The sequence below is a fragment of the Xenorhabdus lircayensis genome, assembly GCF_016306625.1.
Taxonomy (GTDB): Bacteria; Pseudomonadota; Gammaproteobacteria; order Enterobacterales; family Enterobacteriaceae; genus Xenorhabdus; species Xenorhabdus lircayensis.
The window spans coordinates 1,119-58,789 of sequence record NZ_JACOII010000016.1 but is presented as its reverse complement, the minus strand read 5'-3'; the positions used below and the strand labels follow the sequence as shown (position 1 = coordinate 58,789).

The following is a 57,671-nucleotide window of genomic DNA, read 5'->3' as shown; positions in this document are numbered from 1 at the left end:
CTTGCTTCATCTGCTCTTGTTCAAGTTGTTTAATAATGTTGCTCATAATAACTCTCTTACCCTAGGTAAACTGATATATCAAAGACATTCCTTCACAGGACCTGTCTGGATTAATTCGTTGCCTAATCTTGATATTCACGTTGGAATTCAGACAGCAACATCCTTTGCTCGTCAGTCAGAGCTAGGCTTTCTAGAAGTTCGGGCCTTCTTAACCAAGTTCGGCCAAGCGATTGTTTCATTCGCCAGCGATTAATTTCAGCATGATTTCCTGACAGCAAAACTGGGGGAACTTCCATGCCATCTAACACTTCAGGACGAGTATAGTGCGGACAATCCAACAATCCATCAGCGAATGAGTCTTCTTCTGCCGACGCTTGATGCCCCAAAACCCCCGGAATAAACCGAGAGATCGAGTCAATCATTGTCATTGCAGGAAGCTCTCCCCCGCTAAGAACGTAATCACCGATAGACCATTCTTCGTCAATTTCGGTTTGGATGACTCGCTCATCAATACCTTCATAACGACCGCAAACCAGAATTAATTTCTCATTCGCTGCCAGTTCACAAACTCCCTGTTGATCGAGTTTGCGCCCCTGAGGTGAAAGATAAATCACCTTTGCACCAACACCCGCCGAAGCTTTAGCTGCATGGATGGCTTCCCGTAATGGTTGCACCATCATCAGCATGCCTGGACCACCGCCATAAGGGCGATCATCAACAGTACGATGCCGGTCGTAGGTAAAATCCCGCGGACTCCAGCATTCGATACTCAACAGGCCATTCTTTACTGCCCGACCAGTTACCCCGTAATCGGTTATTGCGCGGAACATTTCAGGAAACAGGCTAATAACCCCAATCCACATACTGCGTCCCACTCATTTAAACCGTATTTACCGGAGATTAAAAACCAGGATCCCAATCTACCTCAATCGTTTTGGTAGCGAGATCGACTTTCTTGATAACCTGCCCATCAAGAAACGGAACCAACCGCTCCTTGACACCGAATGCATCTTTCAGATTTGCTTTTATTACCATCACATCGTTAGAACCCGTTTCCATCATGTCATGTATGGCTCCAAGGTTGTAACCTGCGGTGTTAATTACTCGGCAGCCAATAAGATCTTTCCAGTAATAATCACCTGCTCCCAGCTCCGGCAATTGGCTAGAATCCACCACTATTTCATAGTTAGTAAATAAATTCGCAGCATCCCGATCATCAATATCTTTGATTTTGACGATAATATCTTGGTTGTGGTATTTCCACGCATCCAGCTCAACGTGTTGCCACTGGCCTGAACGTTGAATAAACCACGGTTGATATTCAAAAATGTCTTCGGTGTGTTCGGTGGAAGAAAAAACTCTGAGCCAACCACGAATGCCATACGCTGAACCCAATTTTCCCAATACGATCTGCTCAACAGGGTGCGCCAGGCCAGATTGTTTGCTCATTGTTACCACCGTGACAGATTAAGCTACTTTTTTAGCGTCTTTGATCAGTGCAGCAACACGATCAGACACAGATGCACCCAGACCAACCCAATGTTCGATACGGTCCAGATCTAAACGCAGAGCTTCTGCATTTCCTGAAGCGATTGGGTTGAAGAAACCAACACGCTCAATAAAGCGACCATCACGCGCATTGCGGCTATCGGTCACGACTACTTGGTAGAACGGACGCTTTTTTGCGCCGCCACGAGCTAAACGAATTGTTACCATAACATCCTCATTAGTTAGCAAAACAACCAGACTCCATCGAGGAACGGAGTCCGGCTGTCCATTTAAAAGCCCGAAAATTTTACTCACTTTGGCGCAAAAAGCAATCCAAAGAACATTTTCTTTCGCGACTTTGTTGATTATCGCCCCATAAATCCCGGTGGCAGCATGCCTTTCATGCCTTTCATCATTTTCGCCAAACCACCTTTCTTCATTTTTTTCATCATACGCTGCATTTCATCAAACTGTTTCAGTAATCGGTTGACATCTTGCACCTGTGTACCCGATCCCATCGCAATACGACGCTTACGGGAGCCTTTGATGATTTCTGGTTTTTCACGCTCTTTACGGGTCATGGAATTAATGATGGATTCCATTTTAACCAGAATCTTGTCATCCATTTGAGATTTGACAGCATCAGGAATCTGCGACATTCCCGGCATTTTACTCAACATGCTGGTCATGCCACCCATGTTACGCATTTGTTTGAGCTGATCGAGGAAATCGCTTAGATCAAAACCATCACCTTTTTTCAGTTTCGACGCCAGTTTTTCCGCCTGGGTACGATCAACCTTGCTTTCAATCTCTTCGATCAGTGAAAGCATGTCTCCCATGCCCAGAATACGAGATGCAATGCGATCTGGATGAAAAGGTTCCAATGCATCTGTTTTTTCGCCAACACCAAGGAATTTGATTGGCTTACCCGTAATATGCCGGATGGAAAGCGCCGCACCACCACGAGCATCACCATCCACTTTAGTCAGGACAACACCTGTCAATGGCAATGCTTCATTAAATGCTTTTGCTGTATTTGCCGCATCTTGACCTGTCATCGCATCAACAACAAACAGAGTTTCGACAGGCTTGATAGCTGCATGAACCGCTTTAATTTCATCCATCATGGCTTCATCGACATGCAAACGACCTGCGGTATCGACTAATAGCACATCATAGAATTTCAACTTAGCATGCTGGATAGCCTTGTTGACAATATCAACCGGCTTTTCCTGTGGATCTGAAGGGAAAAAATCAACTCCGACAGTTTCAGACAGGGTTTCAAGCTGTTTGATCGCCGCTGGTCGATAAACGTCAGCAGAAACGACCAATACTTTTTTCTTGTTTTTTTCTTTCAGCAGTTTACCTAATTTGGCAACACTGGTTGTTTTACCTGCACCTTGCAAACCGGCCATCAGAACAACAGCAGGAGGCTGTGCGGAAAGGTTCAGTTCACTGTTAACCTCTCCCATCGCTTTAACCAATTCATTCTGAACGATTTTGACGAATTCCTGCCCAGGAGTCAGACTTTTGTTAACCTCATACCCCACTGCGCTCTCTTTGACTCGTGAAATAAAATCACGCACGACAGGTAATGCAACATCCGCTTCGAGCAAAGCCATACGAACTTCGCGTAGCGTATCTTTAATATTATCTTCAGTCAGCCGCCCGCGGCCGCTGATATTGCGCAGTGTGCGCGATAGTCTGTCAGTTAAATTATCAAACATTGTCTCAGCTCAGATATCTACAAGTGGGTCTACCTGTAAGGCAAATTTTGCGAATTATAACACGATGATCATGTGATCTCTGCAAAGAGATTCCCAAGTATGATTAACAACGGTTGGAGGCTACCCCCTGCTAGCGGTATACTTAAATTTTAAATTCAATCCATGCCCTTCATCTTTCAAGCTATAGCTTGAAAGATGAAGGGCATAACACTATTGCGAAAACGATAAACGTTATGCTGGTATTTTCAACTATTGCTTTACTTGCTTATCTCATTAGCCTGACGCTCGTCGTTCCAGGTTTACTACGCCAACAAAACAGCTATCAAAAATTGGCCCTTTTTTTCGCAATTGTGGCGTTAGTCAATCATGCGATTGCATTAAAATATCAAGTATTTCATGTCAGCAGTGGTCAAAACCTTACTTTATTGAATTTAGGTTCAATCGTCAGTTTGCTCATGTGCATCATCATGACGGTCGTGGCTTTCCGCGGGCGTGCATGGTTTCTACTACCGATTGTTTATAGCTTTGCCATGATAAATTTGATACTGGTCAGCATGATGCCAGGAGAATTCATTACGCATCTTGAAGATAGTATCGAATTATTCATTCATATTGGGCTAGCATTACTTGGCTATTCCACCTTACTCATTGCAGCGCTTTATGCATTGCAACTTGGCTGGTTGGATTACCAGCTTAAAAAGAAAAAACTCTCCTTTACCTCTGGCATGCCTCCATTGATGACAATTGAGCGTAAAATGTTTCACATTACCCAAGTCGGTGTAATTTTACTAACATTGACGCTATGCTCAGGCATCATGTATATGGAGGATGTTTTCAGTAAAGAAAATATTCATAAGTCCGTTTTATCTATCATTGCATGGTTTGTCTACGTTATTTTGCTTTGGGGGCACTATCATGAAGGGTGGCGTGGCAAGCGCGTTATTTGGTTCAATCTGATTGGCGCGTTTATTCTGACACTCGCTTTTTTCGGTAGCAGGCTGTTACAGGAAATTATGATTTATTAAGGGTTCAAAGGACACCGTAGCCAGTTTGTATAAACATTAGGAAGGAATTCTGTTTTGGAGCAAGTCTCAACAGGCACATTGATTATAATTCTTGTTGTCATGGTTATCGTTTCTGCCTATTTCTCGGCCTCAGAAACTAGCATGATGACAATCAACCGTTATCGCTTACGCCATTTGGCTAAACAAGGGAGTAATCCCGCACGGAGAGTAGAGTCTCTGCTGCGTCACCCAGACAGACTCATCAGCCTTATCCTTATTGGCAATAATCTCGTCAATATTCTGGCGTCTTCTCTTGCTACTATCGTAGGCATGCGCCTTTATGGTGATGTCGGTGTTGCTATTGCAACGGGCATACTCACTTTCGTGATTCTTATTTTCTCTGAAGTGATGCCAAAAACCATTGCAGCGCTTCACCCAGAAAGGGTGGCTTTTCCAAGTAGTTTCCTGCTACGCCCACTAGAAAAAATCATGCTGCCACTTGTTTGGGCATTTAATAGAATCAGTTTACTGTTTATGCGCTGTCTGGGCATCAAAACCTCTAACATCCGCAATGATGCAGTAAGTAAAGACGAACTGCGTACAATCGTAAATGAGTCAAACACCAATCTATCGCGTCGCAATCAAGACATGCTGATCTCAATATTGGATCTTGAGAAAGTTACCGTTGGCGACATCATGGTGCCTCGTAATGAGATTGTCGGCATTGACATCAACAATGATTGGAAATCTGTTATCAGGCAATTGACACATTCTCCACATGGACGAATTGTGCTTTATCGAGACTCCCTTGATGATGCAATTGGTATGCTACGAGTACGTGAAGCCTATCGGTTGATGATGGAAAAAAAAGAGTTCACAAAAAGAAATTTGATCAAAGCAGCAGATAAAATCTACTTTATTCCTGTCAGTACTCCACTAAATATCCAACTTATTAACTTCCAGCGCAACAAGCAGAAAGTGGGTTTGATCGTTGACGAATATGGGGATATTCAAGGTCTCGTGACTGTCGAAGATATTTTGGAAGAAATTGTCGGCGATTTTACCACATCCATGTCCCCTACTCTGGCAGAAGAAGCTCTTCCTCAAAGCGATGGCACCGTTCTGGTTGATGGTACCGCCAATATCCGTGAGTTAAATAAAGCTTTCGATTGGGCACTGCCTGAAGATGGTCCAAGAACAATGAATGGAATGATTCTGGAAGAATTAGGTGAAATTCCTGAATTGAACGTTCAAGTCCAGATTAATGAATATAATTTTGAGGTTCTTTCGGTACACGATAATGTTATCAAGCAGGTCCGTGTAACGCCAATAGCCCAAAAAACAAAGCAAAAAATAAAATCCAGTGATTAATTTTATTTTTTGGGAATTTATTTTTCGGAAATAAATAGTAGGGTTAGCAAAAAACAAGCTAACCCTAATCCTGTCAATATAAGGTAGGCCTGATCGCCGTTTGACAAGAAATTTACGGCCAGAACAAAATGACTGCCAAGACATCATATCGTTTATACGATCTCCGCCTAACAAACAGGCTACACTTGAAGTTCAACAAGTTTTTCTTCAGGCAGTGCCAATTCATCATTCTGATTAACACGAACATCTGCATCAATAATATGACGAGCAATATCTTGAGCTTCTTTTAGTGAGTGCATTTCATAAGTACCACACTGATAAATGTTCAGTTCTGGGATCTGAGTCTGATCTTGAACTTTCAGTACATCTGACATTGCAGCTTTCCAAGCTTCAGCCACTATCAGCTCTGCTGGTGCACCAATCAAGCTCATATAAAAACCAGTACGGCATCCCATCGGAGAGATATCGATAATTTCAATACCATCACCGTTCAAATGATTACGCATAAAACCTGCAAACAGATGCTCAAGTGTGTGAATACCCTTTTCTGGCATCACTTCTTGATTGGGAACGCAAAAACGTAAATCAAATACTGTGATGGTATCACCATGAGGCGTTTTCATCGTCTTAGCAACTCTAACAGCAGGCGCAGCCATGCGAGTATGGTCAACTGTAAAGCTATCCAATAAAGGCATAATCCTACCTCCTAAGGCATCAGATTTTTTACGAAAATTTTTTCAGATAGATGAAACCTTTTCATTTGCGGTGGGTCATAAGGTATGAAGACGCGCAAATTGTTATCATCCTTATTCTCTAAGATATTTTATTCGGCCACCACTGGTGGCCATTTTCTTTTTTTAATACCCAGCATGAATTTTTAGATAATCTTCAAAATTCATGCTATCTTGCTGCTCAAGACTGCATTGCAGTGATACAGAAGCATCACGTTCAACAGAAAGACTTTCATCATTCAAGATTGAGTAAGGTTCTTCAATCAATTCCTGATAGTACTTATTTGCCAGTTCCAATCCAAAACCAACTATCCCCTGAGCTTTCATCTTACCCAGTACACGCGCTGAAAACGTTAATGATGGATCTTCGAACATAGTAACCAATTCTTTGCACACTGACTGATACTGAGTTCCTGAACAGGAATCCAAGACTTCAGCAACCCGCTCTAAGTCCATGAATAGTTCCTGACCCACGATTTTAAGGGGTTGTTGCTCAATGCCATAGCCAATGCCAATATTCAGCTCTGGTTTGCGCCCTTCCAAAATGACTTTATTCCAGTTTTGACGACAGCATTCAAGCTCCTCACTTCCCATTTCAGGGGCGTCAGCCAAAGCACACCATATCAAGAATAGGTCAAGAAAACGAATCTGAGTCTCATCAACGCCAATAGGAGAGAAAGGATTAATATCCAAAGAACGGACTTCAATGTACTCTACACCACCTCTCAACAACGCATCCGAAGGCGATTCACCCTCTTTAGTTACGCGTTTGGGACGTATCGGTGCATACAACTCGTTTTCAATTTGCAAAACATTAGTATTGAGTTGTAGGTACTTATCCTCTTTTTTGATGCCAATCGCCGCAAAATCTACAGACGGTTTATGAATCGCTTTCTTAAGCCCTTCTACATACGTATGGAGATTATTAAAAGTGATATTCAGATCACTTTGAGACTTGTTGGTGTACCCTAAGTCACTCATCCTCAACGAAGTCGCATAAGGCAAGTAACAAGTTCCTTTTTCAGTTTCTTCGAAGGATAATGCTGTATTTCGCCCACCTAAGAATGAGGAACAAATCGCTGGTGATGCACCAAATAAATAAGGGATCACCCAACCAAAACGGTAATAATTGCGGATCAGGCGAAGATAGCCATCTGAAATCTGTTCTTTTCCAGTTTCTGCATCTTTAACACCTAACCGCGCCTGCCAAAAACTGATTGGCAAAGAAAAATTATAATGTACACCTGAAATCGTCTGCATCAGTGCGCCGTAACGGTTCTTTAATCCCTCACGATACAAGGTCTTAAAGCGTCCCACATTAGACGTACCATATTGCGCCAGAGTGATGTTTTCCTCCCCGTCAATAAAACATGGCATGCTCAAAGGCCACATTTTTTCATTGTCCAGATTCCGGGCGGTATAACGATGTAAATCTTTAAGGAAATCCATGGTTCTGTCTATGTTGCTATCAACAGGGGTAATAAACTCCAATAGAGATTCAGCAAAATCAGTTGTAATCCATTTATGCGTTAAAGAAGCACCAAGTGATTCTGGATGCTTAGTCTTAGCTAAATGACCTTCTGGAGTAACACGCAATGTTTCACGTTCAATGCCGCGACAAATACCATCTAACACAGTAGGATTTGCCTCTAACCATGACAATGCTTTTGATACGTCCGGGATCAATTTGACCTCCCGTGGAGTTTTAAAAGATTATTACTAAGAGTTTACTTTATATGAAACAAGGCAAGTTGTCGCTGATTAGATAGGAGGGATGACATACCAATGGTCAATTTACGACCAGTCAATGGTAAAGTAAATATTATGGTTAAAAGGGAATAAAACGAAAAACCCCTACCTTGTTAGGGTAGGGGTTTAAAATGGTGCATCCAGGAGGATTCGAACCTCCGACCGCTCGGTTCGTAGCCGAGTACTCTATCCAGCTGAGCTATGGATGCATTATTAGTTTTCTATTTCTGGTCAGACGCCATCTAATTGTCTTATCCCCAGAATTTAAACATCATGATGAAATCACAATGTTGAATATGGTGCATCCAGGAGGATTCGAACCTCCGACCGCTCGGTTCGTAGCCGAGTACTCTATCCAGCTGAGCTATGGATGCGTTGTCAGTTTACTACTTCTGTTCAGGCGCTGCTAATTGCCTAAATTTACAGAATTAATACACCTAAAATTCCCGGTGCTTAAAATGGTGCATCCAGGAGGATTCGAACCTCCGACCGCTCGGTTCGTAGCCGAGTACTCTATCCAGCTGAGCTATGGATGCATTATTTAAATGGCGGTGAGGGAGGGATTCGAACCCTCGATGCAGCTCTTAACCACATACTCCCTTAGCAGGGGAGCGCCTTCAGCCTCTCGGCCACCTCACCTTACGCTTTAAAACTTACGACTTAGAATTTTTCACTTCATATCCTTCTAAGCTTCACTTCTGATTCTTACCCAGAAGCTTTTCTTTAGGCTCTTCGTCGCTGCGATGGCGCACATATTACTTTCCCTGCCTGATAAGTCAAACAATTTTTCGCAACTTTTTTTCACTTGAACACTTAGCACTCAAAATGATTGGTTTAACAACTAAAGGGCTGTTTTATCAACAGTGAAATCATCTAAGCACAGATAAAATTTATAAAAATGATTATTCATCGCTATGGCCTTATGAACGATGCTTTTTCAACAGATAGAAAATAAAAAGACGTGAGAGAATAGAATTAGAGTAAAAAGAAAGGGTAAAACCAACTAAGCTTACAAAACAGGACAAAACGTGAAGTAGAGTAGCGCCCAAGTCTTAAAAAAAGCATGGACGCCATTCTGGAATTAAAAAGTTGTAGGTTGAGACTTCTCTGCCTGAATCCGTTGATAAATTTCTTCACGGTGAACAGAAACTTCCTTGGGCGCATTTACACCAATGCGAACTTGGTTGCCTTTAACTCCCAGTACTGTGACTGTTACCTCATCGCCTATCATGAGTGTTTCACCAACTCGACGAGTCAGAATAAGCATTCTTTGCTCCTTGAAAATTTAAAAGAGTCGGGTCTCTAGGTTTCCCCGCTATTATCCATCAAACACCGTGAAAACGTAAAGCAATGATATCTACTTAAAGTATAAGCAGTTTTGAACACATTTCCTATATCTATAGGATAGCTAAAATATAAGTATGTGCCCAACATTTCAACAATTTCACAACAAAAAACATTCGGCACCATAAAAAAATGTTTTCATGATGCCATTGCTGTCACGGCAATACCAACTATAACCGCAATATTACCCACTCTTCTACACTAGCCAATGCGGAAGGAAGAGCTACTACATCCGTCCCACCAGCCTGAGCCAGATCAGGACGTCCTCCTCCTTTACCTCCAACTTGCTGGGCAACAAAAGAGATTAAATCGCCTGCTTTTATTCTAGCAGTCAAATCCTTCGTTATACCAACAATTAGGCTGACTTTATCACCAGTCACTGTAGAAAGCACAATAATTGCTGATCCCAATTGATTTTTCAGATCATCAACCATCGTTCTGAGCATTTTCGGTTCAATATCACCTAATTGAGTAACCAGTAAACGAACACCTTGGATTTCTTTAGCCTGATTCGCCAAAGAGGAGCTTTCCTGAGCTGCCTGCTGAGATTTTAACTGTTGCAACTCTTTTTCCAACTGTTTCGTTCTATCCAGTGTCGTTTTCACTTTCTCATTCAGACTACTGATATCACTTTTCACCAGATGAGCAATATCTTGCAATAGATCGGTCTGCTGATAGATAGAATTCAGCGCAGTTTGCCCCGTAATAGCTTCGATACGGCGAATGCCTGCTGCTGTGCCTGACTCACTGGATATACGGAACAACCCAATATCACCAGTACGACTCGCATGCGTACCACCACATAGTTCGGTAGAAAAGCCACCCATGCTCAATACACGCACTTTTTTATCATACTTCTCGCCAAACAGTGCCATGGCACCTTTAGCTTTTGCTTCTTCCAGCTCCATCAATTCTGTAACAACTGGTGAGTTTTTGCGAATTTCTGCATTCACAAAACTTTCTACCTGACGGATCTGTTCTGGCTTCATCGCCTCAAAGTGAGAAAAATCAAAACGCAGATACTTGTCACTTACCAAAGAACCTTTCTGGGCAACGTGATCTCCCAGAGTTTGACGTAATGCCGCATGTAACAAATGAGTCGCAGAGTGATTCAAACGGATAGCATCTCTGCGTACCACATCAATTTCAGCATTGACTGTATGATTAATACTCAAACTACCACTTGTCAATTTACCAATATGACCAATTGCCTGAGCATATTTTTGTGTATCAATGACTTCAAACACACCATCGCCACTCGACAATTTACCTGTATCACCAACTTGTCCACCGGATTCAGCATAGAAAGCGGTTTTATCAAGTATAACGATTGCTTCTTCACCAGCGTGAATTTGCTCAACAGCTTCGGCATTCCGGAAGATAGCGGTAACAGTAGCCTGCTGTGAATGATGTTCATAGCCACAAAAATCACTACGTCCGTCAACTTTGATCAATTCATTGTAATCTGTACCAAAACCACTGGATTCACGGGCACGGCGACGCTGGTTTTCCATCGCCACATCAAAACTGACTTCATCGACTTTGATATTGCGTTCACGGCAAACATCCGCAGTCAGGTCAACCGGGAAGCCATAGGTGTCATACAAACGGAAGGCTGTTTCACCGTCGAGGGTATCACCAGATAATTTAGTCAGTTCCTCATCCAGCAACAGCAAACCACGTTCCAGAGTACGGGCAAACTGCTCTTCTTCAGTTTTCAATACCTGCTCAACCAAAGACTGCTGCTGTTTCAACTCTTCACCGGCAGAGCCCATGACTTCAATCAATGGAGCAACCAGTTTATAGAAGAAAGCCTCTTTCGCGCCCAGCATGTTGCCATGACGAACGGCACGGCGAATGATACGGCGAAGTACGTATCCACGGTTTTCATTAGATGGAATGACGCCATCACAAATCAAGAATGCACATGCACGGATGTGGTCTGCAACAACACGCAGAGATTTATTGGTGAGATCAGCTGCCCCTGTCACTTCAGCAACCGAAGCAATCAAATTTTGGAATAAGTCAATCTCGTAGTTGGAGTTGACGTGCTGCAATACTGCGGTAATACGTTCCAGCCCCATGCCAGTATCAACAGAAGGTTTTGGCAGTGGCTCCATAGTGCCATCAGCATGGCGGTTGAATTGCATAAAAACGATGTTCCAAATTTCAATATATCTGTCACCGTCTTCTTCTGGGCTGCCTGGAGTCCCTCCCCAAATGTGCTCACCGTGGTCGTAGAAAATCTCCGTACAAGGGCCACAAGGACCGGTATCACCCATTTGCCAGAAGTTATCTGACGCATAAGGAGCACCTTTGTTATCACCAATACGAATAATTCTTTCTGTTGGAACGCCGACTTCTTTATGCCAGATATCATAGGCTTCATCATCTGTCTCATAGACAGTAACCCACAGTTTTTCTTTTGGCAGATTAAACCACTCTTCGCCGGTCAATAGCTCCCATGCGTATTTGATTGCATCTTGTTTAAAATAATCGCCAAAACTGAAGTTACCCAACATTTCAAAAAAAGTGTGATGACGGGCTGTATAACCCACATTTTCTAAATCGTTATGCTTACCACCAGCCCGAACGCAGCGCTGAGCCGTTGTTGCTCTAGAATAAGGCTTTTTATCCAATCCTAGAAAGACATCTTTGAACTGGTTCATCCCTGCGTTAGTGAACAACAATGTTGGATCATTGGTTGGTACCAACGAACTGCTTGGTACTATCTGGTGCCCTTTAGTATGAAAAAAGTCAAGAAACGCTTGACGGATCTCAGCGGTGCTTTTGCTCATAATTGTCCCGAAATCAAGCTGAAAAAACAGATTTATGAATGGTTGAATGGCATATCGCATCACCATTTCAACTCACGAATAAATTAAAATAGGGCTAAGATAGAATGTCTTCCATAAGAAGTAAAATCCCATATAAATCCATTCGCTTTTCAGCATTGTAATTCGTCTAGGCATTTTCTGAAAGTCTGTTCGTTAAGCCAGTTTCGATACACATGTTTCAAGCATGTTTATTCCCCCATAAAAGCAAAAACCACACCCAATATGGATGTGGTTTTTATGTTTCTGTGTATTACAGCAGAGTGAGGAGTGAGAATGAAAAGTAATTAGAACTCTTCGTTATTCACTTCTTCACCGTTGTCTTCATAATCAGCTACATAGTCGGAAGCTGCGCTCTTGAAGTCTCCGGTATTATGCAACAGCAAATCGCGAAGTTTCTTATCTAACTCGGCTGCAGTTTCTGGATGTTCTTTCAGATAAATAGTGGCATTAGCTTTACCTTGCCCAATTTTATCACCGTTGTAGCTATACCATGCACCGGCTTTTTCCACCATTTTGTGTTTAACACCCAAATCGACCAATTCACCAAAAGTGTTAATACCTTCACCATAAAGAATTTGGAATTCAGCCTGTTTAAACGGTGCTGCGACTTTGTTCTTGACTACTTTCACTCGAGTTTCGCTACCAACAACTTCATCGCCATTTTTCACCGAGCCAGTACGGCGAATATCCAAACGTACAGATGCGTAGAATTTCAGTGCATTACCGCCTGTCGTGGTTTCAGGGTTACCAAACATCACACCAATTTTCATACGGATCTGGTTGATGAAGATCAGCAGGGTATTCGAGTTTTTCAAGTTACCCGCCAGCTTACGCATGGCCTGACTCATCATACGCGCTGCCAGCCCCATATGAGAATCGCCGATTTCACCTTCAATTTCTGCTTTTGGTGTTAGTGCAGCAACGGAGTCAACGATAATAACGTCAACAGCACCAGAACGTGATAAGGCATCACATATTTCCAGCGCTTGCTCGCCTGTATCAGGCTGAGAACACAACAGATTATCAATATCTACACCCAGTTTTTTGGCATAAACCGGATCAAGGGCATGTTCGGCATCAATAAAAGCACAAGTTCTGCCTTCGCGCTGGGCAGCAGCAATCACTTGCAATGTCAGCGTTGTTTTACCAGAAGATTCAGGCCCGTATATTTCAACGATACGCCCCATTGGCAAGCCACCTGCACCCAATGCAATATCCAGTGACAGGGAACCGGTAGAGATGGTTTCAACATCCATTGAGCGGTTTTCACCCAAACGCATAATGGAACCTTTACCAAATTGTTTCTCAATTTGGCCCAGCGCTGCTGCTAGTGCTTTTTGTTTATTTTCATCGTTAGCCATGTTTACTCCTTCGCAAGCAATGAAGGGGCTGCCCCACTGCTGATAAACTGTTTCTGATACCAAAATGCTGGAATTAATTATACTGTATAATCATACAGCATCAAGCTAATTTTTTATGATTTCTTCCAATAGTGTTTTTAAAGAAAAAATGACGGCCTGTAGACGCACGGCATTGCGATCACCCGCAAAATATTGGCGGTATGTCACAGTCTGTATGCTTCCATCAACATGAAAGGCAAACCCGAACCAAACAGTGCCAATTGGTTTTTCCTCACTACCACCATCTGGCCCAGCAATGCCACTAACAGCAACAGCAAAATTCGCTTTGGCGACTTTTAATGCTCCTGCTGCCATCTCTTTTACAACCTGTTCGCTTACCGCACCAAACTGCGCCAACGACGCCAGCGAGACACCCAGCATTTCATGTTTAGCATCATTACTGTATGTCACGAAACCGCGATTAAAATAGGCCGAACTTCCCACAATATCTGTGATCATTTTGGCAATCCAGCCCCCTGTGCAGGATTCTGCACAGGTCACGGATAATTTTTTCTGTTTTAATCTCTTTCCCAGTTCAATACTAAGCTGATTCAGGATTTTTTCATCCATAACAAGCCTTCAATTCTATAAGAAATTAATTTTTCCGAAGCAGATCCCAAATCCATAGCCCCCCAATTGCCAGAGAGAGCAAAATACCAAAACCAATGCCGACAGCAACTGCCGATGCGCCCAGCATTATGGAAATAAGGTACAGCCCCAACATCACCAACATGGCACTGTTCTCGCCAAGGTTTTGCACCGCAACAGCTTTACCGGCACCCATCGTATGTTTTCCATGCTCTTGTAATAGCGCATTTAATGGAACAACAAAAAGTCCACCAAATACCCCGAGGACAACCAAAATTAAATAGGAAAGCCATATCGATTGCTGAGTGGCAAAAAGAATAACCATGATGCCAATTAAGATGCCCGCAGGCATACAACGGCGAACCGTCTTCAAGGTAATAAACCGTGCAGCCAGACCTGCTCCAACAATGATACCAATCGCGACGACTGCATTCATTAATGTAGGTGTCGTATTTCCCTCAATCCCCAGCACGATAGGAACCCAAGCGACCAGCAGGAAGCGCAATGTGATACCTGCACCCCAAAATAGGCTGGTGCCTACCAGTGAAAATCGTGTTTCCTGATTACGCCAAAGTGAGGCACAAACCGCCATGAAATCCACCATCATCTTTTTGGGATTCCAACCTTTTTCCTGACGTGCAGCAGCCAAACGAGGAATATAGAAATTGACCATAATTGCCACACCATACAACGAGGCACAAAGCCCTAATGCCAGTATCAGGCTGACGTCAGAAAGGAAGCCGCCAACAACTGAACCAATCAGGATAGCAGCAATGGTCGATGCTTCCATTATACCATTAGCTTTTACCAAACTCCCACCATCAGTCAATTCTCCCAGAATGCCATATTTAGCAGGAGAATAGGCAGCTGCACCAATTCCCACCAAGGTGTACCCCAAAAACGGGTTCATATCGATGCAGATACTGATGGCTCCAAGCAATTTGACGCCATTAGAAAAGAGCATGACGCGCCCTTTTGAAAACCGATCAGCAATTTGCCCCACAAAGGGGGCAAGTACAATATAGGTCAGTACGAAAACAATTTGCAGGGCTGGCAGACTCCATCCAGGGTAAACCTCAGCCTTCAATTGAGCTAAAATGGCAAAAAACAGCGCATTGTCAGCAAAAGCAGTGAGAAATTGCGATAGCAATACTGCCTTCATTCCCCGATTTAACAGAGGTTGTGTCTCCACAGTGCTATTCATTTTCTTACTCCTGTTCGGCCATTTTTCTTAGTGTGACAAAATCCGGTTTGCCACTGCCAAGCAAAGGTAATTGCTTCACATAACGAATATCACGAGGAACCGCCAGCTCAGGCATTCCCATTTCACGGGCTACTCCCAGCATTGTATTTCTACTCAGATTAGCATCGGTCGTGAACAGTACCAGCGCTTCGCCTTTACTGTGATCGCTCTTGGCTGTTGCTGCATGCAGTGCGTCAGTAGAAACACGTGATGCTATTTGCTCTACGGCTTCGAGAGAAACCATTTCCCCCGCCAATTTGGCAAAACGCTTTACACGCCCTTTGATCGCACAGAAACCCTCTTCATCAATAGAGACGATATCTCCGGTATCATACCAGCCGATTTGGTTATTCCCTTCTGCATCTTCTGCTGATGGGGGCTCCAGACGATCAGGTGCTTCGACACGCAGATAGCCTTTCATGATATTCGGCCCACGTAACTGTAAACGGCCTCCTTCTTCAATGCCCTGCACAGGCAGCAAACGAGCTTCCATACCCGGTAAAATCCGCCCAACCGTTCCTATTTTTGCTGCCATTGGTACGTTGATAGCCACAACAGGTGCACACTCTGTCACTCCATAGCCTTCCAGAATGCGGATACCAAATTTATCCTGCCAAACGCGTTTAGTGTTTTCTGACAGCTTTTCTGCACCAGCCACAACATAACGCAGGCGGGCAAAATCATAAGGATGTGCAAAACTGGCATAATTGCCCAAGAAAGTCGAAGTTCCGAACAAAACGGTACAGTTGCGATCATATACTAGCTCAGGCACAACACGATAGTGCAGTGGGCTTGGATAGAGGAATACACGACTGCCTGTCATTAACGGAGTGAATAAACCAACTGTCAGGCCAAAGGCATGAAACAGTGGCAAGGAGGACATAAAGCGATCCTGCGGGGTAAAATCAGCAATCGTTTTTATCTGCTCAACATTCGCCAATAAGCTGGTATGGCTGTGAACAACTCCCTTCGGCGCACCTTCTGAACCTGACGTAAACAGGATCAGAGCATCATCATCCGGCTTTTGCGAAGTCATGATAGCTTTGGAAGGGAAAACCAAATGCCACAGTATCCAAAACTTATCTTCCCGAGTAATCGTGTCTTTCAAATCCTCAAGATATACCCAATTGGCCTCTGTCACCTGTTCTGGCAAGTGGGTTAATTGCCCTTTCTCCAGAAATTGGCGAGATGTCACAATAGTTTTGATTGTCGCAGCCCGCATGGCATTCTTAATTCCACTGCTTCCTGCCGTATAGTTCAGCAGAGCAGGCACACGACCTTTCAACGAAGCGCCATATACGGCAGCAACCATCACGGTCGCATTCGGCAACAGCAAACCAATCCGTTCACCTTCTTTCGTAAAACGTTCTAAAATCCGGCTCACGCCTAATATTTTTTTCAGCAATGAATGATAGCTGTCTTCCTTGAAGTTCACATCCTCAATGCAAGGTTTGAAACGGCCAAAGCGCTTTTTCGCAGTAAGGTAGGCGCTAAACAATGTTTCTTTTGGACGTGTCTGCATTCTCACATCCATCATGATGGCATGGAGATGCTCCCCTGCTAAACGACGACGTGTCGTTGAGTTAGGGGCATCCGGCATTGGCAGATCGACGGCGGGTAAAATTTTGATGGTGATTTTCGGGAACCAATGCAGTTTCATAATTCCTTTCAATCGTCCAAAAATAGTCTGTTCCGCACCATCAATACGGATTGGAACCACCTTTGCACCTGATTTTGCTGCGATAAATGCAGCACCATCATAGATTTTCATGAGAGAGCCAGTCATGGTGATCCGCCCTTCTGGGAAAATCACGATCGGACGCCCTTTGTCCACTTCTTTAACCAGCGTCCTGACTGCCATCGGGTTGGTTGGGTCTAGAGGTACAACATCCGCATAAGACTTAATGAATTTGAGAAAACCGCGAGTCGCAATACTAGAATAGATAGCGAATACAGGCTTTACCGGCAAGAATAATCCAATTAGGAGACCATCCAGAAACGAAATATGATTGGGTGTAATAATGCATTTAGGGTGTTTGAGCTGCTTATCATCACCTTCTACTGTGACCCTAAAGAGTACACGAACAAGTAACCGAATAAATTTTAAGAGCATATCCATATCTCAAATATAATTAAATAAAATTAAAGTGAGTAAGTAGAATGATACTATAAGTTGTATAAGCACTCTGATATATAAGATTTCCCCCGTTAGATAAGAAATAAACTCAAAATACCTTAATATATCAAATTATTTTATTTTACTGGTTTAAAATGTAAGATTTAACACTAGAAACGATATCTTCTGTTGCAAAGCTAGCATCAACAATGAAATCAGCACACCCACGGTATAATGGTTCCCTTTCAACCAATATCCCTTCAATTTCTTCTATGATGGACTTTCCTGTCAGGCTGGGGCGCTGTGAGTTTTCTGGATTGAGAGATAGCCGCTTGATTAGAACTTCTGCGGATGCCTGTAAATAAATCACAATACCATTCTGTTGCATATAATGACGATTTTCCGGAGACAGAACCATTCCCCCGCCAGTGGAAATAACGCGTTCATGCTGGCTAACCGTTCTCAGCATTTTGCTTTCCAATTTCCTGAAATATTCCCAACCATGTTGTTCAACAAGATCAGCAATAGTCATTTCACTGGAGATTTGAATACTTTCATCAGTGTCAACAAATTTGTACGATAATGTTTCAGCCAACAACTTACCTATTGTCGTCTTCCCTGCACCTCGTGCGCCTACGATAAATAGAGTTTGTTTCATTTCGCTGTCTTCCTGAAGGATATATAAAATAAGATTAAACATAAAGTATAGTAACTAAATATTTACACCTGTGTAAAAAAATATTTTTCATTGAACAAAAAGTCACACTTAATTTTAAGTGTGACTCGACATAATTCAACGAATTCTAATTAAAACGGAATATTATTAGCGGCGGGGCAAATAATTGCCATAACCAACCCATTTATACGTTGTCAATGCATCAAGTCCCATTGGGCCTCTGGAGTGTAATTTCTGAGTACTGACAGCCACTTCAGCCCCTAAACCAAACTGACCACCATCAGTAAAACGAGTGCTTGCATTCACATATACGGCGGCAGAATCCACATGACGCACAAAATAATCAGCCTGCTGCAAAGACTCCGTTAGGATCGCATCAGAATGGGCAGTGCCATAAGTGCGGATATGATCAATAGCTTGATCGATATCTCTGACAATATCTACACTCATATCCAGTGATAGCCATTCATCACAGTAATCTTCTTCTGCTACTTCGACGACTGTTGCTGGGCCATCTTTCAGTAATACCATCGCTGATGAGCTTGCATGCAGTGTTACCCCCTGTTCTTTCATTCTGGTACTCAAGACTGGCAGGAAATCAGCTGCAATTTTCTCATGTACTAACAAGGTTTCCAGTGAATTACAGGCACTTGGACGCTGAACTTTCGCATTAGTGATGACTTCCAATGCTTTTTCAACATTGATATGTTCATCTACAAACGTGTGACAAACACCAATACCCCCGGTAATCACCGGAATAGTAGATTGTTCACGGCACAACTTATGTAACCCTGCGCCACCTCGAGGGATCAACATATCAACATAGCGATCCATTTTCAGCAGTTCAGCCACCAATTCGCGATCGGGCTTATTGATAGCCTGAACCGCAGAGGCAGATAAACCGCTTTGCTCCAGTGCCTGCTGAATGACTTTAACCATAGCCTGATTGGTATGGTGAGTCTCTTTACCACCGCGCAGTATTACCGCATTCCCGGTTTTCAGGCACAGCGACGCCACATCAATAGTGACATTGGGGCGGGCTTCATAAATCACGCCAATAACTCCCAGAGGGACCCGGCGGCGACTCAATTGCAAACCATTATCCAATAGTTGCCCATCCATGACTTGCCCAACAGGATCAGCCAAACGGCAGACCTGACGCACATCATTAGCTATGGCATTCAACCGCTCAGGAGTCAGCAATAACCGATCAAGCAGTGCTTCACTCATCCCCTGTTCACAAGCCTGATCCATATCTTGCTGATTAGCAGCAAGGATCACTTCAATTTCTGTTTCCAACAAATCAGCAATGTGATTCAACGCCTGATTTTTCTGGCTGGTACTCAATTGCGCCAACTGCCATGATGCTGCTTTGGCCGCTTTTCCCATCTGCTCTAGCATGGTGGAATCCTTAACTCACGATTAATTTACGATCAATTAATTTACGATCAAATCGTCACGGTGAACCGCAACGGCGCCATATTCATAACCCAGTATCTGGCTGATTTGCTGTGAATGATGGCCTGCAATCAGACGTAAGGCATCGCTATTGTAACGACAAACACCATGAGCCAAATCCTTGCCAGATAAGCTACGGATGCGGATGACTTCACCACGGGAAAAATCACCTTTAACGTTTTTGATCCCTTTTGGCAACAACGAGCTGCCTTTTTCAAGAATGGCCGCTTCTGCACCATGATCGACAATGATTTCCCCAGCTGGAGGAGCACCAAAGATCCAGCGCTTGCGATTTTCCATTGGACTAGCCAAGCCATGAAAACGCGTGCCAACCGATTTTCCTTCAATGACATCGGCAATAACGTCCGGCTTATTACCAGCAGCGATAATAACATCAATTCCTGCACGCCCCGCGATACCCGCAGCCTGAAGTTTTGTCGCCATACCTCCTGTACCCAAACCTGAAACACTGTCCCCTGCCATCATTTTTATTTCATCGCTGATGTCATGCACTTCAGAGATCAATTTAGCATCAGGATTATTACGGGGATCAGCAGTATAAAGTCCTTCGATATCTGTCAGGAGCAATAATTTATCTGCACTGCCCAAAATAGCAGCTAACGCAGAAAGGTTATCATTGTCACCCACTTTTATCTCTGCTGTCGCAACAGCATCATTTTCATTAATAATGGGAACAATGTGGTTATCGAGCAACGCCTGAAGTGTATCCCTTGCATTCAAGAAACGTTCACGATCTTCCAAATCTGCACGGGTCAGCAACATTTGCCCGACATGGATACCATAAATCGAGAAAAGCTGCTCCCATAATTGAATCAGGCGGCTTTGTCCGACGGCTGCCAGCAACTGTTTTGAAGCAATCGTAGCAGGAAGGTCGGGATACCCTAAATGCTCACGCCCAGCCGCAATCGCACCAGAAGTCACAATAATGATGCGGTGTCCCTTTTTATGCTGTTGAGCACACTGGCGAACCAATTCCACAATGTGGGCACGATTCAAACGACGAGAGCCACCGGTCAATACACTCGTCCCCAGTTTCACAACCAATGTTTGGCTGCCATTCATCATATTTCTGCCATTACAATTAATTTAAAAAAACAATACGTTTAAGAAAACCATCAGTTAAAAAAATAGTATTTAGTTTTAACAGGAGAGAAGCGTTATGCCAACTGACATAACGCAAGATTTAAAAAAAGCAGGTTTAAAGCAAACTCATGCCATAACTTGAGTCTGAAGGGCGATAGTATTTTCAGATGGAGTCAACGTCAATTTGAGAGTATCAAAAGAATCGGCCAAACGTTTGTGAAATGTCTGCAAGGTTGATTCAAGATGCTCACGGTCAGCCTTTTTCTTGATACTCATAGCGCGCCATTCACCATTTTTATCAAATAAACCTATCTGATAGTTATAAACAAAGCCCTGTTCCTGTACTTCTAATTCTAGCCACCATCCCCAGAATTCGCGTTTTTCTGGCGCCACTTTTGCACTGACGCAAACCGCTAAACAATCAAAGAAAAAATAACCATTTTGGCATTTTAATTCACGTACATACGGTCCTAATGCAGAAAAACTCTTTAACAACTTATTTATAGAATAACTTGCGGGTAAAGTCATACAAAGGCCTCCTTATATACAGAACACCTTTGTATCAAATGATTAAAAAATATCAAGTAATAAATTTAATTTTATAATACTTTATCTTTCAACCATACACTTATTTGATGTAATGCTTTATTGAAACCACTATAAACTGATGTAGCAGGAATAGCCTTTAATGAACCATCCATTGACGACATGGCAATCAATTTAGAGTCTTTCCTTGGGCTGAAAATATCGTCTTCCCAATACACCGAAAGCATGGGTACAGTACAGCGGCGCCCCAGCAAGCCTTGGTTTTTCAGCGAGTAACAACTCAGTTCTGAACGTAATCTCTCTTCATCAACGTGATAAAGACCCAAACGGCTAGCCAGTACATCGATATACATTGACGGGATTTTCTGCTGTAGTTTTTCATCATGCAGCAATTCATGAACGATCGGCCCGATCACCGATATACCTTTAATAAGCTTTGGTTCCAGATAGGCAAGGCGAACAGCGATATTTGCACCAAAACGAAAACCAAATACACCTATACGGGTATGATCAATCCACGGTATGCCGTCCAGTTGTTGCAGAACTTGTTGATGAAGAGCGCAAGTATCCTGCGTCAATGTAAATTTGGAAGAATAACCAACAGAAGGCATATCCACCGTTAGCATTGCAAAACCGAGGGGAGAGAAATGTTCGCGGAATAACCGCCAACAATCACTCTGAACATTATCCAGGCTGGCACAGACTAATATCGTTGGACAAGGCCCCTGAACATGAGAAGGAAGATGCAGTAACCCAGTAACACTTTTCCCCCCTTCCAACTGAAATTCCAATTTTTTCAATTTATAGTCAGAAAAATTCGCGGCATTTTCATAAGCTTTATTGGCCAGTGCAATGGCCTGATCTGCCAGCTCGTCACCGCGTAAATGAGGATAAGCCGCAATACTGTATCGCGTTGCAGCCTTTAACCAATATGCTCCGGCTTTCTCGGTCTCTTCAGCAAGCAATGCTTCCTGTTGCCAGTGCATTGCCTGCTGAGACCACTCAAATGCCCAGTTCCCTTTACGATAGCCGACCACAGTGTCTAACAAATTGTCAGCACTGCGCTCGGCATCTGTCACGGCAATCCGGCTGAGAACATCTTGAATTTCCAGCGGATTTATCCCCCTCCAGATCCAAGCGAGCCAATTAATCATTCGGTACCAACGCTCGCGGCGCTCCCCACCAAGCATACTATCACTGGCAGTTATAGACTGTGGGCGAATGTATCTTACCAATGTAGAGGTTTCCCGCTGTTTAAACCGAGGCTTAAACAGCGATTCTGAAAGGTTTTGTTTAGTCATGACAAAAGAAAAAGCTTATTGCTTATCACAAATAGGTGGAACAAATATGACTCCCATATCCCATGGCTGTTCAATCCATGTGTTTTGGGGAATATCAACAACATAACCATCCACAAGAGGACGACCAGCTGGTTTTGCGAAAATCGTTACAAAATGGGCTTTCGGATACATCTCACGGATTGCCTGCGCAGTGCCTCCGGTATCAACCAGATCATCAACGACGATAAAACCTTCACCGTCACTGTCACCTTCCGCTTTTTTCAATACATTCAATTCGCGCTGATTATTATGATCATAGCTGGAAATACAGACTGTGTCGACATGGCGAATTCCCAACTCACGTGCCAGCAATGCCCCCGGGACAAGACCACCACGGCTAACGGCAATAATGCCTTTCCATTGATCTACGGGAAGCAAACGTTGCGCTAATTGACGGGCATGGATTTGCAACATATCCCACGTTACAACATATTTTTCACTCATAAAATTTGGTCCTGGAAACTAAAGAATATTTCAGAAAAGTGTTTTTGCGGAAAAAAGGTTGCGCAAGATTATAGTGATTTGGGCAGACAAAAACCAGCAAAAACAAGGTAAGCCCTCATTCTGGCTGCGCATTGCAGGTAATAAAATGGTATTCTCAAGCATGGCATGGACATTGGAATAACGCTAGATAACAAAAGCGCCCCAATGCGTCAAATATTACTACTTTCATCTCACCAAGATGTCGTTACAGGAGATTCGCCGTGTCCGAATTATCAACATTATCCCCTCAGCCCCTTTGGGATATTTTTGCCAAAATTTGTTCCATTCCTCATCCGTCTTATCACGAAGAAGCGCTAGTATCCCATATCATTGAGTGGGCCAAAAACAAAGATTTCCATGTAGAGAAGGATGAAGCCGGCAATATTCTGATCAGAAAACCTGCTTCAAAAGGAATGGAAAACCGTAAGGCCGTCGTACTTCAGGCGCACCTTGATATGGTTCCACAGAAAAACAACGATACCCAACACGATTTCACAAAAGATCCTATCCGTCCTTATATCGACGGTGATTGGGTTACTGCTGATGGTACAACTCTGGGTTCTGATAATGGTATCGGCATGGCTTCCGCTCTGGCGGTATTGGCGGACGAATCCGTCAAACACGGCCCATTGGAAGTTTTATTGACCATGACCGAAGAGGCTGGCATGGATGGCGCATTTGGCCTGAAATCTGGCTGGTTGCAGGCTGATATTCTGATCAATACCGATTCGGAAGAAGAAGGTGAAATCTACATGGGTTGTGCAGGTGGCATTGATTTTATCACAACCTTGCAACTGTCCCGTGAAGCTCTAACGGCTGGCTACAAAACCCTGCAACTAACTATCAAAGGGTTAAAAGGTGGTCACTCTGGTGGTGATATTCATCTGGGACTGGGTAATGCCAACAAATTACTGGCTCGTTTCCTAACTGCGCATGCAGATGAGCTAAACCTGAAATTGATTCATCTCCAAGGTGGAACCCTGCGTAATGCCATCCCTCGTGAAGGTTCTACCGTGATTGCGGTTCCTGCCGATAAAATTGAAAAACTGCATCAACTAAAAGATAGCTATCTGGAAACACTGAAAAACGAATACGCGGTCGTTGAAGCCAATCTTACTCTCTTACTGGATGAAATCGAAACCTCATCACAGGCGTTAACGGCTGGTTGCCAAACCCGTTTCCTGTCCATGCTCAATACCATGCCTAATGGCGTAATCCGTATGAGTGACGTAGCTAAAGGCGTTGTAGAAACCTCGCTGAACGTTGGCGTTGTAACGATGGATGAAGAGAAAGCCGAGGTTATCTGCCTGATTCGTTCATTGATCGAAAGTGGCAAAACTTATGTTGTTGAGATGCTGCATTCTCTGGCAAAACTGTCTGGTGCAGAAACAGTAGCCAATGGCAGCTACCCGGGCTGGCAGCCTGATGCCAACTCCCCGGTCATGCATTTAGTTCGTGAAACTTATCACCAACTTTTCGACAAAACCCCAAATATCATGGTGATCCACGCTGGCCTAGAGTGTGGTCTGTTCAAAAAACCGTATCCTGATATGGACATGGTTTCCATCGGCCCAACCATTCGCGGTGCTCACTCTCCTGATGAGAAAGTGCATATTAAGAGTGTTGGTCAGTATTGGCAATTACTCACCGCAATATTGAAAGCTATTCCGGTTAAAGAGTGATGCCGAGTAATAATAAAAACAATAAAGAGTCATATTGCGCCTCCCCTGCCATCTGCTGTGGGGGAGATTCCCATCTTGTATGCCACCTCCTCTTTACCATTTCAAAATTACCACTCCAATAAGAGTTGACGTTCCAGTTGTGGATTTTGTAATGTCACATGCAGGCCGACCAACCGAACTCCCCGCCCTTCCCTGCGCATTTCCCAAGCCTGTTTTGCAACCTTAATCAGATCGGATTTATCCAACAAAGGATGGGTATGTTCCTGTGTTGTTAATTGAAAATCGTCAAATTTTAATTTGATACCCTGACGAGCAATACGAAAGTCGGGTTTTACCTTTTCTAGCCGTTTTTCCAGCTCAGGATAAAGCTGTTCAATCAACTCTACACACTCACACCACTCATGAATATCCTGTGCCAAAGTTTTTTCCACCCCAACAGATTTACGCAAGCGATCTGGCGTGATTTGCCGTTCATCAATGCCATGGCTGCGCTCCCAAAGCGCCAGACCAAATTTGCCCAAACTTTTAATTAACGCTAGCTTATCGTAGTGTTGAACATCAGAGCAGGTTTCCAATCCCATATCTGATAGACGTTTAGCCGTGACTTTCCCAACACCGGGAATCTTGCGTAATGGCAGTGATTTCACAAAGGTTTCTACGTGCTCAGGAGAGATAATATATTGACCATTGGGTTTATTGATATCAGACGCGATTTTGGCCAAAAACCTGACGGGAGCAACACCAGCGGATGCAGTCAATTGCAACTCATCAAAGATCACCTGACGAATTTCTTGGGCAATTAATGTGGCAGAACCGTGGCAATAATGGCAATCCGTCACATCCAGATAGGCCTCATCTAGCGAGAGAGGTTCAATCAGCTCAGTGTAACGGGAAAAAATCTGACGAATATGTTGAGACACCTCTTTATAAAGTGCCATTCGACCGGGGATCACTTTCAATTGAGGACAAAGTTTTACCGCCATGGCTGTGGGCATCGCACTATGTACTCCAAAACGACGGGCGTGATAATTGGCCGTACTAATCACACCTCGCCGGTCCGCACTTCCCCCCACTGCAATAGGAATATCGCGGAATGTTGGGTTATCCCGCATTTCAATGGCGGCAAAAAAGCAGTCCATATCAATATGAATAATTTTGCGCATTTGATCTCCCCATGCCAGAACACTGTATAAATATACATAAAGAGATCATGAAACTCTAGCTAATTTTTTAAGCAAATTTCAACGAGTTAATTTACCTGAATGCAAACTCGTATCCACCAAAACTGGCACCAATGCCATCATGCCAAGCAGCGCCCCAACCCAACCAATGGAAGGCAAACCATATAAAAATTTATTATGCTCTAACGCCATTCATCATTCAGTTTCAACATATACCCAATAGATTTCAAACTGCAACGCAGCCAGCAAAGCAGCAACTTGAAAGATGAAGGGTATAAAAGTGACATTAATACATTTCATATGTACCATTAGCTAAATTTATCAACAAATAAAGTTATTAATAAGTATAAGGGTAATAATGAAAAATAATATTTCATTTTTTTTATATCAAATATCTGATATTTTATTTACATCCTCTACAAGGGCTTTTGGCATGTTATTTTCATGGTGGATGATTGAGGTGCTAAATCTAGATTTTCAGCTTGGATGGTTTATTTTTACATCGTGGTTCTTACAAGTCGTATTCCTAGTTTTCATGAGTAACCTTGGAGATACATTCAATAAAAAAAATATAATATTATTTTGTATAACCCCAACCTCATTACTTTTTATTTTCTCTAATTTTATAGATAACAATCTATATCTCCCCTTAGGAATAATATATATTTTCGCTTCGATTTCAGCCATACTCATTCAACCAATTGGTACAAGCATCCTTCCGGAAATAAGTAATAAAAATAAATTAGAATCTGCATTTAAGTATAGAGGGATCGTTAATTCCGTTAATATCATCCTTGGCCCGGCTATATCTGGAATTATAATCCATTACTTAAAAATTGATGGTGCTTTAATTTTCATTTCCTTAATGTCTCTTTCATCAATCATCGGGTTTTATTTTATAAAAAATCAACAAAAAGAAAAGCCATTGCAACACCATAAAAGTAATATAAAAAGTATTAAAATCATTACTAAAAACCCTACAGAAACAAGTTTAGTTATCGTTTCTTCTTTTTTTAATTTCACCATAGTTCCATTAGTAACCTATATAACACCACTTATTATTTTAAATGAATTTAAACTTAGTGCTTTACATGTGGGAATTGCCGAAGCAACATTTGGGTTAGGTATGATGATTGGTAGTGTCATTGTGATTAAAATAATAAATAAAATATTTTGCAAAGCTCATAGTGCATTTATTGCAGCATTCACTATATCTGTATGCATAACGGGAATATCCACTGCAACCTCCTTAATTGGATTATGTAGTTATATGTTAATTAGTGGAATAGGGGTGGTTATTTACAATATAAACACCACTTCAATTCGATGTCTTGCAACCCCAGAGACTCATCGTAATACAATGGAATCTAAATTTCTCGCTATCTGCATCATGTCAATACCGTTAGGTATGGTATCTGCAACATATATCATAGAAAGTTATGATATAAGAATTTTATTATTAATATTTTCTGCCTTAATGGGATTGATGTCGTTTCTTGTTTTGTTTTCACCAAGATATGTTGAAATATCAAAAATGTCAGAATCTCAATTGGATGGTCATTATGGTAAAATTTATCCCGATGCTTATCATTCATAAAATGGATAAAAATATCCTAATTAATTTTAAACGATAAAATTAATTCTCTATTTTGATAAAAGAATCGCCTGCAAGTTCATATAACACAGGCGATTCTTTATCACTTGATCTTATCCTCCACTTGGAAAAATCAATGTCTGTCCCGGTGCTTCGCGGTTCAAGTGAATAAAATTCAGATGTTTTTCATAGTGGTCAAGAATATCGCTAATGATTTGCTCTTTCGTATAATTCATCAAATCATTGCCCTGTGTTCCTTCCATCAGAAAAGTTTCCAGCCGGTAATAATAAGATTTGCCCGATCTTGCTCGATAGGTAAATCCAGGCACAGAATAACGTTGCGGCCAGATCTGATAGACAAAATTTTGTTCATCACCCAAATCAACAACCAGCTCAAATGGGTTCAGCCGCTTGTCTTCTTTCGGGGGTAGGGCATTAAATTGGGCTTTCGCACCACTCAAAACTAACTCTTTCGCGACTTCCAGCATGGCTGGACGACATACCCTATCCAGCATACGTTGGGTATTTTTCGTGCCAGGGAAATGCATCATACGGCTGAGGCGCTGCTTCCAGTTCAATGAACCATTATCATGCACAAGAGTAGGAGAAGTATTTTGTAACGAACTCGCTTTTCTAAAATCTTCTACACGCAATGACTTATACAATCCCGCCATCACAAAGAAGATCACAAAACTAAAAGGTAGCCCCATTATGACCGTGGTATTTTGCAAAGCAGAAATGCCGTCAGTCATTAATATGCCCAGTGTTAATACCCCAATCGCCACAGACCAGAAGATGCGTAACCAATTAGGGGCATCATTATTGATATCACTGAGATTGGAAGTGAAATTCCCCAAAACCAGCGAGCCAGAGTCCGCTGATGTCACATAAAACAACAATCCCGTAATTGTGGCAACAGAAGCGCTAAACGTGAATGCCGGATAAAGCGCCAGCAAACCATAAAAACCCTGCTCCGGGTGTTGTAGCACGGTTTCTGCCAATTGGCGATTACCATGAAGGATTTCATACAACACACTGTTACCAAAAATCGATAGCCATAACAGTGTAAAAACAAATGGAATGACTAATGTTCCCATAACAAACTGACGAATAGTTCTGCCACGGGAAATACGCGCCAAAAACAAGCCAACAAACGGCGACCAAGCCACCCACCACGCCCAGAAAAATAGCGTCCAATTATTCATCCATTCTGTCGGACGTTCAAATGCAAAACTGTTCAGTGTCATGCCCATGAAACGACTAATATAGTCTCCAACATTCTGCACTAACCCGTTAAGCAGGAATTCAGTATCGCCCACAAACAAGATAAACAAGACCAGACCAAGTGCCAACAGCACATTCAATTCGGACAAAAATCGAATCCCCTTATTCACCCCAGAAGTCACAGAGACAATAGCCATCACCACAGACAGCAGTATCAAACCGCCCTGAACCCCCAAGCCCTGTGGCAATCCAAAAAGCACTTTTAGGCCGTAATTCAGCTGTACCACCCCAATACCTAACGTGGTTGCAATCCCAAAAGTCGTCCCTATCACTGCCGCAATATCCACGGCATGACCAATTGGGCCGTTTATTCGATTACCAAAAATAGGATAAAGTGCTGAACGAATAGTCAAAGGCAAGTTATAACGATAACTAAAATATCCCAGTGCAATTCCCATCAAAGCATACATAGACCAGCCCGTCAGGCCATAGTGGAACAGTGTCCACACCATCGCCTGACGAGCTGCTTCAATCGTTTCTCCTTGACCTGTTGGTGGCCGCATATACTGCGTCACGGGTTCAGCCACCGAGAAAAACATCAAGTCAATGCCTATTCCAGCGGCAAACAACATAGCCGCCCAACTGAGCAAACTAAATTCCGGCTTAGATTGCTCTGGCCCCAATTTGATGGAACCAAAACGGGAAGCAGCAACAAAAATGACAAACACGATGTAAAGCGTAGCAGCCAGCAAATAGTACCAGCCAAAAGTTTTAGAGACCCTATTCAGGGTGTTTTTTATCCAGATACTTGTTGCATCAGTGAAAAAAATCGTGAATAACGAAAAAATGATAATCAGTCCAGCAGAAGTGAAAAAAACGACAGAGTTCAGTGTATCCTTCTGAGTGTTTTTTGGACTGTCTTGTGTGCTCATAGGCAGTTCCTGAAATTAATGGAAGTGAAAGTGCAGAAAAAGAATAATGGACATAACCAATTGAATTAAAATTAAAATTTAAGTCACATTGAATAATTTCGATTATACTTTGTGAAAATATTGTAATAAAACATATTTAATTTTGATTGAACATTCAATCAAAAAAAAGTTTAATAGCTGCCTAGTGATTGATTTGCTGAATATAAAATCATGCCAAAAATTGGAATACAGTCGATAAGAAAACAGCAACTCATTGATGCAACATTAGCCGTCGTCAATGAAGTTGGAATGCAGGAAGCAACTATTGCGCAAATAGCCCGAAAAGCCGGGGTCTCCAACGGAATTATCAGCCACTATTTCAAAGATAAAAATGGGCTACTGGAAGCCACCATGCGTTACTTATTGCATCAACTGGGAATGGCAGTAGCCCGCCGATTACGCCTGCTTGACAACGCAACCCCCATTCAAAGGCTGAAGGCCATTGTCGAAGGGAATTTTGATCCCAGCCAAATCAGCAGTGCAGCAATGAAAACTTGGTTGGCATTCTGGGCGAGTAGCATTCATCAGCCCAACCTGTATCGGTTACAACAAGTCAATGAACGCCGTTTGTATTCCAATATCTGTGTCGAATTTAGACGCACCCTGCCCAAAGCAGAAGCTCGACTGGCGGCACAAGGTCTTGCTGCATTAATTGATGGTATTTGGCTGAGAAGTGCGTTAAGCAGCAAGCCTTTTGACATAGAAGGGGCATTCAAGATAACCATCAATTACATCGAGCAGAAACTCGGCATATCAGATATGACCTGAATTCTAGCTTACAACCTAATGGATAAGCTCTTAAGGAGAATCTATGACCCATTTTGGATTACAGAAACTTTATATCCACGGCGCTTATGTTAATAGTACCAATCCCAACCACACGACTTTTGATGCAATCAATCCAGCCAATGGCGAAGTTATTGCTCAATTTCAATCCGCAACCGAGCAGGATGTTGATCTAGCCGTCGAAAGCGCCCATAAAGCGCAAAAAATCTGGGCTGCCATGACGGCGGTGGAACGTTCGCGGATCTTGCATAAGGCAGTCAATATCTTGCGTGAACGCAATGATGAACTGGCTGAATTGGAAACACTGGATACTGGCAAACCACTTTCTGAAACTCAGCAGGTTGATATTGTCACTGGCGCTGATGTACTGGAATATTATGCTGGTTTGATCCCAGCCCTTGAAGGCCAGCAAATTCCACTGCGTGAATCTTCTTTCGTGTATACGCGTCGTGAACCATTGGGCGTCGTGGCGGGTATCGGGGCATGGAACTACCCCATTCAAATCGCCCTCTGGAAATCAGCACCAGCTCTGGCAGCCGGCAATGCCATGATTTTCAAACCCAGTGAAGTCACTTCCCTAACCGCCCTGAAATTAGCTGAGATCTATACCGAAGCAGGTTTGCCCGATGGCGTGTTCAACGTCTTGACTGGTGCGGGTCATGAGGTGGGGCATTACCTGGCAATCCATCCTAAAATCGCCAAGATGTCTTTTACTGGTGGCATTGTCACAGGCAAAAAAGTCATGGCAAATGCTTCTGGCTCAAGCTTAAAAGAAGTCACAATGGAATTGGGCGGCAAATCTCCGCTGATCATCTTTGATGATGCCGATCTAGATCGTGCCGCCGATATTGCTATGATCGCAAACTTTTTCAGTTCAGGTCAGGTTTGCACCAACGGGACACGAGTCTTTATTCCCAAAGCACTGCTCCCACAATTTGAAGCCAAAATTCTTGAGCGTGTTAGACGCATTCGCATTGGCGCACCGCTCGATCCCAACACCAACTTTGGCCCTCTGGTGAGCTTCCCACATATGGAATCCGTTTTGCGCTATATTGAAAGCGGCAAAAATACTCCTGCTCGCCTGCTCTGTGGTGGTGAACGTCTGCTGGAAGGTGAACTGGCGGAAGGCGCGTTTGTTGCACCAACGGTATTCAGTGACTGTACCGATGATATGCTGATTACACAGGAAGAAATCTTTGGCCCTGTGATGTGCATCCTGTCTTATGAAACGGAGGATGAAGTCATTGCCCGAGCCAATAACACCCATTACGGCTTAGGAGCAGGGTTGGTGACCAAAGATCTTTCCCGGGCACACCGCGTGATCCACCAACTGGAAGCGGGGATCTGCTGGATCAACACATGGGGAGAATCTCCGGCGGCCATGCCTGTCGGTGGTTATAAACATTCCGGTGTTGGCCGCGAAAATGGGCTGGTCACACTACAACATTACACACAAACCAAATCAATACAGGTGGAACTGGGCAATTTTGAATCCCTATTTTAATCCATGACTGAAACAGAGGGGATAACAATGGTATTTGATTACATTATTATCGGTGCAGGTTCAGCGGGTAACGTACTTGCAACTCGTTTGACGGAAGATCCCGATGTTACTGTCCTGCTGCTTGAAGCAGGTGGGCCAGATTACCGATTCGACTTCCGTACTCAAATGCCAGCGGCGCTGGCATATCCTTTGCAGGGAACCCGTTATAACTGGGCATATGAAACCGATCCTGAACCCCATATGAATAACCGACGCATGGAATGTAGTCGCGGTAAGGGGCTTGGTGGATCTTCACTGATCAATGGCATGTGCTATATCCGTGGCAATGCAATGGACTTTGATCATTGGGCAATACAACTGGGTCTGGAAGACTGGACTTATCTTGATTGCCTCCCTTACTTTCGCAAGGCAGAGTCACGGGATACTGGCGAAAATGACTATCACGGCAGTGACGGGCCAGTCAGTGTCATGACTCCCAAGGCGGGAAATAATGAACTCTTTCACGCGATGGTAGAAGCGGGTATCCAAGCGGGTTATCCATGTACTGATGATCTGAATGGCTATCAGCAAGAAGGCTTTGGCCCGATGGACCGCACTGTCACCCCTAACGGGCGTCGTGCCAGCACAGCCCGTGGCTATCTGGATCAAGCGCGATCACGCGCCAATCTCACCATTATTACTCATGCTTTGACCGATACCCTCGAATTCGAAGGAAAGACAGCTATCGGCGTCAATTTTTATCAAGGCAATAGTTCGGTTTTAACCCAAGCAGCAGCACGTAAAGAAGTTTTACTCTGTGCAGGCACAATCGCTTCTCCACAGATTTTGCAGCGTTCAGGCGTTGGCCCAGAGGAAATATTGAACGAGTTTGGCATTCCTGCGGTACAGGTATTGCCGGGAGTTGGGCAAAACCTACAAGATCACCTTGAGATGTACTTGCAGTATGAATGCTTAAAACCCATTTCCCTCTATCCGGCACTGAAATGGTATAACCAACCTCAAATCGGTGCTGAATGGTTATTCAAAGGCACAGGCATTGGTGCCAGTAATCAATTTGAAGCTGGTGGTTTTATTCGTACCAGTGAAAAATTTGCTTGGCCAAATATTCAGTTTCATTTCCTGCCCGTTGCCATTAATTACAACGGCAACCATGCCGTCAATCAACATAGCTTTCAGGCCCACGTTGGTTCCATGCGTTCACCAAGCCGTGGACAAGTGAAAATCACATCACGAGATCCACGTCAGCAACCCAGCATTCTGTTCAATTACATGTCAACAGAACAAGATTGGCAGGAATTCCGCGATGTTATTCGCATTACACGGGAAATCATGGCTCAGCCTGCGCTGGCTCCATATTGTGGACGAGAAATCAGACCGGGCACAGAAATCCAGACAGATGAACAACTCAATACCTTTATTCGTGAACATGCCGAAACTGCATTTCACCCATCATGCAGTTGCAAAATGGGGACAGATGAAATGGCAGTCGTAGATGGCCAGGGACGTGTGCATGGCGTTAAAAACCTGCGTGTTATTGATGCTTCCATTATGCCTAAAATCATTACCGGTAATTTGAATGCCACTACAATTATGATGGCAGAAAAAATAGCTGATAAAATTCGAGGAAGATCTCCCCTACCACGCAGTCAGGCGAAATATTATGTTGCCAATAACGTACCTGCTCGTCAATTAGCACAAAATAATCAATAAATAAATTTATTCTCACGAAAACAGAATAAACTACTAATATGGGAAATTGAGTGATTCATGCAATATTGTTTGCACACTCACTTTTCCCGTATTGATATTTCAAATAGTGATAATTATTACTTTTCGATATCAAATTCTTTCAAATTCATCAAAAAAATGATTACGCCAAGTCCAATGTCATAAAGATATGTTCCGCGCCCTCTTCCAAATAAATTTCACCGTGAGCCTGATAACCAAGGCTTTCATAAAATGGTTGAGCATGACATTGCGAGGATAACCCAATAGTTATAATGCCATTTTTTCGTCCATAATCCTCAACAAACTCCATGACCTTACGACCTATTCCCCGACCGCGATAATCTTTCAATACCGCAACACGTCCAACTTTAAGCACGTTATTGTCCTTTGGGAACGCTCGTAATACACCAATTGGCTTTTCATCATCAAATATCACGACATGCAGGGCAATATCATCGTATTCATCAATATCAATTTCTGCTGCAAATCCCTGCTCATCCGTAAATATTTGTTTGCGGATGGTGAACGCTTGCTGAATTAACGTGGAGTCCTGTCTTCCTAAGCTGTGTTTTATTTTCATTATTATGTCCTGAGTGTGATTTACAAAGTAAATCCTAACCTACTTTTAAATAGATAAGTAAGTCAAGTCAGAAGGATAGAACGATAATTCAGTTGAAATCATGTAAAAATAAGGGTGATCATTTACAGATCACCCTCGCGATATTAATTCATGTTCACACCAACAGGATATCGAGTCGATAAATTAACCTTATTCTTTTTTATCGCTGTCACCTTTAAGGCTATTGAGTAAATCATCCGTTTTTTTATCAGCCTCAGATTTTATTTCTTCCGTTTTCGACTTCATTTCATCTGAAAGTTGATTGATCTTGTCAGTGGCCTGATGCTGTATATCTCCTGTTTTCGCTTTCATATTATCCATCAAATCACCCGCTGTCTTAGTGGCCTCATTCTGCATATCTGCCATTTTAGACTTCATTTGATCGGCTACATCACTGACGGAATTACTGATTTGGCTTTGCACTTCTTTGGACTTATCAACAATACCATGGCTTTCATGCAGAGCACTCTCCTTCATTTCCTGCGATTTTTCTTTTGCACTATCCATCATGCCTGTGACTTTCTGTTCAGCATCAGTTTTCGTTTGTGCTGCGCTTTCTTCAGTTTGCTGTGCAACCTCTTCCGCTTTTTTAGAAGCGTCATCACAGCCAACAATCAGTGCCACAATACCTGCCAAGATCAGAGAACTAAGAATCTTTTTCTTCATTGACTAACTCCCCGTACTTACGGAAATTGCACTTACGTAAATGACCTCGCCGATGAGTGTTCTGGCCATTCTGTGCCATAACATCCCACAAGCACTTTGCTCCCATTGCTGACATAGTCAGCAGTTGAGAAGGCGTAACAAACTAGACAAAAACAAAAATAATTCTCATTTTGATTTGCCCGATTTCCTTTCTCAGGTGACTTATAACAATGAAAATACTTTACTTGATCATATTCCAGGAAATTTATGGCAAATAATAGTCAAAAATTAGAAAAACGCCCACTCGTAACCGTGATTCAAAAAATTTTGAGCAGTACATTCTCAGGGACATTAGTGTTGGGGGCTGCATTCTCCAGCCCTGTTTACGCTATTGAAAATCCAGCTGAACAAAAAGCTGAAAAAAAAGATGAGGTGGTGAAATTATCTACACTTTCCGTTGTAGGAAGTTTACACAATAGCACCAGTGCGGGTAGTTCAGTGCTCAAAAAAGCAGATATTGACCGAACTCAAGCCGATAACGTTGCACAATTGCTTGATCAACTTCCCGGTGTTTCGATGTCAGGCTCTCCGCGTCCCGGTGGGCAAACACTGAATATCTGGGGCATGGGAGAATCAGAAGATGTCAAAATCACTCTGGATGATTCTCCAAAAGGATTCGAGAAATATCGTCAGGGTTCTATCTTTATTGAACCAGAGTTAATCAAGCGTGTAGATGTTGATAAAGGGCCGCACAATTTGCTGAATGGTAATGGTGGGTTTGGTGGTTCCGTCAAAATTGTGACAAAAGATGCCACAGACTTATTACGTCCTGATGAGGATTGGGGTGGCTTTATCAAACAGAGCTACCACACGAATGACAGGCAATGGATCAATAGTGGCGCAATATACGGCAGAGATCCCAACGGCTTTGTTGATGGATTGCTCTATGTCAGCAAACGCGATGGTCATAATATTAAGCGCCCTGATGGCACACGCTTTGAGTATTCGCAAAACAACCAAACGTCCTATTTATTGAAAACCAATATCTACCCCAGTGACACGCATACATTGAGCTTTTCAGCCATGCGCTCCGAATCCGATGGCTAGCAGCCGTGGGCGGTTAAACGGGATGAGATGGAGGTTCCGTCAATCAGCGATGTAAAACAATATGGCTGGGATGGGGCATGGAAGAGAAAACTTGTCTTTCGTAATCAAGTCGACCAAAACTATACGGCCAAATGGAATATCGCACCGGAAGATCATCCGTGGCTAAATCTGACAATGACCTATGCTTATTCTAAAACCAAGCAAGATGATAGCCGCCCAGAGAATTCTTCAAAATATTTCGGTGGATTAATGGGTAATAAAAGCTGGGTTGCTTACATCGATAATATCGCTGATATCAGCAATAAAAGCGTATTCTCAACAGGTATAGTCGAACATGAATTATTGGTGGGAACTCGTTGGCATAAGAATAACCGCGACGTTTTAATGTTCGATAAGAGTAAGAAAAATAACGCCGAGTATAATTATGGCTATTATCAACCTTACTATATGCCAGCCGGTAGTCAGCAGATTTACAGCATATATATTCAGGATTCGTTAAAACTGGGCAATGTTACTGTAACTCCGGGGGTCCGCTACGACCATATCAAAAATATAGGTGAAGAGAATAAGGCGCATAGATTTAACGACAAGTCACCAAAAGTAAACCATGACTATAGTAGTGTAACTTATGCTGGCTGGTCGCCTCATTTAGGCATGGTGTGGCAAGCCAGCAAAAATCTTTCACTGTTTGCGGATATCAGCCGTACATGGCGAGCACCCGTGGTTGACGAGCAATATGAGGTTCAGTCAAATGAAACCAATCTCCCCGGCTCCAGCCGTAATCTTGATGTTGAAAGAATGACAGGAGTACGCCTCGGCGCAATTTTCGATTTGGATAATCTGATGCTTAAAGATGACAATCTGCAAATTCGCACCACCTTGTTCCACAACCGTGGTAAAGATGAAATTTTCAAAAGACGTGGGATGTATTGTGAAGCTCAAGTTGAAAGTGATTCTAGCAGTTCATGTGGAAAACCACTGGCAAATTATCGCAATCTGCCGGGCTATACCATTGAAGGTCTGGAAATTGAGACTTTCTATGACAGCAGAACGCTATTCGGTAAATTCTCTTTCTCCACAATACGTGGCCAGCGTGATGCTTCAATGCGAGATCCATGGTTAGGTCGCAAAACCTGGATTACAGAAATTCCGCCGACTTCTGCACATGCCATGCTAGGGTTCAAGATCCCACAATGGCAGATGACGATGGGTTGGAAAGGTGACTTTATTCGTAAGCAAGATCGTTCACCAGTTGATGATGACCCAATGTCTGAATCCTGGGCACTGCCAAAAAGCAGCGGTTATGCCCTGCATGGCCTGTTTGCTAGCTGGCGTTCTCCTTATATGAAAGGCTTTGAAGCCCGCATCACTATCGATAACCTGTTTAACCGTGCTTACTCTCCTTACTTAGGGGAAGAGGTTTCGGGCATTGGCCGTAACTACAAGTTCAGTATTTCACAGCAATTCTAACTGACATTTAATCACTCACTTTTTAACCCTCTTAATTTTTAAGGGGGTTAAGCCTAAAATGCTACATTGACTTCCCTCCACTAAATACAAATAATAATCATTATCGTATTTATCCTACCTCATTTAGGTAATATCATCATGGCGGTGCAAAAAAGCACATTTGGGCACAATGAAATCGCCCATAAACTCTATTTCGACCACCACCGTTGGTTATGCTGCTGGGTCAGACAAAACAGTGCCTTTCCGAACCATGCTGAAGATCTCACCCATGAAATCTTTATCAAACTGATGCAGTCTTCGGATCTTGCAGATATCCGCCAGCCAAAAGCCTTTTTGATGACGATAGCCCGAAGAACCATCGCTAATCACTACCGCAGGAAAAAACTTGAGGACGGTTATCTGGAATATGTCCGTACAGTGCCTAAAATTTCATCAAATTCTTCTGAATATCAGTTTTTGCTGTTAGAACAGTTAGACAGGATAGATAAAACTCTCGATGAGCTTCCGACAAAAGCCCGACAGGCATTTTTGCTGACACAACTGCAAGGGATGCGCTATAAAGATGTGGCGGAAGACCTTGATGTTTCAATGAGTTCGGTAAAAAGCTACTTACAGCAAGCTCATAAGAAGTGCTCTCTTCTTTCTCTCCTGTAATAAATCAATGTTCCAACAGCAGATCACCTTACAAAGACTATTTTTCAGCCAAGAGCTGGCCTTTTACCGGAGGGGTGCTGGTGAATGGTTATTCAAATCCTGCTAGAATTCGCAGCGTGAAATAAACATTATCGTAGTGAGTTGACAGAAAATAATACCAACAGGTTAAGTAAATGGAAAGTATGTGCCAGAAACTGAATGTTCTGCGTAAAGTTGATAACTTATTAATGGCTCATAAGCCTAATAACAGCACGGGTATTAAGCGATTTATTTTAGAATTTCTTTTCTTTGGATTGATTAATGCACGCTCGTGCTTATTTGCTGGTTTCTTTTTTTTGGCTTTATTTTTGGTGCCGGCAAAAGGCATCGTAGGCATACCGCGTTATGATGTGCTATTAGTATTTGCAGTGGCCTTTCAAGCATTACTGATATGGTCAAAACTCGAAACATGGGATGAATTGAAAGCGATCGGCGTCTTCCACTTAGTCGGTTTCATAATGGAGTTATTTAAAACATCAGCATCGATTAGTTCATGGCAATATCCTGATGCCGCGTTTACTAAACTTTGGGGAGTACCACTATTTACAGGTTTTATGTATGCGGCCGTGGGGAGCTACATTATACAGTCATGGCGCTTTTTTAAGGTACGTATTGAGCATTACCCACCGTATTGGATGGCAACACTGGTGGCACTGGCAATTTATATCAACTTCTTTAGTCATCATTATATTGATGATTATCGCTGGTACTTAACTGCTTTTATTTTCGGTTTGTATGCACGTGGTACTGTTTTTTATACGCCGTTGGATAAAGAATGCAGAATGCCACTATTACTTGCTTTTATACTGATTGGCTTTTTTATTTGGCTGGCGGAAAACTTCGGGACTTTCTTTGGGATCTGGCAATACCCACATCAATTAGGCGCTTGGTCTGTTGTTCATGCAGGAAAATGGGGGGCATGGTCATTATTAGTGGTTGTTACCTTTACGATTGTAGTTCACCTTAAACATATCAAAGCGAATGTAGCAATTTCCCGTTAATTTAGCCATGTCTCTTTTTCATGCATAACAGTATGAAACGATATTATCCTAGAAAAATCAGAGGATTATTTGTTGGCAGTGAAAGATATAATCAACCGACACTGGCAGCCGAAGTCAACGCACAATTTCAAACTATGCGTTAGCCCTAATGTCTGTATGTTTTCTCGTTCTGTAAAAACCCGCTGCTTTTTCTAACAACGGGTTATACTCAAATACTATTTCTCAACTGATTACTAATTTTTTAATAACAGACCTGTTATTACAGAATGCGATTTTTCGCCAGCTGGGCAAGACGAGCTGCTTCCCTTGCCTCACGCTTTTTACGGGCATCACAGGGTTCAGGGCAATCACACACTTTTTCAACACCAATGCTGCCTAAACCGCCACAGCTTCCCTGAATGCTCTTGCGCTTAAAGATGTAACCCAGTGCCATTCCCACAAAAGCCAACAGGAAAAAGATAAAGGTAGCAATAAAGACTTCCATAACTTCTTTCTCTCTTATTTCTTCTGTAAGAATGGCTTAAAGGCTGTACTATAACGCTCTTCAAAACCATCTTTCGTTTTTACAATCATAAAGACAGGAATATTCAGCTTCTCAGCGACTTCCATTCCTTTCTCCGGTCCCAATACATCCAGCCCTGTAGAGAAACCATCCGCACTCATGCACGTCGGTGCTATCACCGTAATGGAAACCAAATTATGACTGATCGGCTTGCCTGTCTTAGGGTTAATAGTATGAGAATAACGTACACCATTTTGTTCGAAATAATTGCGGTAATCACCCGACGTTGCCACAGACATATTGCCCGGCTCAATGATCTCCTGAGCACTCTGTGCCAAGCCAGTATCCGATGGTTTTTCAATCGCTATCCGCCACGGATTTCCTTTGCCATTGTTACCCAATGTGCGAACTTCACCGCCAATATCAACCATGTAATTTTTGATGTTGCGCGATTCCAGATACTCTGCGACAACATCAACACCATAACCTTTGGCAATGGAAGAGAGGTCAACATAAAGTTCAGGGATGGATTTAATCAGATTATTGCCTTCAACAGACAAGTTATCGATACCCGTCCAAGCACGGCGAGTGGTTAACTCTTCATCCGTCGGCGCTTTAGTAATTCGCCCTTCCGGCCCGAATCCCCACAAATTCACCAATGGGCCAACAGTGATATCCAGTTCCCCTTCTGTCAGCTTATTGATTCGGATCGCTTCCTTGACGACTTTCGCCGTAGCGGCAGATACCGGAAAAGGTTTATTCACTTCACGGCTTTGATTAAAACGACTCAATTCAGAATTTGGCCGGTAAGTGGACATCTGGTCGTTCACTTCTTCCAGCAGCCGATCAATCTCTTTTTGCAGGTTTTCTGGAGTTGGTGCAGATGAATCAGCAACATATTTAACGGAGTAATAAGTCCCCATCGTCTGCCCATTCAGGTTTTGCTGTTCGGGGCCACCACATGCAGCCAGCAGTACAACCGCCAACAACAATACCCCCCAATTGATAATTTTTTTACTCATCATAACTTACTCTTTCTGACTCATTTTGGCTCTTTCTGAATCGTCAGCGCCCACTGTATGTGGGCGCTTGTCGTTAAATCAAAATATTACTATACCCATCAGCCGCCGAAATCATCCAGCATGATGTTTTCATCTTCTACGCCGAGATCTTTCAACATCTTAATCACCGCAGCGTTCATAACCGGAGGCCCACACATATAGAATTCACAGTCTTCTGGTGCTGGATGATCTTTCAGGTAGTTCTCATACAGAACATTATGAATAAAGCCTGTGTAACCATCCCAATTATCTGCCGGCAAAGCATCAGAGAGTGCGACATGCCATGTGAAGTTCTCGTTTTCCGCGGCCAGTTGGTCAAAATCTTCGGTATAGAACATTTCACGCTTAGAACGTGCACCGTACCAGAAGGTGATCTTACGTTTAGAGCTTAAACGTTTGAGCTGATCGAAGATGTGAGAACGCATTGGTGCCATACCTGCACCACCACCAATGAAGATCATTTCTGCATCAGTGTCTTTCGCGAAAAATTCACCGAATGGGCCAGAAATTGTCACCTTATCACCCGCTTTTAACGACCAAATGTAAGAGGACATGATACCCGGCACAACATCTGGGTTTCTTGGTGGTGGCGTTGCAATACGCACGTTCAGCATGATGATGCCACGCTCGTCCGGATAGTTTGCCATTGAGTACGCACGAACAGTCGGTTCATTGACTTCAGAGACATAACGGAACAGATTGAATTTATCCCAATCTTCACGGTATTCCCCTGGTACGTCATAGTCAGAATAACGGGCAACGTGTGGAGGGCATTCAATCTGAATGTAACCACCTGCACGGAATGGCACCACTTCCCCATCAGGAATTTTTAGCTTCAATTCTTTAATGAAAGTTGCTTTGTTATCGTTGGAGATAACTTCACATTCCCACTTCTTAACGCCAAAGATTTCTTCTGGCAATTCGATTTTCAGGTCTTGTTTAACGTTGACCTGACATGCCAAACGGCAGCCTTCTTTTGCTTCACGCTTATTAATGTGGGAAAGCTCAGTTGGCAGGATATCACCGCCACCGTCTTTGATTTTCACACGGCACTGACCACAAGAGCCACCGCCACCACAAGCAGAGGAAACGAAGATTCCCTGATTGGAAAGCATGTTCAACAATTTGTCACCGGCGGGAGCAGAGAAACTTTTATCTTCATCGCCATTGACTTCAACTTTAATATCCCCTGTGTTTACTAACTTAGATTTTGCGAACAAAATCATTGCCGTCAGCACCAACACAATCAGGGTAAACATTACTACGCCTAGAATGATTATATCCATGAATTCTTCTCGCCTTTAGAGCTGCACACCGGAGAAGGACATAAAGCCCAATGCCATCAAACCGGTAGTGACAAAGGTGATCCCCAACCCTTTTAGACCTGCCGGAACATCCGCATATTTCATTTTTTCACGGATGGCAGCCATCAGCACAATCGCCAGCATCCAGCCCATGCCTGAACCGAAACCGTATACGATGGATTCACTGAAGTTATAGTCACGCTGTGCCATGAAAGAAACGCCACCGAAAATTGCACAGTTCACCGTAATCAACGGCAGGAAAATCCCCAGCGCGTTGTAAAGTGCCGGAACATAACGGTCTAAGATCATTTCCAAGATCTGTACCAGTGCAGCAATCACCCCGATAAAGGTAATGAAGTTCAGGAAGCTTAAGTCAACCCCATCCATCAAGGCGCCATCACGGAGTACCAGATTGTAGACAAGATTATTGGCAGGAACGGAAATTCCCAACACGACAGTTACAGCAATACCCAGGCCAAAAGCCGTCTTCACGTTCTTTGATACCGCCAGAAACGTACACATACCGAGAAAGAAAGATAACGCCATATTCTCGATAAAAACTGCGCGGACAAACAAACTAATATAATGTTCCATTTTGTTTGTTACTCCTTCTCAACCTGCGCAGGTTTCAGAGTCCGCAGACCCCAAATCAGCATACCAATAATGAAGAATGCACTCGGCGCCAGCAGGAACAGACCATTTGGCTGGTACCAGCCGCCATTTTTGACAGATTCCAGCACCGTAATACCGAACAATTTCCCTGAACCAAACAGCTCACGCAAGAAACCAACCAGCAATAGAATGACGCCATAGCCCAAACCATTACCGATACCATCCATGAAACTTTCAACTGGCGGTGACTTCATGGCGTAGGCTTCTGCACGTCCCATTACAATACAGTTCGTGATGATCAGACCAACAAACACCGATAACTGTTTGGAAATTTCGTAGGCATAAGCCCGCAAAATCTGGTCTACCACGATAACCAGCGAGGCAATGATCGCCATCTGCACAATGATGCGCACGCTGCCAGGAATGTAGTTGCGAATCAATGAAATGAAAAAGTTAGAAAATGCTGTTACCAGTGTTACAGCAAGGGTCATAACCAGCGCAGTTTCCAGTTTGGTGGTAACAGCCAGCGCTGAACAAACCCCCAAAACCTGCAATGCAATTGGGTTATTATCAAACAGCGGCCCAAGAAGGACGCGTTTTATCTCTTTACTATCAGCCATCTTTCAAGGCTCCCTCACGTACTTTTTTCAGGAATGGGCCAAAACCGTTATCACCCAGCCAGAAATCAAACATATGCTGAACACCGTTGGAAGTCAGGGTCGCTCCGGATAGGCCATCTACACCATAAGGGTTGTCACCAGCTCCGCCACGAACGACTTTAAGCGCTGGGGCACCTTGCGGGTTATAGAGTTTCTTGCCTACCCACTGTTTGCGCCATTGTGGGTTATCAACTTCCCCCCCCAAGCCTGGGGTTTCACCATGAGAGTAGTAAGTAATGCCGCGAGATGTTACGCCATCTACATCAATGGAAATGAAGGCATACATCACTGACCACAGACCTGAGCCGTATATCGGCAGAACCAGTTCCGTGGTTTTGCCGTTTTCATCCTTGACCAGATAGATTTCTGCCATATTGGCCCGGCGGCGGATTTTCGCCAGATCCTGCTCTGGTGACAAAGCGATGCTGGTTTCATCACTGCGAAGCGCATTATTCAGGTCAAAATTACCCTTGCTTTTTTCCAGCATTGCCGTTTTCAAATCAAGCAATTCAGGCTGAATGCGGCTGATATAGGTTTCATTGATTTCCGCAGTCGTCATGTTGGGTTTCAGCAAACCTGCCACATCCAAAATATTACGCTGCTTATCCAGCAGTTTCTGTTCCTGCTGCTGCGCTTTCAAACCTACGGCAGACCCTGCAACCACAATCGAACAGACAAGGCACAGCACAAAGACAACAAGGAATGTCCTGCCGATACTGTCATTATTTTTCGGTTTCTCATTAGCCACGGGCTTTTCTCCGCTTAATATTGGCTTGCACGACCAGATAATCGAATAGTGGCGCGAACAGGTTAGCGAACAGAATCGCCAACATCATCCCTTCTGGGTAAGCTGGGTTTACCACCCTGATCAGAATACACATGGCACCAATCAGAATGCCGTATGCCCATTTCCCTTTATCCGTAAATGCAGCGGACACCGGGTCAGTAGCCATAAAGATCATACCGAAAGCGAAGCCACCCAGAACCATATGCCAGTACCACTCCATAGCGAACATTGGGTTAGTGCTGGAACCAATCACGTTAAACAGGGAAGACACCGCAATCATACCGATCATCACACCAGCAACAATGCGCCATGAAGCGATGCGGGCAAACAGAATGATGGCACCACCGATGAAAATCATCAGAGTGGATACTTCACCAATTGAGCCAGGAATGTTACCAATAAAAGCGTCCATCCATGTAACTGGCTGCCCAGTGATAGTATTTACCAAGCCGTGGCTACCCGCGGTTGCCCACTGAGACAGAGGGGTCGCACCAGAGAAACCGTCAGCCGCGGTCCAAACCAAATCACCTGAAATCTGAGCTGGATAAGCAAAGAACAGGAAAGCACGACCAGCCAGTGCTGGGTTAAGGAAGTTACGACCAGTACCACCGAAGATTTCTTTCGCAACCACGACCCCGAAAGTAATCCCCACAGCAGCCTGCCACAATGGCAGTGTTGGCGGAACAATCAGTGCAAACAGAACGGAACTGACAAAGAAGCCTTCGTTGATTTCGTGTTTACGGATAATGGCAAACAGGACTTCCCAGAAACCACCAACCACAAAAACAACGGCATAAATTGGCAGAAAATAAGTCGCCCCCAGCAACATCTTGCTGGCCCAGCCTGCATCTGGTGTCAATGATGCACCAATATACTGGGCAAGTACGTAATGCCAATCAGAAGCCAGAACCTGCTGTAAGGCCTCTCCGCTGTATAAATGGGCCAGGGCTGGAATCGACTGATTACCGACGTTGTACATTCCCCAGAACATTGCCGGAAAAACAGATAGCCATACCAGAATCATCATTCGTTTGAGATCGATGGCATCACGGACGTGGGCACGCCCTTTTGTCACTGTACCCGGAGTGTAGAAAACGGTGCTCACTGCCTCATAGAGAGGATAATACTTTTCCAGTTTGCCACCGGCCTCAAAGTGGTGTTCTACTTTTTCAAATAAATTTTTCAGGCCCATGAATTACCCTTCCAGCTCAATCTTAGTCAGTACATCACGCAGTACCGGACCATACTCATATTTGCCGGGGCAAACATAGGTACACAGTGCCAAATCTTCCTCATCCAGCTCCAGACAACCCAATGACTGAGAACCGTCGGTATCGCCTGCAAGCAAATCGCGCAGCAGGTGCGTTGCCATAATATCCAATGGCATCACACGCTCGTAATTGCCAATTGGCACCATGGAGCGTTCTCCACCATTTGTCGTGGTTGAGAAAGCAAAGCGCTTATTTTTTAGGAAGTGACCAATAGTGGTACGGGTAATGGAGAACTTATCAGCCCCTGGTGCAATCCAACCGAACAGCTCTTTTTCTCGACCTTCAGCAAGAACAGAAACCAAAGTATGGAAACGACCAAGATAATGACAAACGTCATCTGATTTTGTACCACACAGTACAGAACCAGAAACAATGCGGTTTTCACCCTCTTTTAACTGATCTTGCGTCAACTCCAGCAAATCAGCGCCCAATTGGGTGCGCACCAAACGTGGTGATTTAACCTGCGGCCCCGCCAGAGATACCACGCGATCAGTGTAAAGCTCACCAGTAGTAAATAGCTTACCGATCGCAATGACATCCTGATAGCCCAGATGCCATACAGTTTTTTGGGCGCTGACAGGCTCAATGAAATGGATATGGGTACCAACCAGACCTGCTGGATGTGAGCCAACAAATTGGTTATATGTGATTTGGGCGTTATTTCCTGCGGGTGGAATATTTCCAGCGCCATGACAGACGTGGACTTTTCCATCTGTCAATTTTGACAGAATATTCAGGCCATCAACAAAAGCCTCTTCCTGTGTCGCGATAACGACCAATGGGTCAGCAGCCAATGGTTGAGTATCCATTGCCGTGACGAAGATTGCCTTTGGTGTGGAACCGGGAACAGGAGAACGGCTGAAAGGTCGCGTACGCAATGCTGTCCACAACCCCGATGCAAGCAGATTTTTTTCTACTTGTTCACGGCTCACACTAGCAAGTTCCGCCCGATCATAACGATCAAACGACACTTTCTCATCACCACTTATTTCAATCACAACAGATTGCAGAACACGACGTTCACCACGCCCAATGGTTACAACTTTCCCGCTTGCGGGACTAGTGAAAACAACCCCTGGATTCTTCTTATCTTCAAAAAGAATTTGCCCTTTTTTAACATGCTCACCTTCCTTAACCAGCATAGAAGGACGCATTCCGACATATTCTTCGCCCAATAAAGCGACATGGCGAATCGTCGGACCATCTTCTATAACTTGGGCAGGCGCTCCTGCTATCGGGAGGTTGAGTCCTTTTTTAATTTTAATCATAAGATTTGCACAAGTTTATCAGTTAAATCATATGCTACAAATTACCCTGCAGTATTCTCTTGGGGTAACGTAGCGACTTCAGTAATAAAAAACACCTTGAGCGACATATGTCTCAAGTTATTCACTCCGATAATCGTTACAATTTTCTCTTAATTTTCGCCGGCGGTAATTCTAACATCTCCCCCCACAGGCTGTCTGATTAATCGAGTGACTTAGCTCAAGCAAATAGGAATAATTTATCTGCTGAACCGTCAACTACTCGGGAAAGACGAATGTTACCCTCACTTTTCCCTACAGCGGAGTAATTTTTAACCAAAAAGTAACTTCACAGAGGCTGGGTATCACTGCTATCTTTTACTCAACATTTCGCCAAAGTATTGCAATCCTAACCTCGATATTTCATCAATTTGTTACCTTTTACACGGTCATGTTATGAAAAAAACGGTTTCTTATCTTTCGGTGGGCCTATTGCTATTGCATGTACCCCTTTCTGCCATGGCACAAGCTATTATGGCATCATCTTCCATAACACAATTTTCCATAACACAATTTCCCATAAAACCGCCTTCCATACCTCAACCCGCCACCACACAAGGCACTTTATCGTGGCCTAAGCTATTGACCGAAAGACAAGCATTGAAACGCATTGGCACCGAGATTTTCATTCAAATATTTAAAGAAGAAAAACTTCTTGAACTTTATACAAAAGACAGCGCTGGTCGTTATCAATTAATCCAAAGCTACCCAATCTGTAATTACTCTGGTGGGCTTGGTCCCAAAACACTGATCGGCGATTTCAAAAGCCCCGAAGGGTTTTATCATGTTAGCCTTAAACAGTTAAAGCCACATAGCCGCTATCATCGAGCCATTAATCTAGGCTTTCCCAATGAATTTGATAAATCCAAAGGTTATTCTGGCAATAATTTAATGATTCATGGTGAATGTAAATCCATTGGCTGTTACGCCATGACCAATCGCTATATGGATGAAATATATCGGTACGCGGAGAGTGCACTTTATTATGGACAACATGAAATCAAGATCAATATTTATCCCTTCAAGATGACGCTACAAAATATGAAGCGGCATAAAAATAACGACAATTACTTGTTTTGGAAACAATTACAGCCCGCCTATGAGTATTTCGCCAAGAATGGTATACCGGCCACTGTCAGCGTAATAGGCGGGCAATATGTTGTTAATGCTAAACCTGAAAATCCATCATCATTTTGGAATACTGAATCAAACTATTTTTTCACCAAAATGAAATAGCGCATAATCACCTGATTCAATACGATGCCAAGTTTCATTTCCGGTTAAAGGTTGAGTGGCAATCACTGATACTACATCCTCTGGCCGGGTATGCTGATGAAAATCAATTTCAACATCTTGATCAAGTAATTTAGCTCTGCCGAAAGGAGCGCGACGAGTGATCCAATGCAATTGAGTCGAACAATAGGCCATGACAAACTGCCCATCCGACAACAGCATATTGAAAACGCCTTTCTTCCTCAGCTCGTCGGCCAGAGATGCAATAAACTTAAATACCGCAGACCAGTTGGAAGGACGCTTAGAATATTTCAGGGATAATTGATTCAATATCCAGCAAAATGCCCATTCACTGTCTGTCTCACCGACCGGACGGTAACTCCCCGTTCTCAGGCTACGATACCCCTTCAATTGCCCATTGTGGGCATAAGTCCAATATTTTCCCCATAGTTCACGGGTAAATGGATGGGTATTTGCCAGAGAAACATTACCTCGGTTTGCCTGACGGATATGAGCCACAATCACTTCTGATTTGATCGGGCAGCCCTGCACGAATTGAGCCACAGGTGAATAATAACTGGATTGGTGATCTTTAAAAGTCCTGTACCCCAATCCTTCATAAAAGGTAATCCCCCAACCATCCTTGTGAGGGCCGCTATACCCACCACGCTGAATTAGTCCACTCAGACTGAAAACGATATCTGTTGGCACATTGGCACTCATACCAAGTAATTCACACATTACCTACCCCTAACGCCTACTCCTAACGCCTATTCCTAACGGACAGCAATCAGGCTTTTACCATTTCTTTTTCAATCAATTGAATCAAGATATGAATCACTTTAATATGAATTTCCTGAATGCGATCCGCATAACCAAAATGCGGTACTCGGACTTCAACATCTGCCGTTCCTGCCATTTTACCGCCATCCTTGCCGGTAAGCGTAATGATTTTCATGCCCTTGGCACGAGCAGCTTCAACCGCCTTAATGATATTACCAGAATTCCCTGAAGTCGAAATGCCCAGCAACACATCACCTTTCTGACCAACTGCTTCAACATAGCGGGAAAATACATAATCATAACCAAAATCATTGCTCACGCAGGATAAATGGCTAGGATCGGAAATCGCGATAGCCGGATATCCCGGACGGTTTTCGCGGTAACGGCCTGTCAGTTCTTCCGCAAAATGCATGGCATCACAATGCGAGCCACCATTACCGCAGGAAAGCACTTTCCCTCCTGCCTTGAATGAATCAGCCAGCAGAACAGCGGCTTTTTGAATGGCATCAATATTTGCATCTTCATTGAGGAATTTAGCCAGTGTGTCTGCGGCTTCGGATAATTCACTGCGGATCAGATCTTGATACATGGGACTCATACTCCTGAAAGGTCTTCGGGATTAATAAATTCTGCCGCCCAGTGTAACGGATTCGCCCCTCTGAAAGAAGATGTCATCACACCTCGGTGAAATTATCGCGCACAAAACTTAAGTGACTTTGTGAGCTAGATTGTAATTAAGATGTAAATACATTGATAAATACGTTTTCCTCATCTAAAAAGAAGGACACCACAACAGGTCAGACCTCTGACAAGTCAACCTGAGATTTACAGGAGTTTTACTATGACCGCTCTCACCATTATTTTGTTTTTAGTCTTGATTGGCGGGCTTTGTTACCACAAAGTCAGCCTGACTATCAGTAGCCTACTGCTTGTTGCCTATACGTTAGTCATGGGCATAACTGGCATTTGGAGCTACTGGTTGCTGTTACCACTAGCCATTGTCCTATTTCCTCTTGTCTTTACACCAACGCGTATCTCTTTATTCTCTGCGCCGGGCTTAAAAGCCTTCCGTAAAGTCATGCCAAGCATGTCCACAACAGAAAAAGAAGCCATTGATGCAGGAACAACATGGTGGGAAGGCGATCTGTTCCGTGGTAATCCTGACTGGCAAAAACTGCATAATTATCCAAAACCACAGTTAACCGCTGAAGAACAGGAATTTATTGATGGTCCGGTGGAAGAAGCCTGCCGTATGGCAAATGATTTCCAAATCAGCCATGAATTGGCTGACTTACCTCCAGAACTTTGGACTTACCTGAAAGAAAATCGCTTCTTCGCTATGATCATCAAGAAAGAATACGGTGGTCTGGAATTTTCTGCTTATGCGCAATCTCAGGTATTACAAAAACTGGCAGGCGTATCGGGTATTCTGGCGATTACTGTCGGTGTGCCTAACTCCTTGGGCCCGGGTGAATTATTGCAACACTACGGTACTGATGAACAGAAAAAACATTACCTGCCTGGCCTTGCCCGTGGCGAAGAAATTCCTTGCTTTGCCTTGACCAGCCCTGAAGCTGGCTCAGATGCCGGAGCTATTCCTGATACAGGCGTTGTCTGCATGGGCGAATGGCAAGGCGAGCAAGTTCTTGGTATGCGCCTGAACTGGAATAAGCGTTACATTACTCTTGCTCCTATCGCTACCGTTCTGGGATTGGCATTCAAATTGTACGATCCTGATCATCTGCTGGGTAATACTGAATCTCTGGGCATTACCTGTGCTTTGATCCCAACCAATACCTCAGGGGTTGAAATTGGTCATCGCCATTTCCCACTGAACATTCCATTCCAGAATGGCCCAACCCGTGGTAAGGATATTTTCGTTCCTATCGATTACATCATTGGTGGGCCGAAAATGGCAGGCCAAGGCTGGCGTATGCTAGTTGAATGTCTGTCTGTTGGCCGTGGCATTACCCTGCCATCCAATGCGACAGGTGGATTAAAAAGTGCGGCGATGGGGATTGGTGCTTACTCCTATATTCGCCGTCAGTTCAAACTGCCGATCGGTAAAATGGAAGGCATCGAAGAACCGTTGGCACGTATCGCAGGTAACTCTTATCTGATGGATGCGGCTGCGACCATGATTACCAGCGGTATCATGCAAGGCGAAAAACCAGCGGTTCTGTCTGCTATCGTGAAATACCACTGTACTCATAGAGCGCAGCGCTCCATCATTGATGCAATGGATATCGCTGGCGGTAAAGGTATCTGTCTTGGGCCATCCAACTTCCTTGCCCGCAGCTATCAAGGCTCACCCATTGCCATTACCGTAGAAGGTGCGAATATCCTGACTCGTAGCATGATCATCTTCGGTCAAGGTGCAATCCGCTGCCATCCTTATGTACTGGCTGAAATAGCCTCAGCAGAAAGTAACGATGTGAAAGCCTTTGATAAAGCCCTGTTTGGTCACTTGGGCCATGTTGCCAGCCACACCCTGCGCAGCCTGTGGCTTGGTATTACCAAAGGTAGAACCAGCAACTCACCAGTCAATGACGCAACTCGCCGTTACTACCAACACATCAATCGCTTAAGTGCCAACCTTGCCCTGCTTTCTGACGTTTCAATGGGTGTATTAGGGGGTAGCCTGAAACGCCGTGAACGTATTTCAGCTCGTCTGGGAGATATCCTGAGTCAAATCTTCTTGGCTTCCGCTACCCTGAAACGCTATGAAGACGAAGGCCGCCAGACAGAAGATTTGCCATTGGTACAATGGGCGGTAGAAGATAGCCTGCATCAAGCAGAGCAAGCCATAAACGATTTACTGCGCAATTTCCCTAACCGTTTGGTTGCTGGTTTAATGCGAGTGATCGTCTTCCCATTGGGTCGTTCACATACTGCGCCATCCGATAAACTGGATCACAAACTGGCTCAGATATTACAAACCCCTTCCGCTACTCGCAGCCGGATCGGGCGTGGACAATATCTGACCCCAAGCGAATACAACCCTCACGGGTTACTGGAAGAAGCGTTGCACGATATCATCGCCGCAGAGCCAATCCATGCTCGCTTGAGCCGCGAAGCAGGTAAAAACCTGAGCTTCACTCGTCTGGATAAATTAGCTGAACAAGCATTGGCAGAGCATAAGATCACTCAGGAAGAAGCTGATATCCTGAAACGTGCTGAAATTAGCCGACTGCGTTCAATTAATGTCGATGAGTTTGAGCCGGACGCATTTGCTGTGTCCAATCCAGCAAAAAAGTCTGAAAGTCAGCATCAAACTAAGGCAGCATGATGTTGACCAGAAAATATGAGTAAGCTAAATACGGGGAACAATAAAGTGCCCCGTATTTTATTTTAAAGCGATTCCAGCGATAACAATTCTTCTATTGTCTGGCGACGCCGAATCAAACGAACTTCTCCCCCAGTGAACAGAATTTCAGGGATCAAAGGACGGCTATTATAATTCGAAGACATAGATGCACCATAAGCGCCAGTATCGTGGAAAATCAGATAATCTCCGACACGGACCCGAGGCAACATGCGCAGCACAACCGTCCCTCCTTCCAACTGGGTAAAAACATCACCAGACTCGCATAACGGCCCTGCGACTATAGTTTCTTGTAATCCCGTTTCCTGCAAATTCGTATCATTATCACAGTGATTCACAGGCAACACTGAAATATGGTGATAACTGCCGTACATCGCCGGACGCATCAAATCATTGAAACCAGCATCCACCAGCACATAATGACGGCTGCCCATAGATTTTACCGCTCGCACTTCCGCCATCAAGATACCTGACTCAGCAACCAGAAAACGGCCAGGTTCAATTTCCAGCTCAACATGATGCCCCAAATGCTGCTCTATACGCTGACGAGCTTCATGCCACAAACTGTAATAATGCTCAGTGTCTACTGCTTCCTCTCCCATTTTATAGGGGATTGATAATCCGCCTCCTGCTGAAATGGCCTGTAGATCCTCTCCACACAAAATGACTTGTTCCACCATAGCATTACATACATTAGCAAGATGTTGATAATCAACACCTGAGCCGATGTGCATATGCAATCCCACCAATTTCAAGCCATGCTGGTGGATTTTTTCAATCGCCAGAGGAAGATCCTGGAACCAAATCCCGTGTTTGCTATTTTCACCGCCAGTATTGGTCTTTTGACTATGCCCATGTCCAAAACCAGGATTGATGCGCAACCAGACCGGATGAGCAGGCTGACGTCCACCAATCTGCTCCAGCATATCAATAGAGCCTGCATTGACCGGAATATCCAGCTCAATAACACGCTTCAATGTTGCCTCATCAATCACATCCGCAGTGAATACAATTTCTGATTTATCGCGCCCAGGCTGAAAACCGGCATAAAGTGCCCGCTCGATTTCTCCCAGTGACACCGCATCTACTTTCACTCCCTGCTCTCTCATCAAACGCAGGATATGGGTATTGGAACACGCTTTCTGAGCGAACCGGATAGCATCGAACTGTTTTAATTTTTTGGTTTGTTTGATGATGCTATCACCATCATAAAGCCACAACGGAGTTCCATACTGAACAGGCAATCGGAGTAGATTCTCAGGGGTAAAATGTTCACTCAGGTCGTCAGTAAAAGTTGATATTGTCATTAGAAGTGCCTCACAGAATCAGCAGATGCTTCATTATTGACAATAATAAAGTAGGAAAAAAATATCTATTTAGCTATAGTCTATTCATTCATGATATTGCTTTGTCTATTTTACAACCATTATGTTTTCATAATCTGACGACTCACGTTTTATCTATCGTGAAAGAACTATTTGCAAAAGAGCCCCATATTACAGAGACAAACATATGCATTCCTGTTCATGGCGACACATTGAAATTTTTCACGCAGTAATGACCACTAAAAATCTGACTGATGCGGCCGTATTATTGAAAACTTCCCAGCCAACAGTCAGCCGTGAACTCGCACGCCTTGAACAATTATTGAAATTCAAATTGTTTGATCGAATCAAAGGACGCCTATTTCCCACTGCACAGGGACTACGGTTATTCGAAGAGGTACAGCGCTCTTATTATGGGCTGGAAAGGATAATCAATGCGGCTGACAGTATCCGCCAATTTGAACAGGCACAATTGTCCATAGCCTGCCTACCCATGTTCTCTCAATCTCTGCTGCCAAAAGCCTGTTGCAGCTTTATCCAATGCTACCCTGAAGCAAAATTGACCATCATTCCACAAGAATCTCCCCTATTAGAGGAATGGCTCTCAGCACAGCGCCACGATATCGGCCTGACCGAACATTTACAGACCCCAGCAGGTACTGAGCAAGAAACTTTGCTAACCTTAAATGAAGTTTGTGTCTTACCCATTAACCACCCACTCTGTCAAAAATCACAACTGACGCCAGAAGATTTTCACGGGCAGAATTTTATCAGCTTGTCGATCACAGACAGTTACAGACACCTCATTGATACAATATTTACCGAGCATCATGTCAATCGCAAGATGGTGATGGAAACTCACAGCGCAGCCTCAATTTGTGCCATGATCAAAGAAGGCATTGGGATGTCGATCGTAAACCCATTAACCGCACTGGATTATTTGGATAACAATGGAGGGATCTGCATTCGGCCATTCAGTATCGACATTCCATTCACCGTGAGTTTAATCAAACCCATACATCGGCCATCTTCAGAGCCAGTTGAAATTTTCATTACCCATTTAAAACAACAGGCTGCCCTATTTCCTGCAAAATTAGCGTCAGCCTTTCAACGTTAATTGCTGCCAATGAGGTGACGTGGCAAACCAATGCACCAGAAAATCCAACAGCGCCCGCAGAGTCGTAGGCATATTCTGGCGGCTGGCATAAATACCATAGATACCCATTGCCTGAGGTTGATAATCAGGTAATAACTCAACCAACTGCCCAGACATCAAATAGGAAGAAACAGAATAGTAAGGCTGCATCGCTATTCCGGCACCCTGCAAAGCCGCTTCCATTAACACAGTCGATTCATTGGCACTTAACGTACCACTGACCGGGACTGAATACTGCTCATGCTGTTTTTCAAACAGCCATAAACTTTTGCCAAAAAAGTTATAAGTCAGACAATTATGTGGCGTCAAATCCGCAGGGTTTTGGGGGCTAGATTTTCCGGCTAAATAAGAAGGAGCCGCACAAACAACGGAATGGCAAGTCGATAATGGGCGAGCGATCAGATTCGGTTCCAGATTATTGGTAATACGGAGCGCTAAATCAATGCGTTCCTCAATCAAATTGATGGCTTTATTATTAATTTGCAGATTGACCGAAATCTGTGGGTACATCCGCATAAATTCAGGAATGGCGACTGACAGCGCACTGATACCCAACGATTGAGAACAGCTGACGCGCAACAACCCCCTCAAGGTTTGTGCTTCCAAGGATTGCTGTACAGGCATTGCTTCTGCTAATTCCATCAGCTTAAGGCTACGTTGGTAAGCACTCTCACCTGCCGAAGTTAAGCTGATCTTACGTGTCGTGCGATGCAATAAGCGAACTCCCGCCCATTTTTCCATCTCAGCCAAATACCGTGACACCATCGCTCTCGACATATCCAAGCGTTCTGCTGCCGCAATTAGACTTCCCTGCTCAACAATCGTAACAAATACTTGTGCTGCTGTGACTCTATCCATTTCAGCCGACTCATTCCCCGCTCTAATTAGTTCGATATATGCAACAAATAGTTGCTGATTATGTGGTTTTTAAATCGAAATATGCAACCTATTATATATGCCATTAAAGCAAATACGCATTTTGATATAGGAATTCTATGATGACTCGCAAAACAACATTAAATATCGCTCTGGCGGCGACCCTCTCTTTGGGAATGGCATCACTGGCTCAAGCAGCCGATCTCAAGTTGGATATCTACAATCCGGGTGAAAAAGGCATTTTCCCAGTTTCTTCTGAGGTCATCAGCGGCGATCATGAAGTTGTTCTGATCGATGCCCAGTTTAAGAAAAGCGATGCACAAGAACTGATAAAAATGATCCAACAGACAGGTAAAAAACTGACAACGATCTATATCAGCCAGTCCGATCCTGACTTTTACTTTGGCCTTGATGTGATCACTGAAGCTTTCCCTGAAGCCAAAGTCATCGCATCACCAGAAACCATCAAAGCGATCAACGAAACCAAAGATGGCAAACTGACCTATTGGGGTGGAATTCTGGCAGATCAGGCACCTAAAAAGATCATCGTACCAGAACCACTGAAAGGAAATTCCTTCACTGTTGATGGCGAAAAACTGATTGTCGAAGGTTTGGATGGCCCAGCCGCAGATCGCACTTTTGTCTGGATCCCTAAACTGAAAGCGGTTGTCGGTGGCGTTACTGTTTCTGACAATATTCATGTATGGATTGCGGATACCCAGACCAAAGAATCACGCCAACACTGGGAACAAACACTGGATCGCATCAAAAACCTGAAACCCGCAACTGTTGTGCCAGGCCACTATCTGGGAAATCCATCAATGACGTTGGATTCAGTGACTTTCACGCAGAATTATCTAACCACATTGGAAAAAGAATTACCTAAAGCAAAAGATTCCGATGCGCTGATTTCAGCCATGAAGAAGCACTATCCAGACCTCGCTGACGAATCCAGCCTGGAGCTGAGTGCCAAAGTATTGAAAGGCGAAATGAAGTGGCCTCAGTAAGTTGAAAATATAACGGACGTTGCGGATAGCGGCGTCCGTATATAACCCAAACCGCCGTGAACAACAAATTCACCATCAGAAGCCGATAAGTTCTATAGTTTATTTGATGGACAAACTTCGGCACTTCTATTTTCAGGAAACAGATAAAGAAACCACCACCCATTATAGAAAAAATAAAGCTTATCAGGCAAACATCCCTTGATTAAATTCTCCCTCCAATATACGTGCCATAAACGTTGACACTATCATTATAAAATTTAAAATATTACCTTAATGAAATTTTATTATTCAATTTTAACTGGTCCAATACTCTGAAACAGAAATAAAACACCAGTACCAATATTTGATAATATTTTTATCGAAGTTCACTTTAACATTTTATATTCATCTTCATATAAAATTTAATAATAAAATGGCTTTAATAATGGAAAAAACTTATTAAATAAACATAATTACTTCTTAATTGATGTGATATTTGACTCCTTTTAATAATTTGAAATAATCAATAAACTTAAGTTGTGATCAATAGTCCATAACTCAATAAATCAGCTTGAATAAAAACCCCACTTTTTTTAAATTTGATGTCGGCGGAGAGATAAGCGAGCAGCCTAAACTAACTAGATGCTTTAAACGTCTAGAATATGCAGGGTAAGCAGCTTAAAGCCAACTAGATGCTTTAAACGTCTAGCGCATGCAGGATAAGCGGCCTAAACCAACTAGATGCTTCAAACGTCTAGAGTATGCAGGATGAGCAGCCTAAGCTAACTAGATGCTTCCAACGTCTAGCATATGCAAAAAAGCGGCTTAAGCCAACTAGATGCTTTAAACGTCTAGCATGTGCAGAATGCGTACCGTAGGTTCGAATCCTGTTCTCTCCGCCACTTTTCATTTCCCGCTGTTTGCAATCAATACAACCGATGATGGAATGCAATTCAAAACAGCTATAATTGTTGATAATTATACATCCTCAAAATAGCTATCTATACCAATCTCCCTTGAAGATGCTTGATTTCTTATCCAAACCCGATCATGCTTGCAACCATGAACATTCATCTG

Annotated in this window: 50 protein-coding genes, 4 tRNA genes and 1 pseudogene (1 of these 55 only partly in view); 15 read left to right on the top strand and 40 right to left on the bottom strand. The window is 43.5% G+C overall.

What is annotated here, in order from left to right; translation table 11 throughout:
* From rplS to ffh, 5 genes are all read right to left on the bottom strand, one after another.
* Positions 1–46, bottom strand: partial view of a 50S ribosomal protein L19 gene (gene rplS / locus H8A87_RS02460; protein WP_198688422.1) — the 5' portion only. It extends 308 nt beyond the left edge of the window; only the first 46 of its 354 coding nucleotides appear in the window; it begins with the start codon at positions 44–46; its stop codon lies beyond the left edge, outside the window.
* 76 nt (positions 47–122) lie between these two features.
* The gene (gene trmD, locus H8A87_RS02455) at positions 123–863 is read right to left on the bottom strand and encodes a tRNA (guanosine(37)-N1)-methyltransferase TrmD (RefSeq protein ID WP_198688421.1); all 741 of its coding nucleotides are present in this window, start codon (positions 861–863) and stop codon (positions 123–125) included.
* Between the two features lie 37 nt (positions 864–900).
* Positions 901–1,449 (bottom strand): ribosome maturation factor RimM, encoded by a 549-nt coding sequence (rimM, locus tag H8A87_RS02450; protein ID WP_198688420.1) that lies wholly within the window; start codon positions 1,447–1,449, stop codon positions 901–903.
* Between the two features lie 18 nt (positions 1,450–1,467).
* Positions 1,468–1,716: a 30S ribosomal protein S16 gene (rpsP, locus tag H8A87_RS02445; protein WP_198688419.1), complete on the bottom strand. Its 249-nt coding sequence runs from the start codon at positions 1,714–1,716 to the stop codon at positions 1,468–1,470.
* 137 nt (positions 1,717–1,853) lie between these two features.
* Positions 1,854–3,215: a signal recognition particle protein gene (gene ffh / locus H8A87_RS02440; RefSeq protein ID WP_198688418.1), complete on the bottom strand. Its 1,362-nt coding sequence runs from the start codon at positions 3,213–3,215 to the stop codon at positions 1,854–1,856.
* 233 nt (positions 3,216–3,448) lie between these two features.
* Here ffh and H8A87_RS02435 point away from each other — a divergent pair, with 233 nt between their 5' ends.
* Positions 3,449–4,240 carry a cytochrome C assembly family protein gene (locus H8A87_RS02435; protein WP_198688417.1) on the top strand — a complete coding sequence of 264 codons (792 nt, stop codon included), beginning with the start codon at positions 3,449–3,451 and terminating at the stop codon, positions 4,238–4,240.
* 54 nt (positions 4,241–4,294) lie between these two features.
* Positions 4,295–5,590 carry an HlyC/CorC family transporter gene (locus H8A87_RS02430; protein ID WP_198688416.1) on the top strand — a complete coding sequence of 432 codons (1,296 nt, stop codon included), beginning with the start codon at positions 4,295–4,297 and terminating at the stop codon, positions 5,588–5,590.
* A gap of 179 nt (positions 5,591–5,769) precedes the next feature.
* Here H8A87_RS02430 and luxS read toward each other — a convergent pair whose 3' ends face one another.
* From luxS to gpt, 18 genes are all read right to left on the bottom strand, one after another.
* The gene (gene luxS, locus H8A87_RS02425; protein WP_198688415.1) at positions 5,770–6,285 is read right to left on the bottom strand and encodes an S-ribosylhomocysteine lyase; all 516 of its coding nucleotides are present in this window, start codon (positions 6,283–6,285) and stop codon (positions 5,770–5,772) included.
* A gap of 162 nt (positions 6,286–6,447) precedes the next feature.
* Positions 6,448–8,007 (bottom strand): glutamate--cysteine ligase, encoded by a 1,560-nt coding sequence (gshA, locus tag H8A87_RS02420; protein WP_198688414.1) that lies wholly within the window; start codon positions 8,005–8,007, stop codon positions 6,448–6,450.
* 195 nt (positions 8,008–8,202) lie between these two features.
* Positions 8,203–8,279 (bottom strand) — tRNA-Arg (locus H8A87_RS02415).
* An 88-nt stretch (positions 8,280–8,367) separates the two neighbouring features.
* Positions 8,368–8,444: transfer RNA gene (locus H8A87_RS02410), tRNA-Arg, on the bottom strand.
* 85 nt (positions 8,445–8,529) lie between these two features.
* Positions 8,530–8,606 (bottom strand) — tRNA-Arg (locus H8A87_RS02405).
* Between the two features lie 10 nt (positions 8,607–8,616).
* Positions 8,617–8,709, bottom strand: a tRNA-Ser gene (locus tag H8A87_RS02400).
* A 442-nt stretch (positions 8,710–9,151) separates the two neighbouring features.
* On the bottom strand, positions 9,152–9,337 hold the full coding sequence (gene csrA / locus H8A87_RS02395) for a carbon storage regulator CsrA (RefSeq protein WP_010845367.1): 186 nt from the start codon (positions 9,335–9,337) through the stop codon (positions 9,152–9,154).
* Positions 9,338–9,584: 247 nt separating this feature from the next.
* Entirely contained in the window at positions 9,585–12,212 is a 2,628-nt protein-coding gene (gene alaS, locus H8A87_RS02390; RefSeq protein ID WP_198688413.1) for an alanine--tRNA ligase, read from the bottom strand.
* A gap of 323 nt (positions 12,213–12,535) precedes the next feature.
* Positions 12,536–13,612, bottom strand: a complete 1,077-nt coding sequence (recA, locus tag H8A87_RS02385; RefSeq protein ID WP_198688412.1) for a recombinase RecA — start codon at positions 13,610–13,612, stop codon at positions 12,536–12,538.
* A 105-nt stretch (positions 13,613–13,717) separates the two neighbouring features.
* Positions 13,718–14,221 carry a nicotinamide-nucleotide amidase gene (gene pncC / locus H8A87_RS02380; RefSeq protein WP_198688411.1) on the bottom strand — a complete coding sequence of 168 codons (504 nt, stop codon included), beginning with the start codon at positions 14,219–14,221 and terminating at the stop codon, positions 13,718–13,720.
* A gap of 25 nt (positions 14,222–14,246) precedes the next feature.
* Entirely contained in the window at positions 14,247–15,443 is a 1,197-nt protein-coding gene (gene lplT / locus H8A87_RS02375; RefSeq protein WP_198688410.1) for a lysophospholipid transporter LplT, read from the bottom strand.
* Positions 15,444–15,447: 4 nt separating this feature from the next.
* Positions 15,448–17,595, bottom strand: coding sequence for a bifunctional acyl-ACP--phospholipid O-acyltransferase/long-chain-fatty-acid--ACP ligase (aas, locus tag H8A87_RS02370; protein ID WP_198688409.1), 2,148 nt, complete (start codon positions 17,593–17,595; stop codon positions 15,448–15,450).
* A gap of 145 nt (positions 17,596–17,740) precedes the next feature.
* Positions 17,741–18,256, bottom strand: a complete 516-nt coding sequence (gene aroL, locus H8A87_RS02365) for a shikimate kinase AroL (RefSeq protein WP_198688408.1) — start codon at positions 18,254–18,256, stop codon at positions 17,741–17,743.
* 165 nt (positions 18,257–18,421) lie between these two features.
* Positions 18,422–19,675, bottom strand: a complete 1,254-nt coding sequence (gene proA, locus H8A87_RS02360; RefSeq protein ID WP_198688407.1) for a glutamate-5-semialdehyde dehydrogenase — start codon at positions 19,673–19,675, stop codon at positions 18,422–18,424.
* 36 nt (positions 19,676–19,711) lie between these two features.
* Positions 19,712–20,815, bottom strand: coding sequence for a glutamate 5-kinase (gene proB, locus H8A87_RS02355; RefSeq protein WP_198688425.1), 1,104 nt, complete (start codon positions 20,813–20,815; stop codon positions 19,712–19,714).
* A gap of 147 nt (positions 20,816–20,962) precedes the next feature.
* Positions 20,963–21,364, bottom strand: a complete 402-nt coding sequence (gene crl / locus H8A87_RS02350) for a sigma factor-binding protein Crl (RefSeq protein ID WP_198688406.1) — start codon at positions 21,362–21,364, stop codon at positions 20,963–20,965.
* Positions 21,365–21,435: 71 nt separating this feature from the next.
* Positions 21,436–22,683, bottom strand: coding sequence for an esterase FrsA (gene frsA, locus H8A87_RS02345; RefSeq protein WP_198688405.1), 1,248 nt, complete (start codon positions 22,681–22,683; stop codon positions 21,436–21,438).
* Between the two features lie 15 nt (positions 22,684–22,698).
* The gene (gene gpt / locus H8A87_RS02340) at positions 22,699–23,166 is read right to left on the bottom strand and encodes a xanthine phosphoribosyltransferase (protein ID WP_198688404.1); all 468 of its coding nucleotides are present in this window, start codon (positions 23,164–23,166) and stop codon (positions 22,699–22,701) included.
* A 58-nt stretch (positions 23,167–23,224) separates the two neighbouring features.
* Here gpt and H8A87_RS20165 point away from each other — a divergent pair, with 58 nt between their 5' ends.
* Together H8A87_RS20165 and pepD are read left to right on the top strand one after the other, a co-directional pair.
* Complete coding sequence (locus H8A87_RS20165) at positions 23,225–23,347, top strand: hypothetical protein (protein ID WP_269749509.1); 123 nt, start codon at positions 23,225–23,227, stop codon at positions 23,345–23,347.
* 79 nt (positions 23,348–23,426) lie between these two features.
* Positions 23,427–24,887: a beta-Ala-His dipeptidase gene (gene pepD, locus H8A87_RS02335; protein ID WP_198688403.1), complete on the top strand. Its 1,461-nt coding sequence runs from the start codon at positions 23,427–23,429 to the stop codon at positions 24,885–24,887.
* A gap of 107 nt (positions 24,888–24,994) precedes the next feature.
* On the opposite strand, the gene dinB is transcribed toward pepD, so the two are convergent.
* Positions 24,995–26,050, bottom strand: coding sequence for a DNA polymerase IV (gene dinB / locus H8A87_RS02330; RefSeq protein ID WP_198688402.1), 1,056 nt, complete (start codon positions 26,048–26,050; stop codon positions 24,995–24,997).
* Positions 26,051–26,128: 78 nt separating this feature from the next.
* Entirely contained in the window at positions 26,129–26,260 is a 132-nt protein-coding gene (locus H8A87_RS20160; RefSeq protein ID WP_269749508.1) for a hypothetical protein, read from the bottom strand.
* 166 nt (positions 26,261–26,426) lie between these two features.
* On the opposite strand from H8A87_RS20160, the gene H8A87_RS02325 reads away from it, so the two are divergent.
* The gene (locus H8A87_RS02325; RefSeq protein WP_198688401.1) at positions 26,427–27,665 is read left to right on the top strand and encodes an MFS transporter; all 1,239 of its coding nucleotides are present in this window, start codon (positions 26,427–26,429) and stop codon (positions 27,663–27,665) included.
* A gap of 110 nt (positions 27,666–27,775) precedes the next feature.
* On the opposite strand, the gene H8A87_RS02320 is transcribed toward H8A87_RS02325, so the two are convergent.
* The gene (locus H8A87_RS02320; RefSeq protein ID WP_198688400.1) at positions 27,776–29,818 is read right to left on the bottom strand and encodes a choline transporter; all 2,043 of its coding nucleotides are present in this window, start codon (positions 29,816–29,818) and stop codon (positions 27,776–27,778) included.
* Positions 29,819–30,028: 210 nt separating this feature from the next.
* On the opposite strand from H8A87_RS02320, the gene betI reads away from it, so the two are divergent.
* From betI to betA, 3 genes are read left to right on the top strand one after another with little or no spacing between them, the layout of a single operon-like run.
* Entirely contained in the window at positions 30,029–30,625 is a 597-nt protein-coding gene (betI, locus tag H8A87_RS02315; protein ID WP_198688399.1) for a transcriptional regulator BetI, read from the top strand.
* Positions 30,626–30,668: 43 nt separating this feature from the next.
* The gene (betB, locus tag H8A87_RS02310) at positions 30,669–32,147 is read left to right on the top strand and encodes a betaine-aldehyde dehydrogenase (RefSeq protein ID WP_198688398.1); all 1,479 of its coding nucleotides are present in this window, start codon (positions 30,669–30,671) and stop codon (positions 32,145–32,147) included.
* Positions 32,148–32,174: 27 nt separating this feature from the next.
* The gene (gene betA, locus H8A87_RS02305) at positions 32,175–33,857 is read left to right on the top strand and encodes a choline dehydrogenase (protein WP_198688397.1); all 1,683 of its coding nucleotides are present in this window, start codon (positions 32,175–32,177) and stop codon (positions 33,855–33,857) included.
* Between the two features lie 160 nt (positions 33,858–34,017).
* Here betA and H8A87_RS02300 read toward each other — a convergent pair whose 3' ends face one another.
* Positions 34,018–34,455: a GNAT family N-acetyltransferase gene (locus H8A87_RS02300; RefSeq protein ID WP_198688396.1), complete on the bottom strand. Its 438-nt coding sequence runs from the start codon at positions 34,453–34,455 to the stop codon at positions 34,018–34,020.
* Positions 34,456–34,644: 189 nt separating this feature from the next.
* Positions 34,645–35,160 (bottom strand): YtxH domain-containing protein, encoded by a 516-nt coding sequence (locus tag H8A87_RS02295; RefSeq protein ID WP_198688395.1) that lies wholly within the window; start codon positions 35,158–35,160, stop codon positions 34,645–34,647.
* Positions 35,161–35,406: 246 nt separating this feature from the next.
* Between H8A87_RS02295 and H8A87_RS02290 the strand changes: the two are divergent.
* The 3 genes and pseudogenes from H8A87_RS02290 (at position 35,407) to H8A87_RS02280 (ending at position 39,410) form a co-directional block, all read left to right on the top strand.
* Positions 35,407–37,716, top strand: a pseudogene (locus H8A87_RS02290) (TonB-dependent hemoglobin/transferrin/lactoferrin family receptor).
* A 138-nt stretch (positions 37,717–37,854) separates the two neighbouring features.
* Positions 37,855–38,370, top strand: a complete 516-nt coding sequence (locus H8A87_RS02285; protein ID WP_198688394.1) for a sigma-70 family RNA polymerase sigma factor — start codon at positions 37,855–37,857, stop codon at positions 38,368–38,370.
* Positions 38,371–38,543: 173 nt separating this feature from the next.
* The gene (locus H8A87_RS02280) at positions 38,544–39,410 is read left to right on the top strand and encodes a DUF817 domain-containing protein (protein ID WP_198688393.1); all 867 of its coding nucleotides are present in this window, start codon (positions 38,544–38,546) and stop codon (positions 39,408–39,410) included.
* Positions 39,411–39,669: 259 nt separating this feature from the next.
* Here H8A87_RS02280 and nqrM read toward each other — a convergent pair whose 3' ends face one another.
* The 8 genes from nqrM to H8A87_RS02240 all read right to left on the bottom strand — a co-directional run bounded on the left by nqrM (position 39,670) and on the right by H8A87_RS02240 (position 46,874).
* On the bottom strand, positions 39,670–39,894 hold the full coding sequence (nqrM, locus tag H8A87_RS02275; protein WP_198688392.1) for a (Na+)-NQR maturation NqrM: 225 nt from the start codon (positions 39,892–39,894) through the stop codon (positions 39,670–39,672).
* 14 nt (positions 39,895–39,908) lie between these two features.
* On the bottom strand, positions 39,909–40,937 hold the full coding sequence (locus tag H8A87_RS02270; RefSeq protein ID WP_198688391.1) for an FAD:protein FMN transferase: 1,029 nt from the start codon (positions 40,935–40,937) through the stop codon (positions 39,909–39,911).
* Between the two features lie 95 nt (positions 40,938–41,032).
* Complete coding sequence (nqrF, locus tag H8A87_RS02265) at positions 41,033–42,259, bottom strand: NADH:ubiquinone reductase (Na(+)-transporting) subunit F (RefSeq protein ID WP_198688390.1); 1,227 nt, start codon at positions 42,257–42,259, stop codon at positions 41,033–41,035.
* Between the two features lie 15 nt (positions 42,260–42,274).
* A complete protein-coding gene (gene nqrE / locus H8A87_RS02260; RefSeq protein ID WP_198688389.1) occupies positions 42,275–42,871 on the bottom strand; it encodes an NADH:ubiquinone reductase (Na(+)-transporting) subunit E in 597 nt (198 codons plus the stop codon).
* Positions 42,872–42,879: 8 nt separating this feature from the next.
* Entirely contained in the window at positions 42,880–43,509 is a 630-nt protein-coding gene (locus H8A87_RS02255; protein WP_198688388.1) for an NADH:ubiquinone reductase (Na(+)-transporting) subunit D, read from the bottom strand.
* On the bottom strand, positions 43,502–44,296 hold the full coding sequence (locus H8A87_RS02250) for a Na(+)-translocating NADH-quinone reductase subunit C (protein WP_198688387.1): 795 nt from the start codon (positions 44,294–44,296) through the stop codon (positions 43,502–43,504). The genes H8A87_RS02255 and H8A87_RS02250 overlap by 8 nt, the downstream gene beginning before the upstream one ends.
* A complete protein-coding gene (locus H8A87_RS02245; protein ID WP_198688386.1) occupies positions 44,289–45,527 on the bottom strand; it encodes an NADH:ubiquinone reductase (Na(+)-transporting) subunit B in 1,239 nt (412 codons plus the stop codon). Before H8A87_RS02245 ends, H8A87_RS02250 begins: the two co-directional genes overlap by 8 nt.
* Before the next feature lie 3 nt (positions 45,528–45,530).
* Positions 45,531–46,874: a Na(+)-translocating NADH-quinone reductase subunit A gene (locus tag H8A87_RS02240; RefSeq protein WP_198688385.1), complete on the bottom strand. Its 1,344-nt coding sequence runs from the start codon at positions 46,872–46,874 to the stop codon at positions 45,531–45,533.
* Between the two features lie 432 nt (positions 46,875–47,306).
* Here H8A87_RS02240 and H8A87_RS02235 point away from each other — a divergent pair, with 432 nt between their 5' ends.
* Positions 47,307–48,146: a L,D-transpeptidase family protein gene (locus tag H8A87_RS02235; protein WP_232370034.1), complete on the top strand. Its 840-nt coding sequence runs from the start codon at positions 47,307–47,309 to the stop codon at positions 48,144–48,146.
* Here the strand turns inward: H8A87_RS02235 and H8A87_RS02230 are convergent.
* Positions 48,117–48,884: a class II glutamine amidotransferase gene (locus H8A87_RS02230; protein ID WP_198688384.1), complete on the bottom strand. Its 768-nt coding sequence runs from the start codon at positions 48,882–48,884 to the stop codon at positions 48,117–48,119. The two genes, H8A87_RS02235 and H8A87_RS02230, sit on opposite strands and share 30 nt — an antisense overlap.
* A 49-nt stretch (positions 48,885–48,933) precedes the next feature.
* Positions 48,934–49,515, bottom strand: a complete 582-nt coding sequence (gene lpcA, locus H8A87_RS02225) for a D-sedoheptulose 7-phosphate isomerase (protein ID WP_198688383.1) — start codon at positions 49,513–49,515, stop codon at positions 48,934–48,936.
* Positions 49,516–49,767: 252 nt separating this feature from the next.
* Between lpcA and fadE the strand changes: the two genes are divergently transcribed.
* On the top strand, positions 49,768–52,215 hold the full coding sequence (gene fadE, locus H8A87_RS02220; protein ID WP_198688382.1) for an acyl-CoA dehydrogenase FadE: 2,448 nt from the start codon (positions 49,768–49,770) through the stop codon (positions 52,213–52,215).
* Positions 52,216–52,277: 62 nt separating this feature from the next.
* On the opposite strand, the gene lysA is transcribed toward fadE, so the two are convergent.
* Entirely contained in the window at positions 52,278–53,558 is a 1,281-nt protein-coding gene (gene lysA / locus H8A87_RS02215) for a diaminopimelate decarboxylase (protein ID WP_198688381.1), read from the bottom strand.
* Between the two features lie 205 nt (positions 53,559–53,763).
* Here lysA and H8A87_RS02210 point away from each other — a divergent pair, with 205 nt between their 5' ends.
* On the top strand, positions 53,764–54,693 hold the full coding sequence (locus H8A87_RS02210; protein WP_198688380.1) for a LysR family transcriptional regulator: 930 nt from the start codon (positions 53,764–53,766) through the stop codon (positions 54,691–54,693).
* Here H8A87_RS02210 and H8A87_RS02205 read toward each other — a convergent pair.
* The gene (locus H8A87_RS02205; protein ID WP_198688379.1) at positions 54,676–55,590 is read right to left on the bottom strand and encodes a LysR family transcriptional regulator; all 915 of its coding nucleotides are present in this window, start codon (positions 55,588–55,590) and stop codon (positions 54,676–54,678) included. The two genes, H8A87_RS02210 and H8A87_RS02205, sit on opposite strands and share 18 nt — an antisense overlap.
* 140 nt (positions 55,591–55,730) lie before the next feature.
* On the opposite strand from H8A87_RS02205, the gene H8A87_RS02200 reads away from it, so the two are divergent.
* On the top strand, positions 55,731–56,615 hold the full coding sequence (locus tag H8A87_RS02200) for an MBL fold metallo-hydrolase (protein WP_198688423.1): 885 nt from the start codon (positions 55,731–55,733) through the stop codon (positions 56,613–56,615).
* Positions 56,616–57,671: the final 1,056 nt, after the last annotated feature.

What these genes read in the sequence shown, in the direction of transcription:
- trmD (WP_198688421.1), bottom strand. Translation starts at nt 863, where the DNA reads ATGTGGATTGGGGTTATTAGCCTGTTTCCTGAAATGTTCCGCGCAATA.
- rimM (WP_198688420.1), bottom strand. Translation starts at nt 1,449, where the DNA reads ATGAGCAAACAATCTGGCCTGGCGCACCCTGTTGAGCAGATCGTATTG.
- rpsP (WP_198688419.1), bottom strand. Translation starts at nt 1,716, where the DNA reads ATGGTAACAATTCGTTTAGCTCGTGGCGGCGCAAAAAAGCGTCCGTTC.
- ffh (WP_198688418.1), bottom strand. Translation starts at nt 3,215, where the DNA reads ATGTTTGATAATTTAACTGACAGACTATCGCGCACACTGCGCAATATC.
- H8A87_RS02435 (WP_198688417.1), top strand. Translation starts at nt 3,449, where the DNA reads ATGCTGGTATTTTCAACTATTGCTTTACTTGCTTATCTCATTAGCCTG.
- luxS (WP_198688415.1), bottom strand. Translation starts at nt 6,285, where the DNA reads ATGCCTTTATTGGATAGCTTTACAGTTGACCATACTCGCATGGCTGCG.
- csrA (WP_010845367.1), bottom strand. Translation starts at nt 9,337, where the DNA reads ATGCTTATTCTGACTCGTCGAGTTGGTGAAACACTCATGATAGGCGAT.
- alaS (WP_198688413.1), bottom strand. Translation starts at nt 12,212, where the DNA reads ATGAGCAAAAGCACCGCTGAGATCCGTCAAGCGTTTCTTGACTTTTTT.
- recA (WP_198688412.1), bottom strand. Translation starts at nt 13,612, where the DNA reads ATGGCTAACGATGAAAATAAACAAAAAGCACTAGCAGCAGCGCTGGGC.
- pncC (WP_198688411.1), bottom strand. Translation starts at nt 14,221, where the DNA reads ATGGATGAAAAAATCCTGAATCAGCTTAGTATTGAACTGGGAAAGAGA.
- lplT (WP_198688410.1), bottom strand. Translation starts at nt 15,443, where the DNA reads ATGAATAGCACTGTGGAGACACAACCTCTGTTAAATCGGGGAATGAAG.
- aas (WP_198688409.1), bottom strand. Translation starts at nt 17,595, where the DNA reads ATGCTCTTAAAATTTATTCGGTTACTTGTTCGTGTACTCTTTAGGGTC.
- aroL (WP_198688408.1), bottom strand. Translation starts at nt 18,256, where the DNA reads ATGAAACAAACTCTATTTATCGTAGGCGCACGAGGTGCAGGGAAGACG.
- proA (WP_198688407.1), bottom strand. Translation starts at nt 19,675, where the DNA reads ATGCTAGAGCAGATGGGAAAAGCGGCCAAAGCAGCATCATGGCAGTTG.
- proB (WP_198688425.1), bottom strand. Translation starts at nt 20,815, where the DNA reads ATGAATGGCAGCCAAACATTGGTTGTGAAACTGGGGACGAGTGTATTG.
- crl (WP_198688406.1), bottom strand. Translation starts at nt 21,364, where the DNA reads ATGACTTTACCCGCAAGTTATTCTATAAATAAGTTGTTAAAGAGTTTT.
- frsA (WP_198688405.1), bottom strand. Translation starts at nt 22,683, where the DNA reads ATGACTAAACAAAACCTTTCAGAATCGCTGTTTAAGCCTCGGTTTAAA.
- gpt (WP_198688404.1), bottom strand. Translation starts at nt 23,166, where the DNA reads ATGAGTGAAAAATATGTTGTAACGTGGGATATGTTGCAAATCCATGCC.
- dinB (WP_198688402.1), bottom strand. Translation starts at nt 26,050, where the DNA reads ATGCGCAAAATTATTCATATTGATATGGACTGCTTTTTTGCCGCCATT.
- H8A87_RS20160 (WP_269749508.1), bottom strand. Translation starts at nt 26,260, where the DNA reads ATGGCGTTAGAGCATAATAAATTTTTATATGGTTTGCCTTCCATTGGT.
- H8A87_RS02325 (WP_198688401.1), top strand. Translation starts at nt 26,427, where the DNA reads ATGAAAAATAATATTTCATTTTTTTTATATCAAATATCTGATATTTTA.
- H8A87_RS02320 (WP_198688400.1), bottom strand. Translation starts at nt 29,818, where the DNA reads ATGAGCACACAAGACAGTCCAAAAAACACTCAGAAGGATACACTGAAC.
- betI (WP_198688399.1), top strand. Translation starts at nt 30,029, where the DNA reads ATGCCAAAAATTGGAATACAGTCGATAAGAAAACAGCAACTCATTGAT.
- betB (WP_198688398.1), top strand. Translation starts at nt 30,669, where the DNA reads ATGACCCATTTTGGATTACAGAAACTTTATATCCACGGCGCTTATGTT.
- betA (WP_198688397.1), top strand. Translation starts at nt 32,175, where the DNA reads ATGGTATTTGATTACATTATTATCGGTGCAGGTTCAGCGGGTAACGTA.
- H8A87_RS02300 (WP_198688396.1), bottom strand. Translation starts at nt 34,455, where the DNA reads ATGAAAATAAAACACAGCTTAGGAAGACAGGACTCCACGTTAATTCAG.
- H8A87_RS02295 (WP_198688395.1), bottom strand. Translation starts at nt 35,160, where the DNA reads ATGAAGAAAAAGATTCTTAGTTCTCTGATCTTGGCAGGTATTGTGGCA.
- H8A87_RS02285 (WP_198688394.1), top strand. Translation starts at nt 37,855, where the DNA reads ATGGCGGTGCAAAAAAGCACATTTGGGCACAATGAAATCGCCCATAAA.
- H8A87_RS02280 (WP_198688393.1), top strand. Translation starts at nt 38,544, where the DNA reads ATGGAAAGTATGTGCCAGAAACTGAATGTTCTGCGTAAAGTTGATAAC.
- nqrM (WP_198688392.1), bottom strand. Translation starts at nt 39,894, where the DNA reads ATGGAAGTCTTTATTGCTACCTTTATCTTTTTCCTGTTGGCTTTTGTG.
- H8A87_RS02270 (WP_198688391.1), bottom strand. Translation starts at nt 40,937, where the DNA reads ATGATGAGTAAAAAAATTATCAATTGGGGGGTATTGTTGTTGGCGGTT.
- nqrF (WP_198688390.1), bottom strand. Translation starts at nt 42,259, where the DNA reads ATGGATATAATCATTCTAGGCGTAGTAATGTTTACCCTGATTGTGTTG.
- nqrE (WP_198688389.1), bottom strand. Translation starts at nt 42,871, where the DNA reads ATGGAACATTATATTAGTTTGTTTGTCCGCGCAGTTTTTATCGAGAAT.
- H8A87_RS02255 (WP_198688388.1), bottom strand. Translation starts at nt 43,509, where the DNA reads ATGGCTGATAGTAAAGAGATAAAACGCGTCCTTCTTGGGCCGCTGTTT.
- H8A87_RS02245 (WP_198688386.1), bottom strand. Translation starts at nt 45,527, where the DNA reads ATGGGCCTGAAAAATTTATTTGAAAAAGTAGAACACCACTTTGAGGCC.
- H8A87_RS02240 (WP_198688385.1), bottom strand. Translation starts at nt 46,874, where the DNA reads ATGATTAAAATTAAAAAAGGACTCAACCTCCCGATAGCAGGAGCGCCT.
- H8A87_RS02235 (WP_232370034.1), top strand. Translation starts at nt 47,307, where the DNA reads ATGAAAAAAACGGTTTCTTATCTTTCGGTGGGCCTATTGCTATTGCAT.
- H8A87_RS02230 (WP_198688384.1), bottom strand. Translation starts at nt 48,884, where the DNA reads ATGTGTGAATTACTTGGTATGAGTGCCAATGTGCCAACAGATATCGTT.
- lpcA (WP_198688383.1), bottom strand. Translation starts at nt 49,515, where the DNA reads ATGTATCAAGATCTGATCCGCAGTGAATTATCCGAAGCCGCAGACACA.
- fadE (WP_198688382.1), top strand. Translation starts at nt 49,768, where the DNA reads ATGACCGCTCTCACCATTATTTTGTTTTTAGTCTTGATTGGCGGGCTT.
- lysA (WP_198688381.1), bottom strand. Translation starts at nt 53,558, where the DNA reads ATGACAATATCAACTTTTACTGACGACCTGAGTGAACATTTTACCCCT.
- H8A87_RS02210 (WP_198688380.1), top strand. Translation starts at nt 53,764, where the DNA reads ATGCATTCCTGTTCATGGCGACACATTGAAATTTTTCACGCAGTAATG.
- H8A87_RS02205 (WP_198688379.1), bottom strand. Translation starts at nt 55,590, where the DNA reads ATGGATAGAGTCACAGCAGCACAAGTATTTGTTACGATTGTTGAGCAG.
- H8A87_RS02200 (WP_198688423.1), top strand. Translation starts at nt 55,731, where the DNA reads ATGACTCGCAAAACAACATTAAATATCGCTCTGGCGGCGACCCTCTCT.